The following is a 57,671-nucleotide window of genomic DNA, read 5'->3' as shown; positions in this document are numbered from 1 at the left end:
CGGGTTTGGAGTTCGTTGAGGTTGTTGAGCCGCACTTCCGTGAGCTTCCGCTCCGTCAGCAGCCAGTGGAAGTCTGCCGGCAGGTCGCTGGCGTTGGGGGCCACAGCGATGATCTTTGCCGTGCCGGTCAGCAGGACATTCAACAGCACCCCCGCACTCATGTCGTCGATGCAGGCCGACGTGTCCAAAGTGATGACGCAGGGCCTGCCGGCGGCGTCGCTGCGGATCAGGGAGGTTATGCCACGGAGGATGGCGGTGGGCGAGCCCATGTAGGCCTGCGGGAGCCGGGCCAGCAGGAAGGAGAGGCAGCCGTACGGGGTGCTGGGACCGGAGGGGCCGCTCCGGAGTTGCAGCGACCAGACATCGGGACCCAGGTCCGCAACGGCAGCGCGCGCCAGGGAGGACTTGCCCACGCCCCTGGCTCCGGTGATGACAACGCCCAGGGAGTTTTCGCTGGTCAGTGCGGTGCGGACAGCATCCAGGTTGGCGCTTCGTGCAGGCATAGACCATTGCTGGCCCTCCGGCGCCGCGGAGGTTGGTGTGGGCAGCCTGTCACCCTGAGGTGTTGACCCACGTCCCCAGCTGAGTGGCTCGATTGACATGAACTTTTCCCCTACATCCTGCAATAGCGGGATGTAGCCCCATTGCTCCCCCGCATAGGAAGAAGAGTACCCCCTGCCACAGACAAGGAAACAGGGTCAAAAGGAACTTTTACGATTCCAGCTGTTGTGATCCCGATTTGGCCGGGTGGAACCTCTGCTGGGCAGCCGTCAATCCATCGCGCAACAGGGACTCCACGGCGTCGGCGGCATCGTCCAGCAGGAAGGGCAGTTCCTTGTGTTCCGCGGTGCCGAAATCACGCAGCACGTAATCGGCTGTGTCCATCCTGCCAGGCGGCCTTCCCACCCCCACGCGGACCCTGAGGTAGTCCTTGGTACCCAGGGCCTTGGAGATGTCCCGCAACCCGTTATGGCCGCCCTCGCCGCCGCCGAGCTTGAGCTTGACGGTGTTGAACGGAATATCGATCTCGTCATGGACAGCCACCACGTGGTCTGCGGGGATCCCGTAGAAATTGGCCAGGGCGGAGACCGGGCCGCCTGAAACATTCATGTAGCTCATCGGTTTCGCAAGGACCACGCGCGGGCCGCCGATCCCCAACCGGCCTTCAAGGACCTGCGCGCGGGCTTTGTGGGTCTTGAATCCGGCGCCGATGCGGCCGGCCAGTTCATCGAGCACCATCTGGCCTACGTTGTGCCTGTTGCCTTGGTACTGGGCGCCTGGGTTGCCGAGGCCAACGATCAGCCAGGTATCTGTCATGGAGTCAATCCTATTGGGGGCGGTTACGCGGAAATGGAACGGCGGTGTGCGGACATGACAGTGGCCGGACCCGTGGGGGTCCGGCCACTGTCGTGAATTGCGGAGAAATTACTCTGCTGCGGCTTCTTCTGCTGCGGGAGCTTCTGCTGCTTCGCCGGCAGCTTCGGTTTCTGCTTCCTCGGCGATTTCGATGGCTTCGGAGATGTTCACCACGAGGGCTTCGGGGTCGGTCAGCAGGGCGGAACCCTTGGGCAGGACCAGGTCGGAAGCGTGGATGTGCTCGCCGGCGGCGCGGCCTTCGATGCTGACGACGACGGACTCGGGCAGGTGGGTTGCCTCGGCCTCGAGGGACACAACCGTCAGTTCCAGGTTGTGGACGGTGCCGGGAGCGGTTTCGCCTTCGACGTGGACCGGAACGTCAACCGTGACCTTCTCGCCCTGGCGGACGGTCAGGAGGTCGATGTGCTCGATGATCTGCTTTACGGGATCGCGCTGGACGTCCTTGACCAGGGCCAGGTGGCCCTCGCCGTTGATGTCCAGGGACAGCAGGGCGTTGGCGGTGCGGACGGCCAGGGTGGTGGCCTTTGCCGGCAGGGTGACGTGGATGGGCTCTGCGCCGTGGCCGTAGATGACGGCGGGGATCAGGTTGTTCATCCGGGCGCGGCGGGCGTAGCCCTTGCCGAATTCGGTGCGCAGTTCTGCTGCGAGCTTCTGCTCAGACATGGATATCTCCTTGAAGACTAAACGGTGTTCAGCAAGGGCGGAGGTCTGGTGTGACCTTCAACGCCGGGCGCCGGAGGGCGGCCCTTCAAGAAGGCAGTCCTTCAACCGAAGGACTGATCAGACCCAGTCGATAACGGAGGCTATGCCCTCCCTCGCCAAGGTATCGCTGACCAGCTTACCAGCGCCGGGGCCGTTTCCTGAAAACGTCCCCGGCCTGGTGCGGGGCTATGCCTTGCCGTCGAAGAGGCTGGTGACCGAGCCGTCGTCGAACACTTCGCGGATGGCCCTGGCGATCAGCGGTGCGATGGAGAGCACTGTCAGCTGCGGGAAGCGCTGGGAGGACGTCAGCGGGAGGGTGTTGGTGACCACCACTTCGCGTGCGCCGGACTCGGAGAGACGGCGTGCGGCCGGATCCGAGAAGACGGCGTGCGTGGCGGCGATGATGACATCCTTGGCGCCGGCGTTCTTCAAGACCGTGACGGCGCCGGAGATGGTTCCGCCGGTGTCGATCATGTCGTCGATCAGGACGCAGGTGCGTCCCTCGATCTGGCCCACCACGGTCTTGGAGACAGCCTGGTTGGGGACGGTGAGGTCACGGCTCTTGTGGACAAAGGCCAGGGGCGCGCCACCCAGGCGCTCAGCCCACTGTTCCGCGACCCGGACCCGTCCGGTGTCCGGGGAGACAACGGTGATGTTGTCGGCAGCGACACGGGTGCGGATGTAGTCGGCCAGGAGCGGAATGGCCATCAGGTGGTCAACCGGCCCGTCGAAGAAGCCCTGGATCTGGGAAGTGTGCAGGTCCACACTCATGATGCGGTCCGCGCCGGCGGTCTTGTAGAGGTCGGCAACGAGGCGGGCGGAGATGGGCTCGCGGCCACGGCCCTTCTTGTCCTGCCGGGCATAGGGGTAGAACGGCGAAACCACGGTGATCCGCTTGGCGGAGGCCCGCTTCAGCGAATCGATCATGATCAGCTGTTCCATGAGGTGGTTGTTCAGCGGTGCGGGGTGCGCCTGGATCACGAACGCGTCGGTGCCGCGTACGCTCTCGCCGGCCCGGACATAGATCTCGCCGTTGGCGAAATCGTAGGCATCAACGGGAAGGAGGTCAGTGCCGAGTTCCTTGGCGATCTCCCGGGCAAGCTCCGGATGGGCCCGCCCAGTGGCGAGCACCAGCTTCTTCTCGCCGTGCGCCGTAATTTCACTCATGGTTACTTGCCCTCTTCTGTAGATGCCGGGGTACTTGAGGAGTCATTGATGGCCGCCTGGGCCAGTTCAGCGGAGTGGGTTCCCGGGCGGTGCGCGGGGACCCAGCCTTCGGCGTTGCGCTGGGCGGCAACGCTGAGCGCCAGCGCGCCCGCCGGCACGTCCTTGCGGATCACCGCGCCGGCGCCGCTGTAGGCGCCGTCCCCCACGGTGACCGGGGCAACAAAGACGGTGTTGGAGCCTGTACGGACGCCCGAGCCGATGACCGTGCGGTGCTTCTTCTCGCCGTCGTAATTGGCCGTGATGTTTCCACAGCCGATGTTGGTGTCCTCGCCGATTTCGGCGTCGCCTGCATAGCCCAGGTGGGACAGCTTGGAGCCGCGGCCGATGGTGACGTTCTTGGTTTCGTAGAAGGCACCGATCTTGCCCTTTTCACCAAGCACGGTGCCGGGGCGAAGGTACGTGAAGGGGCCGACGGCGGCGCGCGGGCCGATCACGGAGCCGGAACCGTGGGTGCGGATCACCGTGGCGCCCTCGCCGACGGTGACGTCGGTCAGCGTGGTATCAGGGCCGACGACGGCGTCCCGCGCCACGGAGGTGGCGCCGTGCAGCTGGGTGTTGGGCAGGAGGCGGACATCCTCGTCCAGGGTGACGGAGGAATCGATCCAGGTGGTGGCCGGGTCGACGACGGTGACGCCGGCCCGCATCCAGGCTTCCACCGTGCGCCGGTTCAGCTCGGCGCCGAGCGCGGCAAGCTGGACGCGGTCGTTGGCGCCCTCCACCTGCCACCGGTCCGCAGTCACGACGGCCGCGACCCGGCCGCCTGATTCGCGGGCCAGCCCCAGCACGTCGGTGAGGTATTTCTCCCCCTGGACGTTGTCAGTGGTGACCTTCCCCAGTGCCCCGCGGAGCACCGCGGCGTCAAAGGCGTAGATCCCGGAGTTGACCTCCCGGATCAGCCGCTCTGCCTCGGTGGCGTCCTTGTGTTCGCGGATGCCGGTAACGGAGCCGTCTTCGCCGCGGAGGATGCGGCCGTAGCCGGTGGCGTCGTCAAGGACTGCCGTGAGGACGGTGACGGCGTTGCCGTCGCGTTCGTGGGTGGCGACGAGTTCGGTAAGCAGTTCCCCGGACAGGAGGGGCACGTCACCGTAGGTGACCACGACGGTGCCTGACAGTTCCTGTTCGGCGTCCAGCGCCTGCAGCGCGGCCTCCACGGCGCGGCCGGTGCCGGGGATGTCGTCCTGGTCCACGATGACGGCCTGCGGATCCAGTGCTGCGACGTGTCCCGCCACCAGGTCCCGTTCGTGGCGCACCACAATGGCGAGCCGTTGCGGGTTGATGCTGCGGGCGGCGCGGAGGGCGTGGCCCACCATGGACAGGCCGCCGATCTCGTGGAGGATCTTCGGTGTACGCGACTTCATCCGGGTACCGGCGCCTGCTGCCAGGACGATTACAGCGGCCGGGCCGGTATTCTCGGGGATCACGTAACGGGTTCTCCTTGCTTGGTTGTGCTTGCGCTTTGCGGCAGCCGGCGGGCCAGCCCGCCGGGCACCGGGTGCCATCCTCATGATCGCTCCTTGCGCAGCAGTTCCGCCCATAGGATTCGAACCTATACTCCACGGCTCCAAAGGCCGGGGTGCTGCCGTTACACCAGAGCGGACCGTGCCGAAAGACTCGAGGCCCGGGCACAAGTCCCTATTTTGCCATGGGTTCAGGCCACCGCGCGACACGGGGCGTTGGGTCCTGCCGGTCCCGCGGAATCCCGTCCCCGGCGGTGAGGCATGATGGGAAGGTGAGCAACAACCTTCCGCGGACGCGGATGACTGGCCTGCAGCGCCGGAGCCAGCTGATCGACGTCGGGCGCGGCCTTTTCGCCGTCCGCGGCCTGGACGGGACCACCATCGAGGAAATCGCCGCCTGCGCAGGAGTGTCCAAGCCGGTCATCTACGAACACTTCGGGTCCAAGGAAGGCCTGTACACCGAGGTGGTGGACGGTGAATTCCACATTCTCCTGGACTCGATCAACGCGGCCCTCACCGAGGAAGCCAAACCCCGCGTCCTCGTCGAACGCGCCGCGCTGGCACTGCTCACCTACATCGAGGAACGCACCGAAGGGTTCAGGATCCTCATGCGCGATGCTCCCCCGTCCCAGCCGGAGGGCGCCTTCTCCACCCTCCTCTCGCACGTGACCGCGCGCGTGGAACACATCCTCTCCGACGAATTCTCCCGCCGCGGCTTCAGCGGCGAGGACGGTGCCATGTACGCCCAGATGCTTGTGGGCATGGTGGCCATGACCGGCCAGTGGTGGCAGGACAGCCGCCAGCCGGACAAGCACACGGTCGCCGCGCACCTGGTCAACCTGGCCTGGAACGGCCTGACCGGACTCAAGAAGGAGCCGGAGCTGCAGTCTGAACTCTAGGCCTCGCCGTGGTTCCGTCCGCGGCGAAGGGGGTCATCCTCTGCATGCTGGCTCGTTCCTCGCCTCTGACGCATGCTGCCGGATAACCCCCTTCCCCGCTTGTGAGGGTCAGTCGCCCAGGAGTTCCGAGGCCTCGAGCCACTCCATTTCCAGGGCGTCTTTTTCGTCGGCCAGGTCCTTGAGCTGCTTGTTCTGTTCGGCCAGGGCGTCGAAATCGGACTTCTCCGTGCTTTTGACCATGTCGTCGTGAAGCTTCTTTTCCTGCTGATCCAGCTTCTTGATCTGCCGCTCGATCCTGTTGAGGGCCTTGCGGGCGTCGCGCTTCTCTGCCTCGGACGGGCCGGTCCCGGTGGCCGGCGCCTGGCCCGCGCTGGTGACCGGGTTTCCACCGCCGGTGACGGTGGAACCGGCGAGGGCGGCTTCGCGCAACTCGAGGTACTGGTCCACGCCGCCGGGGAGGCCGCGGAGCTTGCCGTCGCCCAGCAGCGCCATCTGGTGGTCGGTGACGCGTTCGAGCAGGTAGCGGTCGTGGCTGACCACCACCAGCGTGCCGGGCCAGCCGTCAAGGACGTCCTCGACGGCGGCGAGGGTGTCGGTGTCAAGGTCGTTGGTGGGCTCATCGAGCATCAGCACGTTGGGTTCACCCACCAGCAGCCGGAGCAGCTGCAGGCGGCGCCGCTCACCGCCGGACAGGTCCCTGACCGGTGTCCACTGCTTCTCGTTGGTGAAGCCGAGCTGCTCCACGAGCTGCCCTGCGCTGAATTCCTTACCGCCGACGTTGAAGGAACGCTTCTCCCGCTCGATGACCTCGATCACGCGCAGGTCCGAGACGTCGTCGAGCTCCTTGACCTCCTGGGTGAGAACGGCGGTGACCACCGTTTTGCCCCGCTTCAGCTTGCCCGCATCGGGTGTGATCTCGCCGTTGAGCAGCTTCAGGAGGGTGGTCTTTCCGGCACCGTTGACGCCCACCAGGCCCAGGCGCTCCCCCGGAGCCAGGCGAAGGGTGATGTTGTCGAAAAGCTTCCGGCCGTCGTCGGCGCCCTGGAAGTTGAGGGACACGTTCTCCAGGTCCAGCACGTCCTTGCCCTGGCGCGCCGTGGCCATCTTGCTCAACGCCATGGAGTCGCGCGGCGCGGGAACGTCCTCAATGAGCGCGTTGGCGGCCTCGATCCGGAACTTGGGCTTGGCGGTGCGGGCCGGGGCGCCCCGGCGCAGCCAGGCGAGCTCTTTCTTGACCAGCTGCTGGCGTTTGCCCTCCACCACGGACGCCATGCGGTCGCGCTCCGCGCGGGCCAGGACGTAGGCCGCGTAGCCGCCTTCGAAGGGGTCCACGATCCCGTCGTGCACCTCCCAGGTCTTGGTGCAGACTTCGTCCAGGAACCAGCGGTCGTGGGTCACCACCAGGAAGGCGCCCTGGTTGGGCCGCCAGCGCGTCTTCAGGTGCCGGGAAAGCCAGGCCACGCCCTCGACGTCGAGGTGGTTGGTGGGCTCATCCAGCATGATGACGTCGTGGTCCTCGATGAGCAGTTTGGCGAGGGCCACCCGCCGTTTCTGGCCGCCGGAGAGGGCGTGGACGTTGGCATGCCAGTCGACGTCGGACACCAGGCCGCCCATGATCTCGCGGATCTGCGGGTTGCGGGCCCATTCGTAGTCGGCCTGGTCACCCACGATGGCGGCACCCACCGTCAGGTCGCCGTCGAGCACGTCGCTCTGGTCCAGGTACCCCACATTGACGTCGCCGCGTTTGGTGACGCGGCCGGAGTCCGGGGTGGAGCGCAGCGCCAGCAGACGCATGAGCGTGGACTTGCCATCACCGTTGCGGCCCACCATGCCGATCCGGTCCCCCTCCTCCAGTCCCAGGGTGATGCCGTCCAGGACGGTGCGGGTTGCGTAGGAAACCGTGAGGTTCTCGCCGCCAAGAAGGTGTGCCAAAGGGAACTGCTTTCTGCTGCCGGACTGGAAGTCTTAATTAAAGGAGGATGTCGGAGATGATGCGCGCGCCGGGGACCGGGCCGTGGACGGGAAGGGCTGTCAGGCCGTAGCGCCGCAGGTCCTCCGCCAGCGCCTCCGCAGCAACGGAATCATCAGCCAGCAAAGCCACGGTGGGGCCGGAACCCGAAACGATTCCGGCAATGGCCCCATGGGATTCGCCGATTCCCAGCGTATCGCGCAGCGCCGGCGACAACTCAATGGAAGCCCGTTGCAGATCGTTGACCAGCACCCGGCTCAAGGATTCGGCATCCCCGCCCCGCAGCGCCGTCAGGATTTGTGGATCCACTCCGGTGGGCTCACTGGCCTCCACCCCTTCGGCCTCACGCAGCCGGTCCAGCGTCCGGTACACCTCGGGGGTGGACAGGCCGTAGTCGGCCACCACCAGCACCCAGTGGGTCTGCGCCTTGGCCAGCGCCGGAGAGAGTTCATCGCCCAGGCCAAGGCCGACGGCGGTCCCGCCCAGGAGCGAGAAGGGGACGTCGGCGCCGAGTTCGGACGCCAGGTGCGCCAGTTCCTCCCGTGACAGCCCGCTGTTCCAGAGTGCGTCACAGGCCAGGAGCGTGGCGGCGGCATCGGCGGATCCGCCGCCCATCCCGCCGGCCACCGGGACCCGCTTGGTGATCTCCAGGTGCACCCCCGTGGCGTGTTCGGAGACGTCAGCCATGATGGCAGCCGCCTTATGGGCAAGGTTGTTGCTGTCCAGGGGAATATCGACCGCGTCGAGGTCCAGGGTGCTTTCGGGGCTGAGGCTGATGGTAATCCCGGGCTCGGCGGTGCTGGTCGCCGCCACTTCCTCGTAGAGGGACACCGCGAGGTAGACGCTGGCCACGGAATGGTAGCCGTCCGGCCGGAGCGGACCGACGGCCAGGGAAACATTGACTTTGCCGGGCGCCTTGACGCGGACCGTCCTGGCGGCGAACCGCCCCCTGCCTGCCTTGTCCAGTCCCGCGCTCACGGCCGGTTTTCCCGGGCTTCGGCGATCCTGGCGAACGCGGCGATGTCGATGACCTCGCCGCGTGCGGTGGGGTCGACGCCGGCTGCGAGCAGGCAGCGCTCGGCCTCCGGGGCTCCCCCGGCCCAGCCCGCCAGGGCGGCCCGGAGCGTCTTGCGGCGCTGCGCGAACGCGGCATCCACCACGGCAAACACCTGCTCGCGGGTGGCGGTGGTGGCGGGCGGTTCGCGGCGGGTAAAGGCCACCAGCCCGGAATGGATCTTCGGTGCCGGCCAGAAAACGTTCATGCCGATCACGCCGGCCTTGCGCATCTGGCTGTACCAGGCGGCCTTAACGGACGGCACCCCGTAGGTCTTGGATCCCGGGCCGGCTGCCAGCCGGTCAGCCACCTCGTCCTGCACCATCACCAGGCCGTGCCGCAGGCTTGGGAAATACTGCAGGAGGTGCAGCACCACCGGAACCGCCACGTTGTAGGGCAGGTTGGCCACCAGTGCTGTCGGCTCGACAGGCAGCTCGGTGACCTTCATCGCATCGGCATGCACCAGGTGGAAGGAGTTGGCGGCGGCCGGCCGCCATTCCTGCACGGTTTCGGGCAGCTTCGCGGCAAGGACAGGATCAATTTCGACGGCGACAACTGCCGCCGCGGCGTCGAGCAGGCCCAGCGTGAGGGACCCCAGCCCCGGGCCCACCTCAAGCACCGTTTCATCCGGTCCCACGCCCGCCGCGGCGACAATGCGCCGGATGGTGTTGCCATCGATGACAAAGTTCTGCCCAAGGGTCTTGGTGGGCCTGATCCCGATTTCCTCTGCCAGCCGGCGTATGTCGGAGGCACCGAACAACGGTGCGGGCACGGCGGGGATCGGTTCAGTCACCTAGGTATCCTATCCCGCGCGGCACGTCCGCCCTGCCGGGTTAACGGCCGTGGCCGGGCCCGGGTACCCCGGGCCCGGCCACGGCCATTGACTCTGCGCTTATGTCCGGTAGATCAGCTGGTTGCTGCCCAGCCGCAGCCCCAGGGCGACAGGCCGCGCTGCGCGTAGACGCGGTTGGCGATGTCGATCTGCTGCGCCTTGGTGGCGAGGCTGGCGTTAGGGGCGTAGGCGCCGCCGCCGGCTCCGATCCAGGTGCGGATGTCGAACTGGAGGCCGCCGTAGTAGCCGTTGCCGCTGTTGATGCTCCAGTTTCCACTGGATTCGCACTGGGCAATCTTGTCCCACATGGCCTCGTTCATCATGGCCGGTGCAGCTGCGCCGGTGTTGGCGCCGGCAGCGGCCGCAGGTGCGGCCTGGGGTGCAGGCTTGGCCTTGGTGCCAACGGTGACTTTCTCGGTGACCGGCTGCACGGCCACCTTCTCGGACACCAGCGTGCGGGACGCTTCCCGTCCGTCCACGAGTACCAGCTTGAAAGTGCGTTCCAGCTTTCCGGCGGCGCCCGCCTGGGTCACTTCCTTTTCACCCTTGAGCATGTCTGCGCTTTCGGCGGTAACGGTCTCGAAGGGCACGTCTTCACTGGTGACCGTGGTCTGGCTGGTGTCCACCCGGGACACCTTGATGACCATGTTGTTCACCACGTTGGCGTTGGCCGGCTGCGAGGTGCGGTCGTTGGCGGCGAGGGTCACGCCGGAATCCTCCAGCACCTTGCCAACGGTGGGGGCCGTGGTGGTGGCGGTGTTCACTTTGCCGTCAGCCACAATGCTGACGGTCTTGGGCGTGGAGATCGAGACGTAGGAACCTGCCAGCGAAAGGGTGGCATCCTTGGGCGCTGAAACGGACGAGGCACTGGCGACGCCGAGTTCTGTCACCAGGTCTTCGACATCCTGGGCGGTGGTGTTCACCGTCTTTTCAGCCCCGTCAAGGCTGACTTTGACTTCCTTGGCCTGGTTGATGTTGATGACGGTGCCGTTCTGGACCGTCGCGTCGAGGGAAGGCGACACGCGGTCGCCGGGCTTCAGTTCCAGGTTGGCACTCTTGACCACCTGTTCCACTGTTCCGCCAAAGGACTGCACGGACGACGCTTTGCCGTCCACGTTGAGCGTGACTGTTTTGTTATTGCCCACGAAGGCTACGAGACCTGCGACCAGGCCGCAAAGCACCAGCAGCTGGGCGCCAACTTTGATATAGCTGAACTTGCCGTCCGATGTGAAGAACTTGATCACGATTGCCCGTAACTCTCGGTCCATCCGGGCACGGGGAAACGCGCAATAAAATGCCCGGAGCAACCTTGAAAAGGACAGTCCGGGCACCGGTGCGCCGCCACACTCCGCGCAGCGGCATGGCCGGATACTGGACAAGCCGGGCCGGCTGCGAATGAAGTGAAATTACCCGTTGGCCTTCCCCGACCCCGGCTAATAGTTTCCCACTGTAACCGTAGCGTTATAAAGTGGCCAACATTTTTGCATACCAGATATGCATTTGGCAGCCGGCAGGGGAAGGAGTGTCAGGCCCAGGATCCGTATGCCCGTACGGTATTTTCGCTGATTGCGCTGCACAGGCCGACCAGGTCGGAGCCTGTCAATTCTGCCATGGCCCGCACGGTGTACGGGACCGTGTAGCTCGCGTTGGGACGCCCCCTGTGCGGGTGCGGGGTCAGGAATGGAGCGTCCGTTTCCACCATGATGAGCTGCCGGTCCGCGACGGCGAGCGCGGCGCGCAGATTCGTGGCGTTCCTGAACGTCAGCGTGCCGGCAAAGGACATCCACCAGCCCTGGTCGTTACAGGTTTTGGCCAGGTCCTCGCCACCGGAGAAGCAATGGAACACCACCCTGTCCGGCGCGCCCTCTTCCTGAAGGACGCGCACCACGTCGCTGTGCGCGTCCCGGTCATGGATCTGGAGGGTGAGGTCCAGGCGTTTGGCAATGTCGATATGCCGCCGGAACGAGTACTCCTGGTGCCGCAGCCCCTCTCCCTCGGTGCGGTAGAAGTCCAGTCCGGTTTCGCCGATGGCCCGGATCCGGGGATGCCCCGCCAGGCGTTCGATTTCGGCAAGGGCCGCTTCCAGTTCACCGCGGGCAGCATAATGCGGCGCGTCATTGGGGTGCAGGGCCACGGCGCCCAGGAGCCGTTCGTCCCGGTCCACCGCCTCCACCGTGAACCGTGAGGATTCGAGGTCGCAGCCCACCTGCACGGCGCCCTGGACTCCCACGGCCGCCGCTGCATCCAGCGCAGCCTTGATCCCCACCGGCCCCTTTCCGTCCGGGAAGTCCAGGTGGGTGTGGTTGTCCATGACTGGTACCGGCAGGGGCTCCGGCGCGGGCGGAAAATCCTTCCGGCGGCCGGCGGCCTGGTCCGGAGTCTCCTCGTCTGCAGGTACCCGGTAAGCGGCGGGAATTGACGAATTGCACATCCACCCAGACTATCGGCCGAAAGGTACCCCCATATTTGCCGGAACTCTCTGTCAGGCACGGCAGTTGTGTTAGTAGTCTGGAACGAACACACGCGCACGCCCACCAAGGGGCGAAGGCAGGCTTGCTGTCCCGTCCAGGTGAAACCCGGGCTGAAAGGTTGCCGATGGAACCCCACCGACGCACTGCCAACAATGGAAGCGCACCGAACCTTAACCTGGCCGGCGTCGCTGATTCCGTCAGCCACCTGAACGGGCACCGGCCTGCGGCCATGGACCCGGTGTCCTTCCACGCCGCGGCGCAGCGCATCCTCACCACGGTCAATACCGTCATCGACGGCAAGTCCGATGCCGCCAAGCTGGCGCTCACCGTACTCCTCGCACAAGGCCACCTGCTGCTCGAGGACGTGCCCGGCGTCGGGAAAACCCTGCTCGCAAAGACCCTCGCCCGGACCATCGACTGCACGGTCAACCGCATCCAGTTCACCCCGGACCTGCTGCCCTCGGATGTCACCGGGGTGTCCATCTACAACCAGGCCTCAAGGCTGTTCGAGTTCCGGCCGGGTGCGGTCTTCGCCAACATCGTCATCGGTGATGAAATCAACCGCGCATCCGCCAAGACGCAGTCCGCCCTGCTGGAGTGCATGGAGGAGCATCAGGTCACCGTGGACGGCACGTCCTACAAGCTCGATGAGCCGTTCATGGTGGTCGCAACCCAGAACCCCATTGAAATGGAAGGCACCTATCCGCTGCCGGAGGCCCAGCGGGACCGGTTCATGGCCCGGATTTCCATGGGCTACCCGGACAAGGCCGCAGAGATCGAGATGCTCGAAACCCACCAGGCGGTCTCGCCGCTGGCCAATGTCTCCCCCGTGGTCACCGCGTCCGACGTCGCGGCCATGACCGCCACTGTCCAGCAGGTCTATGTCTCAGACGCCGTGAAGGAATATACGGTGGCAGTGGGCAGGGCCACCAGGGAAAGCCCGCTGCTGCGGCTCGGCGCCAGTCCCCGTTCCATGCTGCAGCTGCTGCGTGCCGCCAAGGCCACAGCCGCCCTGGAGGGCCGCGACTTCGTCCTGCCGGACGACGTGCGGGACGTGGCCGAGGCCGTCCTGGCGCACCGCATCATCCTGGACCGGAAGGCGGCGGGCGCAGGCGAGACACCCCACAGCGTCCTGCGGGGCATCCTGTCCAGGCTGCCCGTGCCACAGGCCCAGCCGGGGCAGCCCAACCGGGCCGCGGCCGCCGCCGGCAGCAGGAACCGCTAGGCACGGACCATGGCCCTGCTGGATAAGCTTCCGCGGCACCTGTTCACCAGGCGCGGCTGGGGCATGCTCGCAGCCGGGGCGTTCACGCTGGCCGCGGCCCAGGTCATGGGGCGCCGGGACCTCCTGACACTTGCCATCTTGCTACTGGTCCTGCCGCTCGTCTCCCTTGCCGGCGTCAGGCTGGTCAAGCCGCGCTTCCGCGTCTACCGCGAATTCAATCCCTCCCCTGTGGAAACCTCCGCCCCGGCGACGGTCCACCTTGCCGTGGCCAGGACGGGCCCGGGCAGCGGACGGGTTGCCATGGAGGAGCGGCTGCCGGCGCACTTCGGCCACGCGCCGTCCTTCCGGTTCCCGTCCCGTTCGGCCACCGGCGGCACAAGCCGCTACGAATACCACCTCACGTCCAGGTACCGGGGGCAGTTCAGGATCGGCCCGGTCACGGCCGAGTTCACCGACCCTTTCGGCCTCTCCCTGCACCGGCAGGCGATTGACGACGGCGACATCCTCACCGTGACGCCGGCATCCGTCGTCCTGCCTGCCGCCGGGCTGGCGGGAGCGCGGGGGAACGACGGCGTCACCGCCACCCGTGTCCGGGCAAACCCGAGCGACGACGACATCATGACCCGGGAATACCGCCACGGTGACCCGATGCGACGGGTCCATTGGCCTGCCACGGCACGGCATGGGTCCTTGATGGTCAGGCAGGAGGAGTCCGTGACCACGCCGGAAGCCACCATCATCCTGGACCATCGGGCCAGTGCGTTCGGCGGGGGCTCCGGCACGTCGATGCCGGGCCTGCCCGTGCCGGAGGGGCATGCGCCGGCCACCAGCGACACCTTCGAGTGGGCTGTTGTTGCCACCATGTCCGTCAGCGCACACCTTGCCGAGCGCAACTACAGCCTTCGGGCGCTGGACACGGGCGGGGAACCGGCGTTCCTCCACTCCCCCTCGTCCCCGGAACCGGCGGTGGAAGAATTCAGCGGATCATCCGGCCTGCAGTCCATTGCCGAAAGCCTTGCCGCCATCCACCTGTCCGGGGCGCCCCACCCCCGCCGGGAAAGCACTCACCGGGACAGCACTCGCCGGGACGATGTGCAGCGGGGTGTCATGCAGCTGAGTGTCATGGCCAGGAACGCGCCGCGCCCCGGTGCCCCGAAAGTGCGGACACAGGGAAGCCCGGAGCAGGGACTGCCGGCCTTTGACGACCACTTGATGGACAAGCTGTCCGCCCATCGGATGCGCGGGCCACTGATCGCTGTCCTGGGTCGCATCACGAGGGAGGAAGCCGCAGCATTGGCCCCTGCCGCTTCGTACGGCACCAACGCGTTCGCCATCCTGGCCGTGGAACGTCCCATGGAGTCCCAGGATGTCCTGGAAGTGCTGCGGCAGGGCGGCTGGCGGGCGGTGGCCGTGGCGCCCGCGACGCAGCTTGCCGCCGCGTGGCGCCAGTTCGACCAGGACCCGGCCCTGCCGGTGGTTACGGCGGCAGAGGTCCGGCGGGGAGCGGGGGTGGCCACATGACCATGGCGCCGGCCCGGCCAACGGGTGCGGGCCACGAGGCACAGGCACAGCATGAAATGCCTGCGGGACGCCTGCGCGCCGGCGCCTACCCGTGGGCCATGGGGGGATCCATCACCGTGGCCGTCTGCGGCGCTGCCCTGTCCTTGAACGGTGTCCTGCGGGGCTGGAACTGGTACTGGCCGGTGATGACCACCGTGCTGGTGGTGGCATTCACGCTTGCCGCGCTGCGTTCCGTCCGGGCCCAGCCCCTGCTGGTCACCGCAGGCGGATTCGTGGCACTGGGCGCCGTCCTGACGTTGACGTTCTTCCGCGGCTCCAGTTTCCTGTGGGTGGTCCCTACAGGTGCCACGCTCCCGGACCTGGACCGGCTGATCCGGCGGGCCAGCGAGACTGTCCTGGCAGAGACTGCACCCGTGGCGCCCAACGCCGGGATCGTCATGGTGGTCTGTGCCGTGCTTGGCCTGGCTGTCATCCTGGTCGATGCACTCGCGGTTCCGCTCGGGATGCCGGCCGCCTCCGGCACAGGCCTGCTTGCGCTGCTGGTGGTTCCGGCCATGATCAAACCGCAGAGCGTGGGGGTATGGAGTTTCGTTGCCACCGTAGCGGGCTACCTGCTGATCCTCGCCTGCAGCCAATGGTTTGCCCCGGACGGGAGGTTGCAGGGCGGCTCGGCCCGAAGCCCGGGCCTGGTGCGCAGGGCCGTGCTGACGGGCTCCGTGGCGCTGGCAGCCACCCTGGTGCTGCCCCTGGCGATTCCCGGCTTCGACACAGGCACGTTCCCGCAGGGTTCACGGCTCAATCCGTGGGGTGCCGCCACAGGCCTGAATCCGATGATCACCCTGGGCAACAGCCTTCGCACACCGGACGGAAGCGGCAGGATCACCTACGCCACCACGTCGCCCAACCCCCTCTACCTGCGATCGGTCACCGTGGACAATTTCGACGGCGATTCGTGGGGACCGGACGACCGCACCGCCTCCAGGGTGCCCCTTGACGGCCGGATCGACCCCGGGTATCCGGTCCTGACCGATGAGCAGGTGCGGCTGGTGACAGCCATCGACACCGGGTCCTTCACCAGTCCCTACCTGCCGGCGCCCTATGCGCCCGAGACCGTCCGCGGACTGGGCGGACAGTGGACCTGGGATCCGGCCACGCTGAGCATCAAGGGCACTGACACCACCACCCGGCGGCAGGAGTACGTGGTGACCTCCGCGGTGCCCAAGCTTTCCGCGGCGCTCCTGGCCCAGTCCTCAGGGCCCGCACGGGGCATCCCCGACATTTTCACCCGCATCCCGGGCAACGTCCCGGACATCGTCAAAACCACGGCACAGACCGTTGCCGGGGGTGCGGGGACGCCGTACCAGAAGGCCCTGGCCATCCAGAAGTACCTGCGCTCGTCCGAGTTCACATATTCACTGCAGTCCCCGGTGCAGGGCGGCTATGACGGTAACGGCCTTTCCGTCCTTGCTGACTTCCTGCAGCAGAAGAGCGGTTACTGCATCCATTACGCATCGGCGATGGCGGTGATGGCCCGCCTGGAAGGAATCCCCAGCAGGATCGCCGTGGGCTATGCCCCCGGCAGGCTGACCGGGGCGACGGTCTCCGTGTCCGGCCAAGGCGCCCTCCCGGAGTACGAGGCAGATGCGCGCGACGCCCACGCCTGGCCGGAATTGTACTTCCAGGGCCTGGGCTGGGTACCGTTCGAGCCGACGCCGTCGCGGGGGGTGGTCCCGGACTACGCAACCGAGGCCTCAGCGCCTTCGGTCGCGGATTCCCTGGGCAACAACGACGGCCTCATCCCCGATACGGCCCCGGTTCCCGCCCCATCCCCCAGCACCACTGCCCAGGCCGTCCCCGGCGCCGGCAGCAGCACAGGCGACTCCGCGCAATTGACCCCCTGGTTCCTTGGTGCAGCCGCATTGGTGGGCTTGCTTCTCCTGGTGGCCGCCCCCCACCTGGTTCGGAGGGGTATCAGGTCACGGCGGCTGCGTCCAAGGCGACCGGACCTGGCCGTACCGTCGGCATGGAATGAGATCAAGGATCTTGGCGCCGACTACGGCCTGCCCCCCGCGGACAGCGAGACGCCCAGGGCATATTCATCCCGGTTCCGGGCTGAACTGCTGGGTGAGCCCGGAGGTATGGACCAGGAGGCGCACGGGGCAGTGTCGCGCTTTACCTCGGCGTTCGAACATTACCGGTACGGCCGCCCGGGCGGCACTGGTTCCCAGGGCTCCGGCCCCGACCCGACCGAAGGCGACATTGCAGCCGGGGTTGCGGCCGTGGAAGCGTCCCTTCGGGCAAACGCCACCCTGCGCAGGCGTTTGACGGCGGCATGGCTTCCGCCGTCGGTCACCCGCCGGCTGGGCCAGCTGCTCAGGATGCCGTTCATTGCGGCCGGCAGGACCATCCGCACAGCACTTCACGCTGCAGCGCGCCTACGCCCCGGGGCGCCCGGGCATCCGTCGGCAGGACGGCGTTCCAAGGCGGGGGCGGCCGACGGCGGCCGCGGGGCCGGGCAGGGCTGAACGGCAGGTGCCCGGCCGGGGAAACCCCGGCCGGCACTTGATTTCTGCGAAACTTCCGGAACTAGCCGGCGTAGGGGTCGGCGATGCCGATGTACTGGGTGTATAGGTATTCCTCGATGCCTTCGAGGCCGCCTTCGCGTCCCAGGCCCGACTGCTTCACGCCGCCGAAGGGCGCCGCGGCGTTGGAGATGACGCCGGCGTTCAGGCCGAGCATGCCGGTTTCGAGTTTCTCGCCCATCCGGATGCCGCGGTTGAGGTCCTTGGTGAAGACGTAGGCCACCAGCCCATATTCGGTGTTGTTGGCCAGGCGGACGGCTTCGTCCTCGGTGGAGAAGGTGATGATCGGAGCGACGGGGCCAAAGATTTCCTCGGAGAGGATCCGGGTGCCTTCGGTGACGCCGGAGAGGATGGTGGGCTGGTAGAAGTAGCCCGGTCCCTCTACCGGTGCGCCGCCCAGGACGGCCTTCGCGCCGGAGGCGACGGCGTCGGAGACCAGTTCGTGGACTTTGTCCCGGCTCTTGGCGTCGATCAGCGGCCCCACCTTGGACTCGGGCTCGGTGCCGCGGGCGGTGGTCATGTCCTTCATCTTCGCGGCGAACTTCTCCGCGAACTCCCCGGCTACGGACTCGTGCACGATGAAGCGGTTGGCTGCGGTGCACGCCTCGCCCATGTTCCGCAGCTTGGCCAGCATGGCGCCGGTAACGGCCGCGTCCAGGTCAGCGTCCTCAAAGACCAGGAACGGGGCGTTGCCGCCCAGTTCCATGGAGGTCCGCAGCACGGTTTCGGACGCATCGGCCAGCAGCCGGCGTCCCACCTCGGTGGAACCGGTGAACGACAGCTTGCGCAGGCGCGAATCCTTGATCAGCGGCCCGGTGGTGGCACCGGCCGTTGAGGTGGGGATGACGTTCAGGACACCGGCAGGCAGCCCGGCCTCCTGCATCACGGCAGCGAACAGCTGGGAGGTCAGGGGCGTCAGGTTGGCCGACTTCAATACCATGGTGCAGCCGGCGGCGACGGCCGGGGCGATCTTGCGGGTGGCCATGGCCAGCGGGAAGTTCCACGGGGTGATCAGCAGGCAGGGGCCCACCGGCTTCTTGGTGACCAGGAGGCGGGACTTGCCGTCCGGCGAGACCGAGTACCGGCCGAAAGCCCGGACTGCTTCCTCGGAAAACCAGCGCAGGAACTCGGCGCCATAGGTTACTTCGCCGCGGGCCTCGGCCAGCGGCTTGCCCATTTCCAGGGTCATCAGGAGGGAGAAGTCTTCTGCACGTTCGGTGACCAGGTCGAAGGCCCGGCGCAGGATCTCCCCGCGTTCGCGCGGCGGCACCTTTGCCCAGGATTCCTGGGCAGCCGCGGCAGCATCGAGGGCTGCCGCACCATCCTCGGGGCCGGCGTCGGCAATGCTCAGCAGCACCTTCCCGGTGGCGGGATCCTCGACGTCGAACGTCTTGCCTGAGGCGGCGTCGCGCCACTCACCATTGATGAGCAGCCCGGTGGGAACGGAGGCCAAAAGCCGGGTTTCGCGCTCGGCGGAAACGGCCGGCTGTGCAGTGACAGTCACGATGACTCCCTCGTCAGTAGGGTTGTGGCAGCCCATCGCCGCGGCCGGAGTGACCGGGATCATGGGGCTGATTAACAGCCAGACTACTGCGGGGCATGGCTATGGTCTACGCCGATGCGCACTGCGGAATCGCGGCTTCGCTGTGCACCTGCACAGGCGCCGAAAGCGGACCGTGGCCCGGCTAGCGGGCCGCCAGGACGGCCGAGTAGAGCTCCCTCTTGCTGACCCGGACGTCTTCGGCGACGGCGGCGACGGCCTCCTTGAGCCGGATGCCCTGGGACACCAGCTCATTGACGGCAGCCACATGGTCCTCCGGGGTGCCGGCCGCCTGCTCAGGAGCCCCGCCGAGCACCACGGCGATCTCGCCGCGGACCTCCGTGTCCTCGGCCCACTGGAGCAGTTCGCCAACAGTGCCGCGGATGACTTCCTCGTACGTTTTCGTCAGTTCCCTGCAGACTGCGATGGGCCGGTCCGGCCCGAACCTCTCGCGCAGCGCACGCAGCATGGCTTCGAGCCGGTGCGGCGCCTCGAAGAACACCATGGTGCGCCGCTCCCCGGCAAGGTCCGCCAGGCGGGAGGCCCGTTCGCCGGCCTTGCGGGGAAGGAATCCCTCAAAACAGAACCGGTCCGTGGGCAGGCCCGACAACGCAAGGGCCGTGAGGACCGCGGACGGTCCGGGAACCGCGGTGACGGGAAGTCCCGCCGCAATGGCGCCTTCCACCAGCCGGAAGCCGGGGTCGGATACCGACGGCATCCCGGCGTCAGTGACCATCAGGAGCGTGCTGCCGGAGCGCACGTGGTCAAGGAGCTCAGCGGTCCTGGTGGCCTCATTGTGCTCGTGGTAGCTGATGACGCGGCCCGCCACGTCAACGCCCAGGCTTTGGACCAGACGGTGGAGGCGCCGCGTGTCCTCAGCGGCCACAATGTCTGCAGTGCCCAGCAGTTCCACGAGGCGGGCCGAGGCGTCTCCGGTGTTCCCGATGGGAGTGGCGGCAAGGACGATCCGTCCCGCGGTCGCAGGGCCGGGTTCGGAAAGGGGGCTGGGGTTCGGGTCCACCCACCAAGCCTACTGCCGCCGGGTCTCCGCAGCCGCAAAAGGTAGCATGGGGCTCGTGACGCAGACCTCGACGCGGCCCACGGGGCCCGGGAAACCCAACGCCGCGGGATCCCCGGCCGAAGCCGGGGCAACCGGGACGGCACCCGGCGGTAAGGCCGCCCGCCCCTGGATCAGCCGGCCTGATGAGGCGTTCACGGTGGAGGCACTGCGGGCAAGGCTCATTGGTACCGGCATGTCCTGGCGGGATTATCCGCCGTCGCTCCGGCTGTGGTTCGTCCTGGTCCCGGTCCTGACGGCGGTGGCCGGCGGCCTCCTCCGGTTCATCCGCCTGGAAGTGCCGCACAAGCTGGTGTTCGACGAGACGTACTACGTCAAGGACGCCTACTCCTACCTCATGAGCGGCTATGAGCGCAGTTGGCCGGACAAGGCAAATGATTCCTTTAATGCCGGCAATCCGGACGTCCTGCTGAACACTCCCGAATACGTCGTCCATCCACCGGCGGGCAAGTGGATGATCGCGGCCGGGATGTGGCTGTTCGGGCCGGAGAATCCCTTTGGCTGGCGCTTCGCCGCAGCCCTCACCGGCACCCTCACGGTGCTGCTGGTGTCCTTGATCGCCCTGAAACTGTTCCGCTCGCTTCCGCTCGCGGGTGCCGCGGGGCTGCTCCTCGCCGTCGACGGCCACCACCTGGTGATGTCCAGGACGTCCTTGCTGGACATCTTTCTCACGTTCTGGATCCTTGCCGCGTTCGGAGCCCTGCTGATGGACCGCGACGACGGGCGCCGTCGCCTGGCGGCCCGGCTTGCCCATGCCGCCGCCACGAACGGCGGACAGCCCCCGGCCCGGGCGCTGCTGGCCGGACCGTGGCTGGGCGTGCGCTGGTGGCGGGTGGCCGCGGGGGTCTGCCTGGGCCTGGCCGTGGGCACCAAGTGGTCCGGCCTGTTCTTCCTGGCGGGCTTTGGCCTCCTGACCGTGCTGTGGGACCTCAACGCCCGACGGGTGGCGGGCATCCGCGGCTGGATCAGCGGCGGCGTGATCCGGGACGGAATTCCCGCCTTCGCGGCCACCGTGCCCGTCGCAGCCATTGTCTACTCGGCCACCTGGACCGGCTGGTTCCTTTCGGCCAATGCCTACTACCGTCACTGGGCGGAGAGCAACCCGTCAGCGGAATGGGGCTGGCTGCCCGACTCCGTCCGGTCCCTTGTCCACTACCACCTGGAAGCGTACAAGTTCCACCAGGGCCTGAGCTCCGAGCACCCCTACCAGGCCAGCGCCTGGAGCTGGCTGGTGATGGGACGGCCGACGTCGTTCTTCTATGAATCCCCGCCCCAGGGCACCCCGGGCTGTGACGTGGAAAAGTGCACCTCCGCCATCCTGTCCGTCGGTAACCCGTTGATCTGGTGGGCAGCAGCCATCTCGCTGGTGGTCCTGCTGTTCTGGTGGGTGGGACGCCGGGACTGGCGCGCCGGGGCAGTGCTGGCCGGGGTGGGCGCGGGCTACCTGCCATGGTTCATGTATCCGGAGCGGACCATGTTCTACTTCTACGCGGTGTCCTTTGAGCCGTTCCTGGTCCTGGCCCTGGTGTACTGCCTGGGGCTGGTCCTGGGCCGGGCCACGGATCCGCCGTGGCGCCGTCGCTCCGGCATGTATCTGGTGGTCCTGTTCCTGGCGGCGGCGCTCCTGCTGTCGGCGTTTTTCTACCCGATCTGGACCGGCGAGGTCATCCCGTACGTCGACTGGAAGGTCCGGATGTGGATGCCATCCTGGATCTAGGGCAGGATGGCAACAGAGACCTGAAGGAGCCGCTGCCGCGGCATGGCAGCGGAAACGGAGACCTGCTGTGAGAGAAGCGAGCACGGAACTGCTGGTTGAGCTTGAGGCCAACAGCAACGTGACTGACCTGCTGCTGGAGCAGCACGCCGCCAACCCGGCCCACGCCCTGTACCGGCGGAAGGGCCCCAACGGCTGGGTGGATATCCCCGCGCAAAAATTCCTCCAGGACGTCAGCGCCCTGGCCAAGGGGCTCATCGCCGGGGGCCTGGAGCCCGGCGACACGGTGGCCGTGATGTCGCCCACCTCGTACGAATGGACCCTGGTGGACTTCGCCATCTGGTTCGCCGGCGGTGTGACGGTGCCCATCTACGAAACGTCCTCGGCCAGCCAGGTGGAGTGGATCATCCAGGACGCAGGGGTCCGCCGCGTCTTTGCCGGTGACCGGGCCACGGTGCAGCTGGTCAGCGGCGTGGTGGCCGGTTGCGCCGAGCTCAGCGACCGCCTGGTCAACGTGGTGCGGATGGATTACGACGGCGAGGCCCCGGACCTTGCCAGCCTCGCCGCTGCGGGCACCGGAGTCAGTGATGCTGAACTGGAGCGGCACCGCAGCCGCGCGGGGTTGGCCGACCTCGCCTCCCTGGTGTACACATCGGGCACCACGGGCAAGCCCAAAGGGTGCGAGATCACGCACGGGAATTTTGCCCTGGTGGCCAAGAACATCGTTGCGTTCCTGCCCGAGATCCTGCAGGAGGACCAGGCCCGCACCCTGATGTTCCTGCCGCTGGCCCACGTGCTGGCCCGCGCCGTCCAGGTGGTGTGCCTTGCCGCAGGGGCAACGCTGGGGCATACCCCCGGGGCCGCCCAGCTCCTCGAAGACCTCGGCACGTTCCGCCCCACCTTCCTGCTGGTGGTGCCGCGCATCTTCGAAAAGGTCAGGGCCACGGCCGCCCACAAGGCCGCTGTGGCAGGCAAGGGCAGGCTCTTCGACGCCGCAGCGGCTGCCGCCATCGAGTACTCACGCGAACAGGACCGGCACAGCCGCGGCGAGGGGCCTGGCCCGGGCCGGTTGAGCCGGATCAGGCACGGGATCTATGACCGGCTGGTCTACCCGCGGCTGCGCCAGGCGATGGGTGGCGAGGTGGGATACACCGTGTCCGGGGCCAGTCCCCTGGCTTCCGAGGATGCCCATTTCTTCCGTGGCGTAGGCATTCCCGTCCTGGAGGGGTATGGGCTGACCGAGACCACGGCGCCATGCACCGCGAATACGCCTTCCCGCACCAAAGTGGGAACGGTGGGCATTCCCATCCCGGGCACCACCATCCGGGTGGCCGAAGACGGCGAAATCCTGGTCAAGGGAATCGGTGTTTTCCGGGGCTACCATTCCAATCCGGAGGCTAACGCCGAGGCGTTCGTGGACGGATTCTTCCGTACCGGAGACCTCGGTGAACTCGACAAGGACGGTTTCCTTACCGTCACGGGACGCAAAAAGGACCTCCTGGTCACGGCCGGCGGCAAGAACGTGGCGCCCGGGCCGCTGGAGGAGAAGATCCGCAGCCACCAACTGGTGGCCCACGCCGTGGTGGTGGGCGACGGCAAACCGTTCGTGTCAGCCCTGCTGACCCTGGACCCGGAGGGCGTTGCCAACTGGCGGTCCGAACGGGGCCTTCCTCCCCTCCCCCTCAGCGAAGCCGCGAACGATCCGGCCGTCCTGGCTGCGGTGCAGGAGGCAGTGGACCTGGCCAACCGGATGGTGTCCAAAGCCGAATCGGTGCGCACGTTCAGGCTTCTGGACGCCGAGTTCAGCGTCGAGTCCGGGCACCTCACGCCGTCCCTGAAGCTGAAGCGTTCCGCAGTGGTCCAGGAGTTTCAGGCGGAGATTGCCGGAATCTACGGCTGATCCGCCGTGGCCGGCCCCGCCTTGTCCCGGTCCGCCTCGTCCTGATCCGCCCTGGCCGGCTTTGCCTGCTGCGCAATACCGCGGCGGCGTCGCGTGGGCCAGGTGAGGACCATCGTCACAATGGATGCCAGGAGCACCAGGCCCGCGATGGCGATGCCGGCGTCGATCCAGAACTGGCTGGGGAACAGCCGGATCAGGGTGTCATCCAGGCTGAAGGTCCAGGATCCGGCGGCGAAGAAGACCCGGTGGAATTCGGTGAAGAACTGCTGCCAGCCCAGGGCCGCCAGCGTGCCGAGGCCCAGGATCAGTGCCAGCGTGATGATGGAACCGGCGAAGAGGCCGCGCCGGGTCCCGCCGGTGCTGCGTTTGCGCAGGTACAGGATGGCGGTCAGCGCCAGGAGGAGCAGCAGTGCACCGGCACCAAAGGTGGACAGGATGACAACCTTGACGTCGGCCATGTGGCTGACTTCGCCGTCCTTGAAGAGCTTTTCGCCGCCGCGGTGCACCAGATCGCCCAGGTACCTGGGGCCCGCCCAGTTGCTCAGGTAGTCCACCGCATAGGAGCCGTACGTCATTCTGTCGTCGGTGTTGAAGCCGTATCCGTCACCGGGGAACCCGGGACGGTTGTACTCCACCCAGAGAAAAAGCGGGCTGGTCACGGCCCGGACGGCCAGGATCAGCAGGATTACCGGGTAGATGATGGCCAGCAAAACCTGCATGACACGCGGTGCCACGGGTTTGGCGTTCGCGGCGCTTTCGCGCTGGGCGTTGCGGCGCTCCACTTCCTCCTCGGGGGGACGGACGTGCAGTGCTGACGTGGGAAGGGGTTCCTTGAAGACCGGCGAACCGGTGCCGGGCCCGGCCGCGGCGGAGCCCGCAGTGGAAGTGTGCTCCGCGGGCATGCGGGAGGCGGCAGCTGGGGCTCCGGCGGTGGAGGAGCCGTTGGCGGAGGATCCGACGGCGGCTTCCGCGGCCTTGCGGTCGGCCCGGCTTCCTGGCTGGGCGGCCTTGCTTCCTGCCGCTGCCTGGTTCCGGCCGGCGTGAACGCCGGGCTCGTCGGGGCCGGCCCTATTGATGCCGGGCTTGTCGCCGGCAGGCTTTTCTCCGCCTGGCTTGCCAGCGGCAGGTTTGTCCCCGGCCGGTTCGTTCCCGGCCGGTTTGTCCCCGGCAGCGGGCGTCAGCCAGGAAAATGCGGGCTCGTCGGAGTCCCCGGACGTGTCCAGGAACGGCTCCGGCTGCGGCGTGGCGCTTTTGGCGCGGGCCGGTGTCTCGTCATTCACAGCAGCGTCACTTCCGTTGGGTTCCGCACCGGTCCCAGTCAGCCGGTGCGATTCATTCTGCAGTCGAGCCTACCGTCCGGAAGTTCCGCCGGGCGAGGAACCACCCCGGCAGGATTACAACGATTCAGGCAGCGATTTCCGTGTAGCCGGCATCCTCGCGGCGGAGGTCGCCGCGCTCCCCTGCAAGGCAGGCGCGCCTGCCCCACACCAGGACGTAGACCCAATACGCGCTGAGAACCGCCACCCCGATTCCGATCCTGGCCCAGGCCGGCAGCGGACTGGGGGTGACGAACCCTTCCACCAGGCCTGAGACGAACAGCACCACCACGAGCCCCAGGGCCACCGTAATCAGTGACCTGCCCTCTTCCGCGACGGCGCGGCCCCTGGTCCGTGGTCCGGGTGCGACCATTGCCCAGAAGACCCGAAGGCCCGCTGCGGAGGCAACGAAGACGGCGGTGAGCTCCATGAGCCCGTGCGGCAGGATGTAGCTGAAGAAGACGTCGGACTTGCCGGCAGACGCGAAGATGCCCGCTGCAATGCCCACTCCCTGGGCATTGCTGAACAGGATCATTGGCACCCACACACCGGTGATCCCCAGGGCCACGGCCTGTGCGCTGATCCAGGCATTGTTGGTCCAGACGGCACCGGCAAAGGACGCTGCCGGGTTCTCCGAGTAGTACTTGACGAAGTCCTCGTTCACGTACTGGGCGGCAGCGGCTTCCGAGGCCACGGCCCGGAGGGCTTCGGGGGACGTCCCGATCCAGATGGCGTACGCGGCAGCGATGAGCACGAAAGCGGTGCCGCAGGCCAGGGTCAGCCAGGTCAGCCGGTACAGGGCCGCCGGCAGGGCCACGACGAAGAACCGTGCAAGGTCAGCCAAGGCATTCGAGCGGGCGCCGGTGAAGCGGGTCCGTGCCTGGGCCAGCGTGGCCGAGAGGGACGCGGAGAGTCCGCTTTCCGGCGCCATGGAACGGACCAGCGACAGGTGGCCGGACGTGGACTGGTACAGCGCCAGCAATTCGTCGGCTTCGGCTCCGGTGAGCCTGCCCTTGCCGGCAAGCTTACGCAGGCGCGCCCACTTGTCCGCATTGACGGCGGCGAAGGCATCCATGTCCACGGCTACAGCCTAGCGCCCGGCATTAGAATTTGACCGTCTGCACCATGTGATCGTTCGAACCACCAGATGCGAAGGGCGGGGATGCAGTGTGAGCCCGATAATCACCGGCGAGGCAGTGATGCTGGAGCTCCGGCCGGCGAGCTTCGCCGCCCGGGCCCTGGGCCTGTTTATCGACGCAATCGTCCACGTAGTCCTGCTGGTGCTGGTCATGATTGGCCTGTCGGCCGCAGGCGCGGACCTCGACGGGGCAGCCGCGCGGGCCCTGGGCCTGGCCGCCGTCGTGTTCTGCCTGGTGGTGGTGCCCGTGGCCGTCGAGACCCTGAGCCGGGGCCGGTCGCTGGGGAAGCTGGCCACGGGCCTGCGGGTGGTCCGTGAGGACGGCGGCGCCATCCGGTTCCGGCATGCGGTGATCCGCGGCCTGACCGGGTTCCTTGAGATCTATCTGACGTTCGGCGGCCTTGCCCTCGCCGTGGCGCTCTTCAACGACAAGTCCAGGCGGCTCGGCGACCTGCTCGCAGGCACCTATGCTGTCCGCAGCCGGGTACCTGCGGACCAGGCCCTCCGGGTCTTTGTTCCACCCCATCTGCAGTCGTGGGCTGCAGCGGCGGATATTGGCCGTATTCCGGATGCCACAGCCCGCAGGGCCGCCCAGTTCATCCGCCAGGCAGGCCGGATGGCACCGCTGTCCCGGGCGGGCATGGCGCAGGCCATCGCCGCTGAACTGTCCGCACACGTCGCTCCGCCCCCGCCTCCGGGCACGGGCGCCGATGACTATCTGGCCGCCGTCGTGGCTGAACGGCGGCAGAGGGAGTTCACCAGGCTGTCGCTGTCACACCGGCGGAACACGGAGATCGGGGAACGGCTGCAGCGTCTGCCGTTCTCCACCTGACCTAGTTGTCGTATTCGCTCCACGGGATATTCCAGTCGCCGAACCCGTCGGTATTCGCCGCGTAGTCACCCTCGGTGTTGATGATCTGGACCACGTCGCCGGTTCCCATGTTGTCGAACACCCACGCCGCTCCGTCGGGCAGGAAGCCGATGCACCCGTGGGACACGTTGGCGTTCCCGATGTATGGAAAGGCCGATTCAAGGGCCTGGTGGATGTAGGCGCCGCTCAGGGTGAGGCGGATGGTGTATTCGACGTCGGCCTCACCGTAGTAGGCAGGATCGTCGGGCTTCAGCCCGATGCTTGCCGCCCTGAAGTGGTCAAAGCGGTTCTTCTCCATGAGCACTGCATATCCCTTTGCCGAGGGGAAGCGCTTATCCCCCATGCTGACGGGCAGGGTCTTGACGGGCTGGTCGTTGACGCTGAGCGTGAAGGTATGCGCGGTGGCATCGGCGACGGCCACCTTCTTGTCTCCGATCGAGACATTCACCTTTTTGTTGAAGTTCGCGATTTGGCCGTTGCCCAGGTCAACCCCGAAGAGCTGCATGTCCATGGTGACGGTGGAGTTCGCTGCCCAGAAGTTCTCCGGGCGGTACCGGACCATGGTGTCGCTGTACCAATGGAATGCTCCGGCCTGTCCCGCCGTCGTGGTGATCTTGATGGCCTTTTCCACGGCGGCGCGGTTGGTCACGGGTTCGCTGAAGATGATCTGCAGGGGCTGCCCCACGCCCACCTTCATGCCGTTCAGCGGGTAGACGGCGGCGTCGGCCTCGTGGGAGCTTGTCACCGTGTTGAAGGACTGCGTGGTGCTGGTCTCGCGTCCGGCGGCGTCCTTGACCACGTAGGTGTAGCTGTACTCGGTGTTGAATTCCAGGGGCCCGGTGGCGGACCACGCCGTCCCACTGGCATCGATGCTGCCATCAATGGTCTTCCCCGCCGTACTGGCGAGCGTGACGCGCTGGATGGTCCCGTTGCCCACTTTCAGGGACACCGGGGCCGCAGGGTTCACCTGCTTTGCACCGTTGGCCGGCGCCGCGTCGAAAGTCACGGGCGGAACAACGGGGGAAGCGATGCCCGGCGATGTCCGCAGTGCGGAGCCTGCTTCGGATTCAAGCGGGCCGCCGGCAAGGCCCGGGGCGACGGCGGCGAAAACCCCGCCCAGGGCAGCCAGGACACACACGGCTGCCACGGCAAGGATTTTCTTGGCAGTCCCCCGCCGGCGGGGCTTTACATCAGGCTCCATGTTTCGATCCTAGGTGCAGAAAATAACGGCCCGGGCGCTCGATGGCGCCCGGGCCCTTACGTCTCAGTAACGATAGTGCTCGGGCTTGTACGGACCGGCGACGTCGATGTCCAGGTATTCCGCCTGGTCCTTGGTCAGTTCCGTAAGTTCAACGCCCAGGGCGTCCAGGTGCAGCCGGGCCACCTTTTCGTCCAGGACCTTGGGCAGCACGTAGACCTTGTTCTCATACTCGTGCTGGTCCCGCTTGGTCCACAGCTCGATCTGCGCAATGGTTTGGTTTGCGAACGAGTTGCTCATCACGAAAGACGGATGGCCGGTTGCGTTGCCAAGGTTGAGCAGGCGGCCCTCGGACAGGACGATAATGGAGCGCTCCGCCGCCGTGCCTTCCTCAAAGACCCATTCGTGGACCTGGGGCTTGATTTCGACCTTTTTGACGCCGGGGATGCGGGCCAGACCGGCGATGTCGATTTCGTTGTCGAAGTGGCCGATGTTGCCCACAATGGCCTTGTTCTTCATGCCGGTCATGTGCTCGGCCATGATGACATCTTTGTTGCCCGTGGTGGTAATGAAGATGTCGCCCTGGGCCAGGACGGATTCCAGCTTGGCCACCTGGTAGCCGTCCATGGCCGCCTGCAGCGCGCAGATGGGGTCGATCTCGGTGACAATGACGCGTGAACCCTGGCCGCGCAGCGCCTCGGCCGCGCCCTTGCCCACGTCGCCGTAACCGCAGACGACAGCGACCTTTCCGCCCATGAGCACATCCGTGGCCCGGTTGATGCCGTCGGGCAGCGAGTGGCGGATGCCGTACTTGTTGTCGAACTTGCTCTTGGTGACGGAGTCGTTGACGTTGATGGCCGGGAAGAGCAGCTTGCCCTGGTCAGCCAGTTGGTAGAGGCGGTGGACACCGGTAGTGGTCTCCTCGCTGACGCCCCTGATCGTGGCTGCCGTTCGGGTCCACTTCTGCGGGTCCGCGGCAAGCGAGCGGCGCAGCACGTCCAGGAAGATGCCGTATTCCTCGGAATCCTCGGCATCGGCGGACGGCACGTTGCCGATGGCCTCGAACTCGACACCCTTGTGGACCAGCATGGTGGCGTCGCCGCCGTCGTCCAGGATCATGTTCGGACCCAGCTCGGGGTTGGAGTCGGCGCCGGGCCAGGTGAGGATCTGCTCGGCGGTCCACCAGTATTCCTCAAGGGTCTCGCCCTTCCAGGCGAACACGGGTACTCCCTTGGGGTCCTCAACGGTACCCTTGCCCACCACCACGGCCGCGGCGGCCTCGTCCTGGGTGGAGAAGATGTTGCAGGAGGCCCAGCGGACCTCGGCGCCCAGCGCGGTAAGGGTCTCGATCAGCACCGCGGTCTGCACCGTCATGTGCAGGGAACCGGCGATCCGGGCACCCTTGAGCGGCTGGGTGGGGCCGAACTCCTCGCGGAGGGACATCAGGCCGGGCATTTCGTGCTCCGCCAGGCGGATCTGGTGGCGGCCGGCTTCCGCCAGGGAGATGTCGGCAACTTTGTAGTCAAAAGTCATGGGTGGTCCTTTGCTTGGTCCGGGTCCTGGTCCAGTCCCCGTTCTGCTGTTTCTGTGCGGGCGGATACAGGTGAACTAGAGCCCTGCCGCGGCGTGATCGTGCTGGTCCGAACCTGCCGATGCTGCTGCAGCCAGCAGTTCCGGAGGCAACAGCAGCGGGATCCCGTCTTCGATGGCGTACCGGTTCCTGATCCCCGTATCCCCGGCGGCAGTGGCCACCAGTTCTTCGCCCTCCTGGACCAGCGGCGAGCCGGTCACGGGGCAACGCAGGACGGACAACAGCTCGGGACTGATCTTAGGCATTTGTTCATGCTCCCTGGCGGGCGCGCTCGCGCCGGTAGCGGAAAGATGTGCAGCTTCCAGCGTACCGCCAGATGGAGGTCAGGAAGGTTCCCGGAGGACGCGCAGGTGCCCCCGGCGTACCCCTTCGGCGCCCGCAGGAGCTTCAAGGGCGGAATGGTGGCCGCGCTGGGCGCTTGGCTGGGGTTCCGGGGGGAGGGCAGCGGCGTCCCGTACGGCGTTGGCGAGCGCCAAAAGGTCATCCGGCCCTGGCTGCTGGGGGGTCGACGGCATGGCCAGGCGCAGCACTTCCCAGCCGCGGGGAACGGTCAACGAGTCAGCGTGTTGCTCGCAGAGGTCGTAGCAGTGCGGCTCCGCATACGTGGCCAGCGGACCCAGGACTGCGGTGGAGTCTGCATACACGTACGTCAGGGTGGCTACCGCCGACTGGCGGCAGGCTGACCTTGAACACTGACGGATAGCTCCCACGACATCACAGACTACCCCTTGGCTGCGCAAAAACCGCGCATTGGCGCACGGGCCGACGCGTCTCCGCAGCCACAGGGATGTATCGCGTAAATCCTCCCCCGGGTTTAGAGTCGATGTATGCAGTCATCGAACCATGAATCAGGCTTTTCGGTCCGGTTGGCTGACCCGGATGCCAGCACGGCAACGGGCGTGGAGACTGCCGGCAGGAGCTTCTTCAGGCGGCGCCGGAACCGCCACGGGCGTGGCCTTCGCGGTGAGGTGATGCTGCCCACGCACCCCGGATACCGGACGCGTGCCGACCGCTTTGACGACATGGTGCTGGATTCAGCCCAGCGGCTGCACGATATTTGGGGCAAAACACTGGACGGCGTGCGCTTTGGTGTGGACGAGATCCCGCCGGACCTTGAGCAGCTGGCCGCCCATGCCACCACGCCGCCGATGGGTTCCTACACACCCGCTTCCGGTGATGACGGGCCCATGATTACGGTGTACCGGCGGGTTGTGGAGCAGGCCTGCTCCAGCGTGGAAGAGCTCCAGGACCTGGTCCACGATGTGGTGGTGGAACACACGGCCGAGATGCTCGGCGTGGCTCCGGAGACCTTGGATCCCGTGTACCGCCGCCGCTATTGATAACGGCAGCCGGGAACCTTTAGTAGCCCAGCGTGACCGGGACTGTTTCCCGCCCGGCCGCAGCAGCGAGGAAAGCCAGGGAGGAAACATCGTTCCGACCGTCCTGTCCCACGAGCACCGCTCCATAGGCTGCGCCGCCTGACGCGGACACGACATAGCCCACGACGTCGGCCCCGTCGGCCTGTGCCGGAATGCTGATGGAGGCGGTTGTCCCCCCGGCGATGTCCGCGGTGGCCGCCGGCCGCACCTTTCCATCAGCCGTGATGGGTGCGTAAGTGATGGTGGCCCGGGCGTCCAGGGCGCCGAAAACCAGCTGGCGAAGTCCTCCCTTGGGAACGGGAACCACGTGCTGGCTGCCGAGCCGCACGGCGGACGCCGCCCATGCCACGTCCAGGGGCTGCCCCGCCTGGAGGCCGCGGCCCATGCGTGCTGCCGCAACGAAGGACACGTCGGATGAGGCCGCGACGGTGTACTGGCCGGCAGGAACCCCGGCCAGGGATACTTCCGTGGTTGACCCGGCTTTCGCGGTGATAACACCGCCGGAGGGAAGCGCATGTTGGCCGTCCCGACCGTACAGCTTGATCTCCACCACGGCGTCGGAAGCGCCGGGCACGGTCAGCTCCAGGGCGGGGCCCGCGTCCCGGTACCCCGGCTGCCCGGTCAGTGCAGCGACACCGGCCGGATCCTGGATGTCCACCCCCGTCATTACCTGGCGGACTGCGGGCGCAGCCCCCGGGCTAATGAAATCCACGCCGCCCGGGGCAAGGCCGCGCAGGACACTTTGCTGGATTGACGCGGCAACCGGGCCACCGGCGCTGCGGACATGCACGCTGAGCTGGGACTCGTTGGGCGCCAGCCCTGCGAGGACTACGCTGCGCGTGGTGCCGGGGGCAACCAGCAGTCCGCGGCTGCCCGGAGCCTGGATCTGACCGCCCGCCCCGAACAGCTCCAGGCTCACAGTGGCAGGAGTGCTGGAGGCGTTGGTCAGCGCCAGCACGGAGGTGCGGCCAAGCGTGGTGGCGGCACCTGCAAGCCACTGGTCGTTGGAGGGTTGCGCGCACGTCGCCGCGGCACTGCCCTGGAGGTCGCCGTCGCTGGCGGTGTACTTCATGGCACCCGCAGCCGATGCGTTCTGGTTTGCCAGGGCGTTGGCACTGAGGACATTGACCTGGTCCACCGCGCGGTCGGCAACTACTCCGGCAAGGAGCTCCTGGGGGGTGCCGGCAGTGGGCGCCGCGCCGGGGTCCTTGGCGATTTCGACGGCGGCCGTTCCGTCCAGTCCTGACAGCCGGCTCCCCGGCAGCACGCCGCCCGCGCCAAGCACAGCGGCGCTGACCCTGGTTGCGGCCGTGGCTGACTCGGGCCGGAACTGGGCGTCAGTGCCCGCGTCGGTGCCTTCCAGCAGCCGCGCAGGCCCGGGGCAGACTCCGACGCTGGCTCCTGCGGGAACAGCGGCTTCCGCGGCCGGCACAGTCCGGCTGGTTTCCGGATGCGGCGTCAATGACCCCGCGGCCACCACGGCACCGGTGCCGGCAAGGATGAGGACGCCTGCCGCCACTCCGGCCGCGGATGCTGCGCGGCCCTTGGCGCCGGGCAGCCGGGTAGCGCCGCGGCCGGATGCCTTCCTGCCTGTCCCGGTCCCGGTCCGCTCCGGGGCCGGCTTTTCGCCTGCGGCCGGCTGCTTGGTTGCGGGCTGCGTTCCGGCATCGGACTGCGCCGTGGCCGGTGGGGTGTGGTCATGCATGTTGGTGTTCCTTACGCAAGGAGCCCTCGTCACGGGAGAGGCCGGTCCGCGGCCGTCGGGCCGGCATGGGGATGGCAAGGATGACTGTCAGTCCGATCACCGTGATCTGGGCGGCGGCAGTCCAGAAGGACCACGGGTTTTCGTACCGGACGGTAAGCCGGCCTCCCGATGCCGGAAGGGTAAACGCCTGGGACCAGCCTGAGGTGGTGGAGGTCAGCTTCCGCCCATCGAGCCAGGCAGTCCACCCGGGATCGGCGCGTTCGGCAAGCACCACCAAACGGCCTTCGGCACCTGCCGGGACTGCGGCGTCGACCTCATCAGTTCCGGATGCCACCAGCGCCGTGGCCGCGCCGCGGGGATCGACAATGCGGACACGGTGGGCAACATCGGCGGCCTGGATGACCGGCTGGTTCAGCGGGCTGATGCGCCACAGCCAGCCAACGTCGGTCTGTCCCACGGCCACCAGGCCGGGAACTGCATCCATCCGGCTGGCGGTCAGCTGGGCTGCGGTGTCCGCGGAGCGGAGCACCACGAATCCGACACCGAGTTGTTCCAGGTCCGTCCGCGGGTCCACGCCCTGCCCGGCAACCAGGGTGGCTGCAACGCGTCGAAGAGCAGCGGTGACGTCGTCGTCGCCACGTACCTCTTCCGCGCCGGGAGCGCCAATGATGTTCCGTGCGGAGGCGATGGCAGACAAGCTGTCCAGGGTGGTGCCGCTCCCGCGCATCAGGGATGCATTGAAGGTACCGTCGTCGCCGGTACGGAGCAGGAGGGTTCGTGTCTGCTCGGGTCCGATCCCCCTGTCAATGGCGGTGGCGGGAAGGGACCGTCCGGCAGTGGCTTCCACCAGCCGCGGCGCGCCCAGGGCTCCCCCGGCCCCGGGAGGGGCTGGGCTGGTGGCATCTCCCAGCGTGGCCACTGAAGGCGCGGCCGTTGCTCCGGCCGGGCGCAGCAGGTTTTGCGCGGACCAGGCGGCCATTCCGGCCAACGGTCCTGCCAGCAGTACCACCAGGCCCAGTGCCAGGCCGGCGCGTGTCGCAGTCCGGGTCTTGGCCCCGGTACCGGAAGCCCGTGCCGCAGCGGACAGCAACTGCTCGGCTCCGAGGAGGGCTGCCGCGAGGAGGGCAAAGGACGCGGCAGACACTGCCGGTCCGGTGAAGGGCGTTACTAGGACGTCCTCGTTCAGGCCCGTGGCAACGTGGCTGGCCAGCCATCCACTGGCAAGGAAGATCACCGCGGCAACCCAGAACCATCTGGCAGTCCCGGCACGCCGCCCGGGGCCCAGGAGACCCACTACAGCAAGGACCAGCACGGGCACGGCGACCAGCAGTGCCAGCAGCAGGGCCCACGGCATCGGTCCGCCCGCGAAGGCCGCCAGCCCCTGTATGCCGCCAGCAGGGTCGAATGACAGGGGCTGGCCCAGGATCTGCTGCCAGAGTGGGGCAGCGTCGAATCCCAGCGGGAGTCCGGGGTCGGCCAGGAGTGCCCTCGGCCGGTCAAGCGTCGACAACGCGAAGGGGACAAACAAGGCCGCACTGGGCAACAGCGCCCACCACACTGTCCGCCCGCGCCGTCCCAGCAGGACCCCGCAGAGCACGATGACCGCGGCCGCAGGGACAAGCAAAGAGGGCGCCGACGCCGTTGTGACCGCCAGCGCAAGGCCGGCAGCTGCGGCGGCCGTCCATGAGGGCACCCCGTTGATGCCCGCCTTGGCCGGCGGCAGTTCGGCCGGCCGGTCGTCAAGGGCTGACGCGGGGTTGAAACGGCCGTGGCCTACCGCCGAGCCGGTAGCGCGCAGCAGGCCCAGGACCACCAGCGGCAGCATGATGTGCGCGATCAACGCACCGGCGCGGCCCTGGTTCAGTGCCACCTGGAGTGCTGGAGCAGCAGCCCAAAAGATGGCCGCCACGAACCTGAGCCGGCGGCGCACTGTGACCCCGCCCGCGGCGAACCACGCGGTGAGTCCGGACAGCGGGGCCCCGAGCAGGAGCAGCCACGCCATGGCGGGGTTGGCGTCACCTCCGCCGAGGACGCCGATGATCCAGAGCACGTAGTCAAAGGGATCGCCGTGCCCCGGGAGTCCCGCCCCCAGGCTGATCCACCAGCTCGAGGCATGGTGCCAGATATCGCCCAATTGGGCGGAGACAGGAATCAGGGCGCCCCCGGTTACGGCCCCCGCGCGGAACAGCCCAGCCAGGGCCAGGAGCGAGGCGACCGCCGCAATAATGACGGCAGCCAGGGCGCCGTTACCCACCCATCCGCGTTTGCTGGTGGCCAGGGCGGCGAAATCGTCCGCGGCATCGCCGGTTGGCTGGTGCGCGAGCGGATCCTGCACGAGGTGGTCTGCGCCCGACCCGTCGGATCCCAGGGCCTCCATCAACGACCTGCGGTGGCTCCACACCTCGCGTCGGGGCGTTTGGAGCTTGCGGATCACGGACCGGCGGATGCGCCGTGTGCGTTTGGCTGTCCGCCGGGCCCTCGCCACGGCCCCGGGCCGGCCAAGGGCAGCGCAAGTGGCAAGGAGTTGGGAAATGCCGTGGCCGGGATCCTTGACCACAACGCTCAGGACAAGTTTGAAGAGGCTGCCCAGCAGTGCACCGATGCCGTGGAGGGGCACCATCCAGAGCGGGCTGTGCTTCAGGCGCAGGTGGACCTGCGCTTTCCGGGCTGCGGACGGGTTTCCAAGGGCGTGCGGGCGGTGCGCCACATGGAACATGCGGGCTGCGGGGACCACCACGACGCGGTGGCCTGCCAGCCGGTTACGCCAGCAGAAGTCGACGTCATCGCCGCTGCCGGGCAGGGCGGGATCGAAACCGCCCAGGTGTTCCCAGATGTCCCGCCGGACAAGCATGCCTGCGGAGTTGACGGCGAAGGTATCAGTGCGGCCGTCGTACTGGCCCTGGTCCATTTCGTCAGCGTCGATCAGGGTAAGCCGCTCCGCCCACCGGCTGGTGGACAAACCCACATCCATCAACTTCCGCGGCGAATGCCAGTCCAGCTGTTTGCAGCCGGCAACAGTCACTGAAGGCGCACGCTCCACGGCGCCCAGGAGTTCAGCCAAGGCCTCTGGGGCGGGCGCGGCGTCGTCGTGCAACAGCCAGACCCACTCCGTACCCGGACCGTCGACAGTTGCCTCGAAGGGCGCCAGCGCGCCAAGCGCGGCGGAGACGGCGGCGCCCATACCGCCCTTGCCCCGGGGGTGGCTGACAGTGGCGGCCTCCCCCAAGGCTTCCTGAAGGAGGCTGTGCGAGTCGTCGCGGGATCCGGTGTCCACGCCAATGGCGCGGTCCACGGGCCTGGTCTGGGCCGCCAGGGCCGAAAGGGTTCTGGGCAGATAGGCACTGCCGTTGTGGGCGACCACAACGGCAGTGACATGGACATCCTGAAGAATTAGATTGCTCGCTTCCTTAGCCGCCGGCGCTCACGCTCGGAAAGGCCTCCCCAGATGCCGAACCGTTCGTCATTGGCCAGCGCATACTCCAGGCACTGGGACCTGACGTTGCAGGCACCACAGACCTTCTTGGCATCGCGGGTGGAGCCGCCCTTTTCCGGGAAGAATGCTTCCGGATCCGTCTGGGCGCACAATGCGTCCGTCTGCCAGCCAAGTTCGCCCTCGTCGTCGAAGTCCTGCTGGAGCGGAAGTCCAATCCATACCGGCTGGGCGGTACCGGGCGCTGCCAGCTCCATGGGCGGATCCAGGTCGTCTTCCGGCTCGGCGCCGCCGTCAAGGAGGGCCTCGTGTGCCGCAAGGAACGCGGTGGCCTGGTCCTCGAGGATGCTGCCGGAATTCCTGTTGTACCGCTCTGCGGCATCAGGATCGGCGGGGTCAACATACCAATCACTCGGCACCCCCCGCGCACGGTATTTTGCCGTTGCCTGACCGGCCACGACGGCATCTTCCTGGATACGCTCTGCTTGCCCCACGGCGACCCTCCTGATGTTTCAGCCACTGCCTGGATACGTGGACACTCGGTTGTGTGCCGGTATTTACGCAATTGCTTTAGTTACCTAATTACACGTGTGTAACTAGGGCGAGTCAAGCCGTTGCCGGGATAATAGACAGTCCAACCTGGGAAGTTTGCGCACGCCACGCCCGGGATTTCCATTCACCCGGGCGTGGCGGATGCCGCGGGGTGCCGACAAGGGCCAAACAGACCGCAAATTCTCCGGATCCGCGGGGAAAATACCCGGTCCCCGCCGAAATAGCAAGCACGCTTAGCAGTGTGTGTGATTATTATCACCCTGGGAGCCGGCAGGAAACTGCCGCCAGGAAATGGGCACCGCCGGGAGACCCGGGAAGGTGGCAGGATGAAGCCATGACGACAATCCCCGCCATAGACCTGATGGGTACCCTTCGCTCCGGAAATTCCACGGCGCCCCGCCTGACCTGGTACGGGCCCGACTCGGAACGGGTGGAACTGTCGGGACGGGTCCTGGACAACTGGGTGGCCAAGACCAGCAACCTGTTGCAGGACGAGCTGGATGCGGAGCCGGGTATGCGCCTGCGGCTCGCGCTGCCGGCCCATTGGAAGGCTTTGGTCTGGGCCCTGGCCGGGTGGCAGCTTGGACTGGAAACCGTGCTCGACGGCGGCCCGGCAGATTTCCTGGCCACGGACGATCCCGCCGGCGCCGGGGAACAGGACGACGCCGTTATTGCAGTTGCGCTGCCCGCCCTGGCCATGCGCTGGACCGGGGAGCTTCCCGCCGGCTGCCTTGACTACGCCGCGGAGGTGCGGTCCCACGGGGATGTGTTCATGCCGCACGCCGACCCGGATCCCTCAGCCTGCGCGCTGCGGACGCACGATGGGCGCACCATCCTGCACAGCGAACTGACCAGCAGTTTCGCCCTGCCGCACTCGGAAGGAGCCAGGGTGCATGTTGCTGCAGACCAGGGACTGGAATCCGCGTTGGCCAACGCGCTGGGTGCCTGGCAGCAGGGCGGCTCCGTGGTGCTGACCCATCCTGACGTGGCGCTTACCGACAAACTGCTCGCTGACGAACGGATCCACGGCAGTTAATCAGGTTGCACAGCCTAGGCCTGCGGACCGCCGTCGGCCGGGGTGGGAGCCGGGCGTTCAGCGGCATGTGCGTGCTCCCTGTGCGGGTGGGCTTCGATGATCTCGTGGTCGTGGGAGAACTCCGGCTCCTGGTCCAGTTCCTCGTTGAACACCAGGAAGCGGTACGCGAAGAAGCGGACCACCGTGGCGACCAGGATGCCGGCCACACCCGCCAGGAACAGCAGGTTCTTGTCGTCGATGCCCATCCAGTATTTGGCCAGTGCCGTGAATCCGGTGGAGATACCGATGCCAATGCCATTGATGATGGTGAACATGACAAATTCGCGGAGGATGTTGGCCTGGCGGCGGTGACGGAACGTCCAGAAACGGTTCGCCACCCATGAGAAGACGGTAGCGACAGTGGCACCCACAAAGCGGGCCTTCGCCTCGCTGTCCGACATGGGACCGTGCATCAGGTAATACGTCAGTCCGTTGTCGATGACGAACGCCACACCGCCCACCGCACCAAATTTGGCCACCTCGCGCCAGAAGAGTGAGGCGAGTCCCCGGATACGATCTGAAAGTGCGCTAAACATGACCCTCCATGGCCGTCCGAACTGTGGGCCACACGGCCAAATGCCCATTTTAGCCCCCAAAGCTTTGAGCATGTGTTGCCGGCCAGCAGACCGGGTAGCCCAGCGGCGTAAAATCTGCGTCCCCCGCCGGGCGGGAAAAGCGGGATCGGGCCCCTCTTCGGTAGGCTGGCAGATGTGACTTTCCCAGTGATAGGCGTGGTTGGCGGCGGCCAGCTCGCGCGAATGATGGCCCCTGCCGCTACCGCACTCGGCTTTGAACTCCGCGTCCTGGCCGAGGGCGACGACGTTTCCGCAGTGTCGGCCGTACCGGCCACGCCGGTGGGCGATTACAAGGACCTGCAGACGCTCCTGGAATTTTCCAAGGGCCTGGACGTGATGACGTTCGACCACGAGCACGTGCCGACGGACCACCTTCGAGCCCTCCTGGAGGCCGGAGTCAACGTCCAGCCCGGACCGGACGCCCTGGTCCATGCCCAGGACAAACTGGTCATGCGTGCCGCCATCGACCGGCTGGAACTGCCTAACCCGGCCTGGGCGTCGGTCGCGGACGTGGACGCGCTGGTCCGCTTCGGCGACCAAACCGGTTGGCCTGTCGTGTTGAAGACCCCACGGGGCGGCTACGACGGCAAGGGGGTCCGGATCGTGGGCTCAGCAGACGAGGCCGCTGAAGCCGCGGACTGGTTTGCCGCCATGAGTCCCCTGCTGGCAGAGGCGAAAGTCGAGTTCACCCGCGAGCTCTCCGCCCTCGTGGCACGCACACCCGACGGCGAGGCACGGGCCTGGCCGGTGGTCCACACCATCCAGGTGGACGGTGTCTGCGACGAGGTGATTGCTCCCGCGCTGGACATTCCGCTGGAGGTTGCTGCCGCCGCGGAGGACGCCGCCCTGCGCATCGCCGCCGAGTTGGATGTGACCGGCGTCCTTGCCGTGGAACTCTTCGAAACACCGGGCAGCGGCGCCGGATTCCTTATCAACGAGCTGGCCATGCGTCCGCACAACACCGGCCACTGGACCCAGGACGGTTCAATTACCAGCCAGTTCGAACAACATCTTCGCGCCGTCCTGAACCTGCCCCTGGGCGCCACCGATGCGCTGGCGCCCGTCGCGGTCATGAAGAACTTCCTGGGCGGGGACAACCAGGACCTGTACTCCGCCTACCCCATGGCTCTTGCCGCCGAGCCGGCCGCCAAAATCCACTGCTACGGCAAATCAGTGCGGCCCGGACGTAAGATCGGCCACGTCAACCTGCTGGGATCGTCAACCGCGGAAGTCGACGCGGTGCGCCGGCGGGCCACGGCCGTGGCAGGCATCATCCGTGATGGACGGGTTGGCACCGAAGAACCTTCCGCAATATTCGAGGAGAATGCATGAGCGCCGAAGCAACCACAGCCGCCGGTTCCGGCGCCGGTCCCCTGGTGGGGCTGGTCATGGGCTCCGACTCGGACTGGCCCGTCATGGAGGCTGCGGCCGACGCCCTGGCCGAGTTCGGCATCCCCTTTGAAGCGGACGTCGTATCGGCCCACCGGATGCCCACCGAGATGATCCGGTACGGCCAGACCGCCCACGAACGCGGCCTGCGGGTCATCATTGCCGGCGCAGGCGGCGCCGCCCACCTGCCGGGCATGCTCGCCAGCGTCACGCCGCTGCCCGTGATCGGCGTTCCCGTTCCCCTGAAGACCCTTGACGGAATGGACTCCCTGCTGTCCATCGTCCAGATGCCGGCCGGCGTGCCGGTTGCCACGGTATCCATCGCAGGGGCGCGGAACGCCGGGCTCCTGGCCGTACGGATGCTGGCCTCCGGCACAGATGCGCTTGCCTCTTCATTGCGGGCGGACCTCCTGGATTTCGCCGCCGACCTCAACGCCGTCGCCTCCCGCAAGGGGGCCAGCCTGCGGCAAAAAGTCAGCGAAGTCTTCCCCGGCGGCTCAAGCGCTCTCCGGGGCAGCCGTTAGGGCGGCGGGCATGGCCAGCAGCAGCAGCGTGCTCCACACCGGCTCCGGCGCCTCCATGACGGACCCGGTACGCTATCCGGTCAGTGCTTCCCCCGCGGTCCGTACCAAGCGTGCGTTCGTGCTGGTCCTGTTGACGCTCCTGGTACCGGGCAGCGCGCAACTCGTCGCCGGGGACCGGAAGCTGGGGCGGACTGCCCTGCGCGTAACGCTCTGCGTGTGGGCGCTCCTGGTACTGACAGTGGCCATGCTGCTGCTCAACCGGAGCCTGGTCATCAATATCCTCACCAACCCGATCACGTCGATGGTGCTGGTGGTCCTGCTGGCGGCGCTGGCGCTCGGCTGGGCCTTCCTCTTCCTGAACACCCTCCGGCTCATCCGGCCTGTCCTGCTGGCTCCGCGGGCGCGTCCCGCCGTCGGCATCGCCCTGGTGCTCGCGCTGGTGATGGGAAGCGGCTCCCTGGGCTACGCCGCCTACCTGCTGAACGTGGGCCGCAACGCCATCGGCAACATCTTTTCCTCCGGCCCGGCCATGGAGCCCGTGGACGGACGCTACAACTTCCTCATGATGGGCGGCGACGCCGGCGACGACCGCACCGGACGCCGGCCGGACAGCCTCTCCATCCTGAGCGTGGACGCCCAGACGGGGCAGACCGCCATCATTTCGGTCCCCCGGAATTTCCAGAATGCACAGTTCAGCGCCGGCTCCCCCATGCGCGCCCTCTACCCTGATGGGTACAACTGCGGCGACGAATGCCTGATCAACGCCATCAATACCGAGGTCACCAACGAACACGCCGACCTCTACCCCGGCGTGGCAGACCCCGGCGCCCAGGCCACCATGGAGGCCGTGTCCGGCACCCTGGGCATGCAGATCCAGGCCTACGTCCTGGTTGACATGGAGGGCTTCTCGACGCTCATCGACGCCATGGGGGGTATCCGGATCAAAGCCGGGGGCTGGGTTCCCATGAGCGGCTATTTCGACGAGGCCACCAAGACCCACGGCATGCCGCTGGGATGGATCCCCGCCGGAGACCAGACGCTCAACGGCGCCCAGGCACTCTGGTACGGGCGCTCCCGCGAGTACGTGGACGACTATTCCCGCATCCAGCGCCAGCAGTGCGTACAGCAGGCCATGTTGAAGCAGCTGGATCCGGCCACCCTGCTGTCCAAGTTCGAGGACATCGCCCGGGCCGGAACAAAGGTGGTGGAGTCCAACATCTCCTCCGCCCAGCTGGGCAGTTTCCTGGACCTCGCCATCAAGGCGAAGGGCAAGGACGTCAAGCGGCTCACCATCGGACCGCCCGACTTCGACCCCTCGTTCTCCACCAACCCTGACTTCGACCAGATCCATGAGCGCGTGGACCAGCTGCTGGCATCAGCATCCGCCAAGGGTGCCCAGTCGGCCGGAATTCCCGACGACGGGATCACGGTTCCCCAGGCCGGCGCCGGCCACGTCCAGGCGGGCGGGGCCGTCCCCGCCAGTCTGCCCGCCGCGGGCAATGCCGCCCAGCAGCCCTCGCCGTCGGACTTCACCCCCGTGACCACGACGCCCGACGGGGAGCCGATCACCGAGGAGATGCTGACCCAGCTCAAGCTCGCGGGCGACGAAGAGGCCATCCGCCAACTCGTGGCGACCAACGGACAGTGCGCCCCGCTGTAACCTTCAGCCCCATCGGGCCAAACACCCAGTGCCCAGCCATCAGGGCCACACATCTGCCCACCCATAAGGAACGGAACGGTTTTGTACGAGATTGAGAACGTCCTCCGGGACTACGCCTGGGGTTCGACGACGGCCATCGCCTCGCTGCTGGGCCGTCCCGAGTCAGGGCGCCCGGAGGCCGAGCTGTGGATCGGGGCACACCCTGACTCTCCCTCGGTGGCCCACCTGCCCGAGGACGGGTCCCGGAGCCCGCTCGATGCCCTCATCTCCTCTGACCCGGAGCATTTCCTGGGCGCGGAATCCGTCTCCGCGTTCGGCCCCCGGCTGCCGTTCCTGGCCAAGATCCTGGCGGCAGCCCAGCCGCTCTCGCTCCAGGTCCACCCGAGCCTGGAACAGGCGCGGGAGGGGTTTGCGCGCGAAAACGAGGCCGGGATCGATCCCCATGCCGCCCACCGGAACTACAAGGATGACAACCACAAGCCGGAGATGATCCTGGCACTCACACCTTTCGAGGCGCTGTGCGGGTTCCGGCCGGCTGCGGAGACCCGGAAGATTTTGCAGCACGTTGCGGCTGCCTTCCATGGCGGCGGACAGGCGCCGGAGCTGCTCCGGGCCCTTCTTGACGACCTCGACGGTCCGGATGAGGGTGCGGCGCTCCGCCGGGCCTTCGAACGGCTGATCACGGGCGGCACGGACGTGGCAGAGGAAACGGCCCTGGTGGTGGCAGCCCTGGTGTCCGGGGCTCCGCTTGAGCCGTACCAGGCAGAGCTGGGTACCGCCATCAGCCTCAACGAAAAGTACCCCGGCGATCCCGGCGTCCTGATTTCGCTGCTGCTGAACAGGATCTCACTGAAGCCGGGCCAGGCGGTCTACCTTCCTGCCGGGAACGTTCACGCGTACCTGCACGGGCTGGGCGTGGAGGTCATGGCTTCCTCGGACAACGTCCTGCGCGGCGGCCTGACGCCCAAGCACGTGGATGTGCCCGAACTCCTGCGCACCATCGACTTCCATCCCGTGGCCGTGCCGATGCTGGACGCCGAAAAGACGGTGCTGGACCAGGACATCTTCCGCCCGCCGTTCCGGGAATTCCAGCTGCAGCGCATCGAACTGGGCCCTGACGCCGGTCCCGTTCCACTGGCCCAGGCCGGACCGGCCGTGATCATCGTGGTGGCAGGTGACGTGTACCTCGACTCCCCCAAGGGGGACCTGCAGCTGTCGCGCGGCGGCAGCGCATTCATCGCCGCTGCGGAAGCTCCGGTCAACGTCCACCGGGCGGCAGGCAGCGACGGCACGGCGCTGGCATTCGCGGTGACCACCGGTCTTTAGCAGGGCCGCGCCAGCAACAACAAAGGGCGACGGCGGCACCCACCCGGGTGCCGCCGTCGCCCTCCTGTCATAGTGCGGTCAGCTGGCCGGCCGCAGCTTCCGGACCAGGGGCACGACACGGCCGGCTGCGGTCTTCACCAGCCGGCGCCCCTGCTGGAGGCCCTTGCGGGCCAGCGGCATGGCTGTGGCGTATGCGGGGTAGAACGGCGACAGCGGCCTGTCCCAGGTGCCCAGCAGCATGTTTTCGTGTTTGGCGAACTGCTTCTTGAAGTCGGAAATGCCGTCGTTGAGCAGGCCGTTGAAGTCGTACCGGCTGCAGCCGTCCTCGCGCATGGACTGCAGGGCCGCCCACTTCACGCCGTAGTTCACGCGCTGCTTCTGCCCCTCGGCAGAGACCCCGCCGTAGAGCTCGAACGCGGTGGCACCGCTGCGGGACAACCACGTGAAGGCAAGCATCTGCTCGCCGTCGAACGCGGCGATGATCGGTGAGGCGTCGCCGAGGTTGTGGAAGACGTCGCGGTAGTACTGGTCTTCGTGGATCCCGAAGCCCGCCCGTGCCGCAGTGTCGTGGTAAATGGCCAGCACCTGTTCCAGCTCGGAGTCGTTCTTGACCTTGCGGAATTCCACGTCGCTTCGCATGGCCTTGCGGATGTTCGCCCGTGTGGACTTGGACATCTCCGCCATCAGTTCGTCGTCGGAACGGGTGAGGTCCAGGATGAGCGTGCGCGGGATGAGCACGGTGTTGGCGGACTCGCGGAAGCCGGCAGCCGCGACGGCGCCGGCAAAACCTGAGTCGCGGTCCCAGTCGGGTTCGATGCTGAGGGCCACGCCGCGGTGGCGGAGGGCAGCGTGCTCGGCCAGCCGGTTCAGGACCACCTGGGCGTTCTCCACGGAGCACATGGGGCCGCGCGGAATGTAGACCAGCGCCCGGAAGGGGACGGGAAGCCTGCGGACCAGCAACTGGGCGCAGCCAATGATTTCCTCGCCGGCCTTGACCAGGACCCTGTCCACGGACCAGCCGTGCGTTGCCTTGGTCTCGCCCCAGCCCCACAGCTGTTGCGGATGCCCCTGGAACCGGTCGACGTATTCGTCCCAAAGGGCGCGGTCAGTACAGGGCACAACAGCAGGAATCATGGCTTAAACCCTATACCAAGGCATTAACGGCAAAGCCCCGGTGCGCACGCGGCGCCCCGGGGCCCTGACATCCTGCAGTGGCTGCGGATCAGCTCTTGCGGGCGTAGCCTTCCCACTTGTCGGCGCGGTGCTCGCCATCGACGAAACGGATGGTGCCGGACTTGGAACGCATGACGATGGACTGGGTGAGGACCTTGTCCTTGGAGTAGCGGACGCCCTTCAGAAGGTCACCGTCGGTAATGCCGGTGGCGGCGAAGTAGCAGTTGTCGCTGGAGACCAGGTCGTTGGTGGAAAGCACGCGGTCGAGGTCGTGGCCGGCGTCGATTGCCTTCTGCTTTTCCTCGTCGCTGGTGGGCCACAGCCGGCCCTGGATGACGCCGCCCAGGGACTTGATGGCGCAGGCAGCCACGATGCCTTCCGGGGTGCCGCCGATGCCCATCAGCGCATCCACGCCGGTGCCGGAGCGGGCCGCGGCAATGGCGCCGGCGACGTCGCCGTCCATGATGAACTTGGTGCGTGCACCGGCCTCGCGGATTTCCTCCACCAGCGGCTTGTGGCGGTCGCGGTCAAGGATCATCACGTTGAGCTGGTTAACCTTCACGCCCTTGGCCTTGGCGATCAGGTGCAGGTTCTGCTTGACCGGCAGGCGCAGGTCCACCATGTCCGCGGCCTCGGGACCGGTGACGAGCTTTTCCATGTAGAACACGGCAGAGGGATCGAACATGGAGCCACGCTCGGCAACGGCAAGGACGGCCAGGGCGTTGTTGATGCCCAGTGCAGTCAGCCGCGTTCCGTCGATGGGATCAACGGCCACGTCGCATTCGGGGCCGGTGCCGTCGCCGACGCGTTCACCGTTGAACAGCATGGGGGCTTCGTCTTTTTCGCCCTCGCCGATCACCACAACACCGTTGAAGTGGACGGTCTGCAGGAAGGAACGCATGGCGTCGACGGCTGCGCCGTCGGCGGTGTTCTTGTCGCCGAAACCCACCCAGTGGCCGCCGGCAATGGCCGCGGCCTCGGTGACGCGGACAAGCTCAAGGGCGAGGTTGCGGTCCGGCTCGTCGTGGCCCACCGCAAGGGACGATGAAATCGTGGAGTACTTCTGGGTCATGGACGCTGGTGACACGTGAACCTCTTCTTCGAGTGGCGATCATTGAACCCGCCCGCCGGTGCAGCAGGACGGTGATTCCTCTGCTATCGATCATAGTCGCGGCACCGCGCCGAGGGCGGCCCATGACGCAACCGCGCAATGTGCACCGCAGCCCCCCTCGCGCTCCGGGACATGGCCGAATGGAAGTCCGGCTCCGGGATGGGCGACTATAGAGGGGTGAATGACATGCAGGAAGCCACCAGTCCCAGCTCCGGCCAGGCACAGCCCGAGGGCCGTTCCGGCCCCGCCGGCAGCAGTGCGGACACCCCGGTCAAGCCCGTCATTCCGGCGGCGGCCGCCAAGCGCGCCAACGCCTCCGTGATCGGCATGATCATTGCCCTGGTGCTCAGCATCGCGGCGTTCCTGCCCGTTGTCCTCATGAATCCCCAGCCCAAGGGCGATGGCTACCGGCCGGACATCGATGTTGCCTCGGTGGCACGCAACGCGGCGGATGTGGCGGGATTCACACCCATTGCCCCTGATACCGGCAATGCCTTCCGCCCCAACTACGCCCGGTGGGAAGCCGGCACGGGCAGCGGCGTGCCCACCTGGGAGGTTGGCTATGTGACCCCCAAGACGTCCTTCATCAGTTTGGTGCAGACCAGGAGCGCCAACCCCACCTGGCTCCTCCAGCAGACCAAAAACGCCCCCGTCACCGGCTCACGGAACGCCGGCGGCAAGGAGTGGGAACTGCGCGACACCGGCAAGGGTGAAAAGTCGATGGTGCTCAACTACAGGGGCAGTACCATCGTCCTCTCCGGCGCCGCGCAACTGGACGAATTCGCAACGCTCGCCGCCGCCGTCGTCAACTCCCTTGAAGGCAGCCCCGCCGTCACAGTTTCACCGTCGGGTGCGCCTACGCCGTAAGGTGGGGCCGTGACGACTAACCTGACTCCTGCACTGGCCTGGCGCCGCCTGCGCGAAGGCAACGAACGTTTCGTACAAGGCCAGTCCTCCCATCCGAACCAGAATGCCTCCCACCGCTCATCGTTGGTGGAGACACAAAACCCCTTCGCGGTGATCTTCGGCTGCTCCGATTCACGGCTCGCCGCAGAGATCATTTTCGACGTCGGCCTCGGCGACGTTTTCGTGGTCCGCACCGCCGGCCAAGTGATCGACGACGCCGTCCTGGGCTCCCTGGAGTACAGCGTCGGCGTGCTGGGTGTACCGCTGATCGTGGTGCTTGGGCACGACAGCTGCGGTGCCGTGACGGCCACCAAGGATGCCGTTGAGACCGGCGACATGCCTGCGGGGTTCATCCGCGACCTCGTGGAGCGCATCACACCCTCGGTCCTGACGTCCCTGCGGAATGACCAGCCTGAGGTCAACGACATGGTGGTGGAGCACGTCAAGCAGACATCGCAGCGGCTGGCGGACAGCTCGCGTGTGATTTCCGACGCAATCGAGGGCGGCCGCACCGCGGTCATCGGGCTCTCCTACCGGTTGGCAGAGGGCCGCGCCGACCTTGTTTCCGGAATCGGCGAGCTCTAGGACCCACGTGCCGGCGGTCCAGTGGACCGCCGGCAAAGCTCCCTTAACGGTTTTCGATGGGGCGCCGGATCGCCATAAGCTAGCCCCATGACTTCCACTGAAGAGTTCCGCATTGAACATGACACGATGGGCGAAGTCCGCGTCCCCGTGAACGCACTGTACCGCGCGCAGACGCAGCGGGCAGTGGAGAACTTCCCCATTTCCGGCAAGACCCTTGAGCGCACCCACATCGAGGCGCTGGCGCGGGTCAAGAAGGCTGCCGCCCAGGCCAACGCAGAACTGGGCGTGCTCGACGGCGAGCTGGCCAAGGCGATTGCAGACGCTGCCGATGAGGTGGCCGCCGGCAAGTACGACGGCGACTTCCCCATCGACGTTTTCCAGACCGGCTCCGGCACCTCCTCGAACATGAACACCAACGAGGTACTGGCCGAACTGGCTACCCGCGCCCTGAAGGCCGCCGGCAGCGACAAGGTGGTCCACCCGAACGACCACGTCAACGCCTCGCAGTCCTCAAACGACGTGTTCCCCACCTCGGTCCACGTAGCTGCCACCTCGGCCCTGATCAACGACCTCATTCCCGCCCTGGGCTACCTTGCCGAGTCGCTGGAGCGCAAGGCTGTTGAGTTCAAGGACGTCGTCAAGTCCGGCCGCACCCACCTCATGGACGCCACCCCGGTGACCCTGGGCCAGGAGTTCGGCGGCTACGCCGCGCAGGTCCGCTACGGCATCGAGCGCATCAACGCTTCGCTCCCCCGTATTGCCGAGGTTCCGCTGGGCGGGACCGCCGTGGGCACCGGCATCAACACCCCTGCCGGTTTCCCTGAGCGCGTCATCGAGCTGCTGGCAACGGACACCGGCCTGCCGCTGACCGAAGCCCGCGACCACTTTGAGGCGCAGGCCAACCGCGACGGCCTGATCGAGGCGTCCAGCCAGCTGCGCAACATCGCCATCTCGTTCATGAAGATCAACAACGATCTCCGCTGGATGGGTTCCGGCCCCAACACCGGCCTTGGCGAAATTGCCATCCCCGACCTCCAGCCGGGCTCGTCCATCATGCCCGGCAAGGTCAACCCGGTCATCTGCGAAGCGTCCATCATGGTCGCTGCCCAGGTCATCGGCAACGACACCGCCATCGCCTGGTCCGGCACCAACGGCGCCTTCGAGCTCAACGTGGGCATCCCGGTCATGGCCGCGAACCTGCTGGAGTCCATCCGCCTGCTGGCCAACACCAGCCGGGTCATGGCCGACAAGATGATCGACGGCATCACGGCCAATGTGGAGCGCGCCCGCTTCCTGGCCGAGGCCTCCCCGTCCATCGTCACCCCGCTGAACAAGTACATCGGGTACGAGAACGCCGCCAAGATCGCCAAGACCGCCGTCAAGGAGGGCCTGACCATCCGCCAGGCCACCGAGAAGCTCGGCTTCGTCGGCGACGGCGACGGCAAGGTTTCCGAGGCCGACCTCGAGAAGGCACTGGACGTCACCACCATGACGTCCCCCGCCCACAAGGCCTGACGAACCACCGCCCAAAAGTACGACGACGGCCGGTACCTTTCCTGCGAAAGGTGCCGGCCGTCGTCGTACTGCTTTTAAGGCCTCTTTCATAAGTTGCACGAATAACTGAATAGTGCAAAACTTTACTCCATGAGTTTGAGTGCAAGTTCGGAGACGGGCCTCAGGGAGCGGAAGCGCGCAGCCACCCGCAGCGCCATCACGTCAACCGCCCGCGCCATGACCGCCGAGCGGGGCCTCAACGGCTACACCGTGGAGGAAGTATGCGACGCCGCCGGAATATCGCGCCGCACCTTCTTCAACTACTTCCCCACAAAGGAAGACGCCATCATCGGGCACGCCGAAGACGACATCCCGGCCGAAGCAATCGACGAGTTCGTTGCCGGCGGAGCAGACTCTCCCGCCGGCGAAATCTCCCCCACACTCTTTCGCGACCTCATCCGGCTCTCGCTCCGCCTGGCCGAGGGCATGTCAGCCTCCGAAGAGGAAACCCGGCAGCTGATTGGCGTCGTCCACAAGGAGCCCCAGCTCATCCTCCGCATCATTGGCGTCACGGAGCAGCGCGAAGCCCAGTTCGCCAGGGACGTGGCCCGCCGCGAAGGAGTGGCCCCCGACCACCCCGTGGTGCAGATGGCCGTAGTGCTGCTCAGTACCATCGCCCGCAAGAGCAGCATGGCCTACTTCTCCGACGGCAACACCCGCAGTTACCCGGACCTGCTGCTGGAGAACATCTCCGCAGCCAGCGTCCTGTTTTCCCAACCCTTCGATATCCCGGACACTGCCGCAAAAGGACAACCATGAGCACCGCCACCACCAAGGCACCGGCAGGACCCCTGCTGCTGACGCAAAAACGCATCTGGATTATCTTCTCCGCACTGATCGCGGGCATGCTCCTCTCCAGCCTGGACCAGACCATCGTTTCCACCGCCATGCCCACCATCGTGGGCAAGCTGGGCGGGGTGGAGCACCAGGCGTGGATCACCACCGCCTACCTGCTGGCCACCACCATCGTGATGCCCATCTACGGCAAGTTCGGCGACATCCTGGGCCGGCGCAACCTCTTCCTGGTGGCCATCGCGCTCTTCACCCTGGCATCTGTTGGATGCGCACTGGCCACCGACTTCTGGGGCTTCGTCATCTTCCGCGCCATCCAGGGCCTGGGCGGCGGCGGCCTCATGATCCTGTCCCAGGCGATCATCGCCGACATCGTTCCCGCCAAGGAGCGCGGCAAATACATGGGCCCGCTCGGCGCCATCTTCGGGCTCTCCGCCGTAGCCGGACCGCTGCTGGGCGGCTTCTTCGTGGACCACCTCACCTGGGAATGGGCCTTCTATATCAACATCCCGGTGGGCCTTGCGGCCTTCGCCATTGCCTGGTTCGCCCTGACCCTTCCCAACAAGAAGGCAGAAAAGCGGATTGACGTGCTGGGCGTTGTGCTGCTGTCCGCGGCCACCACCTGCCTGATCTTCTTCACCGACTTTGGCGGCAAGAAGGACGAGGGCTGGGATTCACCCCTCACCTGGGCCTTTGGTGCCGGACTGCTGGTTTCCGCCGCCGCTTTCGTGATGGTGGAGCGGCGGGCTGAGGACCCCATCATTCCGCTGAGCCTGTTCCGGAACCGGATCTTCATCAATGCCACGGCCATTGGCTTCACCCTTGGCCTGGGCATGTTCTCCGCCATCGCGTTCGTCCCCACCTTCCTGCAGATGTCGTCCGGCACGTCGGCAGCCGAATCCGGTTTGCTGATGCTGCCGATGATGGCAGGCTTGATGGGCACGTCCATCTACTCCGGTATCCGGATCTCCAGGACCGGAAGGTACAGGATGTTCCCCATCCTCGGTGCCGTGCTCACCATGGCCGCCATGCTGTGGATGACCACGCTTGCCGCCAGCACCCCCATCTGGGTGATCTGCGTCCAGCTGTTCCTGTTCGGGGCCGGCCTCGGCCTGATCATGCAGGTGGTGGTCCTGGTGGTCCAGAACTCCGTTCCGGCCGACCAGATCGGCACCGCCACCAGCACCAACAACTACTTCCGCGAGGTGGGCGCAGCCATGGGCGTGGCGGTGTTCGGCTCGATCTTCACCACCCGCCTTTCGGAGGCCTTGACCAACGCTTTCACGGGGGCAGGTGCTACCGCTGAGCAGGCCGGGCAGTCCACCCGGACCCTGGACCCGCAGGCACTGAACCAGCTCCCGGAGCAACTGCGTGACGCTATCGTAAATGCCTACGCCGACTCGCTGGCACCGGTGTTCTGGTACCTGCTCCCCTTCATCGCCGCGGCACTGCTCCTGGCCCTCACGCTGAAGCAAATTCCGCTCTCGGACACGGCCGGGATGGTGGCCCGCGGCGAGGCAGTGGGCGGCGAAGAAGCCGAGCGGCTCGCCGCCGGCCTCGCCGGAGCTCCCGCAGGCGCCGCCGGCACTAAGGCGGACACTGGACGGGACACTGATTATGACGCAGGTGGGCGCGGGGACCACGTGAAGGACGACGACGGCGAGCTGGTTTCGCCGGGCCGCTGACCGCCGTCGGATACCCGGTTTTTCAGGGCTCGAAGTGGACGGCTCCGGAGGGCGCCAGTGCCTGGCGGATGCTGGTGAGGTGGCCGGGCATGAGTTCGGGAAGGTCGTCCATGCTGAACCAGCCAACAGCCAGGGATTCGTCGTCATTGACCCTGGCTTCGCCGGAGACGTAACGGCACAGGAACACCACGTCCAGGAACTCGCAGATGTCACCGTTGGGATAGGTAACCGGCCCCACCGCGCCCACGGACACCACACGTTCCGCTTCGGCCACCACAGCTGTTTCCTCGAAGATCTCCCGGATGAGCCCCCGTGCAGGCTGCTCCCCCGGGTCCAGCATGCCGCTCACCAGCGCCCACTGCCCGTTGTCTGCCCGCTGGGCCAGCAGGATACGGCCCGCATCATCCACCACGACACCCCGCACCCCGGGGACCCAGATGGGATCGTTGCCGATCTTCTCGCGCAGCTTCAGGACGTATTCAGGTGCAGGCATACCGCCAGCCTATCGAACAGCCCGGGCAACATCGCAGGCAGCTCACGCGGGCAGCAGCATCGCGGCGGCGGCGCCGGCGAGCATGAACGGGCCGAACGGGATGGCGGACTTCAGGGTGCCCCGCCGGGCCGCCAGCAGGGCCAGTGACCACAACCCGCCCAGCAGGAACGCCAGGAACGTGCCCGCGAACAGATGGCCCCAGCTGAGGTAGCCAAGGTACATTCCCAGCACTCCCGCCAGCTTGACGTCGCCAAACCCCATCCCCGGCGGATAGATGAACCGGAGGACAAAATAGAACAGCCACAGGATCGCGGCGCCGGCCACAACGCGGAGGGCAGGGATGGCCAGGATCCCGCCGGTGTTCCCTGCAGTCGGCATGGGACCGGCCCAGGCAACCGCGGCCGCCGCCAGGAGGAGCGCACCGGCCACCGCATAGGACGGGAAGACGATCCTGTTGGGCAGGAGGTGGTGCCGGACGTCGATAATGGTGAGCCGGACCGCCATCACCGCGAAGTAAAGGCAGGCCGCCAGTACCAGCCAGAAGGCCAGCGGGGTGTGCTGCCAGAGTTCGCCGAGTCGTCCGATCACCCCTCGGATGCTACTGGATCCACCATTCCGCCCGTAGCACCCCCGCGTAAAATGTGGATATGTCGACCTGGGACTCCCGGCGCCGGGCGGTTCCGGGCCCTCCTTCCATCCCCGCGGATCTGGCCGCGATGTTCCGGAACCTTTGCCGGTCTTCCCCCTGGAAGTGGCAGGCGCTGCGTTTTGAGTACTGGGACCAGGCCTTTGCGTCAGCTCCCACGCCCGGTGCACCCTTCGTCCGTGCGTGGCTCCGCCGGCCGGGGGCGCTCCGCCTTGAAAGCCCTGAGGGCCTGGTCCTTCACAGCACCACAGGCATCAATGACTCCCGCGACGGCATCTACGTCAGCGCCACCCGTAAGTCCTGGCTGCTCCCTCCGCACCTGGTCACACCCGTGTACGACGACGCCGGACTGGTCCGCCGCCGGCCGGAAGCCGCCTACGGCGAGCCCGGGTTCGGAAATGGACGCTTTTCAGCCGCCCTGGACCCCGTGGAATTGGCCGGGAACGCCCCCGTGCCCATCGAGTTCCCGGGCAGCAACGCCCTGGACATCCGGGACACCCGCTTCGCCGAGCACGAAGGCCGGCCGGTTTTGGAGGCGGTGGTGGCCCCCAGCGCCGCCTACCGCCCGGGCGATCCTGCCGCCCCCCTCTGCCTTCCCGGAAGTTCACTCCTGCGGGTGGACATGGGTACCGGCGTCTGCGTATCCAGCCAGTCACTGGAGCAGGAAACCGGGGAGTATGGCCACTGGATCCGGATCCTCGCCGTGGATGAGTACATGCTCGATGACCTCTTCCTGGCACAGTCCATGAATCTCACCGACGTCCGCCGGCACATCAGCTGGGACATCGCCGCCAAGGCATGACAACCCCGCATGCCACCGATCGGCTAGGCTTCGCGGATGACTACCCTGGGCTCCATCTGGCCGCTGTTCGACCTCACGCTGTCCACGCCGCGGCTGGAGCTGCGCCCCATCACCGACCAGGACATCCCCGCGGCCGTGGCGGCGGCCCGGGGCGGAATCCATGACGCCGGCAGGAACCCCTTCAGCACTCCCTGGACCGAGCTGCCCGACGAGGAGCTGGGCCCCAACATGGCCCGCTGGTACTGGCGCTGCCGGGCCGAATGCACGCCCGAAAGCTGGACGCTGCTCCTCGGCATCTGGCACGAAGGCCAGTTCGCCGGCTGCCAGGACGTTGGAGCCAAGGACTTCGCGGCCCTCAGGACAGTCACCACCGGATCCTGGCTCAAGCAGTCCGTTCAAGGCCGCGGCCTGGGCAAGGAGATGCGTGCCGCCGTCGTCCTTTGGGCCTTTGACTGGCTGGGGGCAGAAGTCGCCGAATCCGAGGCAGCCATCTGGAACAGCGCCTCCCTTGGCGTGTCCCGCTCCCTCGGCTACGAACTCAACGGCACCACCCGCAAAGCCTGGGGCCCCAAAATCGAAACACTCCAGCACGTCCGCGTCACCCCGGAGACCTTCAAGCGCCCCGACTGGGAGCTGAAAGTAGAAGGCCACGAGGCTGTGGCCAAGTTCCTCAAGGTCACCTGATTGCCTTACCGTGGCAGGATTCGTCCGCCCCGAGTCCTTCGCCGTCGCTTAGACACCTCCCGACGCATTGCTCCGGTCGCTGAGCGACCTGCGCAACGCTTTGGTCGGCGATGCGCTCCTCCACGAAGGACTCGAACCGGACGTGTGCCAGGGCGCGCCTTCTGAACACTTCCGGTAGGGATCCCGCTCGAGCGGGGCTGCGGTCCTTCTCGTAGGAGCGCATCGCGACGCATCGGCCGCCGGAGGTCGCCCAGCGACCGGAGACGGCCCTATGCGTTGTGTCTAAGCGACGGAGAAGGGCCGTGGCCCGGCGAACCGGCCAGGGCGACGCACGAAAAGGGCCGTGGCGGGACGAACCCGGCCACGGCCCTCAGCGAGGTGTCGCTAACCTTCCAGAAGTTCGGTGACCAGGGCGGCGATGGGCGAGCGTTCGGAGCGGGTCAGGGTGACGTGGCCGAAGAGGGGGTGTCCTTTCAGGGTTTCGACGACGGCGGCGATTCCGTCGTGGCGGCCGACCCGCAGGTTGTCCCGCTGGGCGACGTCGTGGGTGAGGACGATCTTGGAGTTCTGGCCGATGCGGCTCATGACCGTCAGGAGCACGTTCTTTTCGAGGGACTGTGCTTCGTCGACGATCACGAAGGCGTCATGCAGGGAACGTCCGCGGATGTGGGTGAGGGGCATGACCTCGAGCATGCCGCGGTCCATGACCTCCTCCACTACTTCCTGGCTGACCAAGGCCCCGAGGGTGTCGAACACGGCCTGCGCCCAGGGGTTCATTTTCTCGGACTCCGAACCTGGCAGGTAGCCCAGTTCCTGTCCGCCAACCGCGTAAAGGGGCCGGAAGACGATCACTTTGCGGTGTTCGCGGCGTTCCAGCACCGCCTCGAGGCCGGCGCATAGGGCAAGGGCAGACTTGCCGGTGCCGGCGCGGCCACCAATGGAAACGATGCCGACGGCGGGATCCATCAGCATGTCGATGGCCAGCCTCTGCTCGGCGGACCGGCCGTGGAGGCCGAACACGTCGCGGTCGCCCTTGACCAGGCGCACCTGCTTGTCGGCGCCCACCCGGCCGAGCGCGGAGCCGCGGTTGGACAGCAGGACCAGCCCGGTGTTGACGGGCAGCTCGGCGGCCGCGGGGATGAAGACGGGCTCGTGGCCGTACAGGGTGGAAATCTCCTGTTCGTCCGCTTCGATTTCGGCAACACCCGTCCAACCGGAGTCCTTGACCAGTTCGTTGCGGTACTCGTCGGCGGTAAGTCCCATGGCGGACGCCTTGACCCGCATGGGCAGGTCTTTGGACACGACGGTAACGTTGCGTCCTTCGTTGGCAAGGTTTTTGGCGACGGCGAGGATGCGGCTGTCGTTGTCCCCGCTGCGGAAGCCCAACGGCAGCACCTCGGACGAGATGTGGTTGAGTTCCACCATCAGGGTCCCGCCCTCGTCGCCGATGGGAAGGGGCTGGTTCAGGCCGCCGTGCTTGACCCGGAGGTCGTCCAGGAGCCGCAGGGCTTTCCGTGCGAAGTAGCCGAGTTCGGGGTCATGCCGTTTGGCCTCGAGTTCGGTGATGACCACGACGGGAACCACTACCTCATGCTCGGCAAACCGCAGGAGTGCGCGCGGATCCGAGAGGAGGACGGAGGTGTCGATGACGAAGGTGTGGATGTCGGCTTCCCTTCCGGAGACAGCAAAACCGGCCGCAGCATCAGTTGCTGCGCCGGTTTCAGAGGTAGCTCGCTCGGCGCGAGAGGTAGCTTTTCCACCCAGTCCAAACAGGACCTCGGGCAGTTGTTCAGAAGTAGCCACATCGACTCCAGCCCCGGGCGCCAGCCCGGAATTGTTATTGGTGAGGCGGCTCGGCCAAGAGGCCGGGTCCGGCCTCCCATACAACCGGTGCGATGTTTCGCTCCATGTACTGGCCTCCCCGATCAGCCGGCGGTTTTGCCTGCTGATGGATATAACGTAAATCCACCCGGGGTAATTTCCGCAACCATTACGCGGCGATTTCTCTTGCAGGTGTGTGAACTTGTTATGAACCGGGGGTTTCAGGTGCCAAAGCGCCGCTGGCGGCCGGCGTAGTCGCGCAGGGCGCGCAGGAAATCCACCTTGCGGAAAGCAGGCCAGAGGGCCTCGCAAAAGTAGAACTCGCTGTAGGCGCTCTGCCACATGAGGAAGCCGGATAGCCGCTGCTCCCCCGACGTCCTGATCACCAGGTCCGGATCCGGCTGTCCGCGCGTGTACAGGAAGCGTGAGATGTCATCAACGCACAGGTCATCGGCAAGCTTGGAGATGTCCATGCCCTTGGCGACGGCGTCGTGCAGGAGTTCCCTGACGGCGTCGACGATTTCACGCCGGCCCCCGTAGCCCACCGCCACGTTGACATGGATTTTTTCCCGGACGGGTGTCCTGGCGGTGAGCTTGTTAAGGCGCTCGGCCAGGTAGTCCGGGAGCAGTTCAGGTGCGCCCATGGCGTGTACCGAGATGTTGGCGTCCTCGTCCAGCCGGTCCAGGGTGTTGGCGATAATGCCCATCAGGAGGTCCAGTTCCTCGCTGGAGCGGTTCATGTTGTCCGTGGACAGCATGTAGAGCGTCACCACTTTTACACCGAGTTCCTGGCACCAGCCGAGGAATTCGTGGATTTTGTCCGCCCCGGCCTGGTGGCCCTGGCTGGTGGGTGCGTTGAACTGCTTGGCCCAGCGGCGGTTGCCGTCCACCATGACGCCGATATGGCGGGGGATCCGGTCGCGGGGAAGGTCCCTAAGCAGCCGGCGTTCGTAATAGCCATAGAGGAACCCGGGCAACTCCACGCGTCCACTCACCTGACTTTCCTGCCGTACGTACATCCACATCCTAGGCTACCGCCCGTGGCCGGCTGGCACGGCCAGTACCCCGGGAACATCAAAGCAGGGATGTTACCCGCGGGTAACTTACCGGCCCGTAAGTTATTCTGTTGGCATGAACAGCGACTCTCCGCACGCCTCCCGGGACCCCCAGCCGGAGGAGCGGAACACCGCCGCGGAACCAGGGCCCAGCGCCATGGATGACGCCGCCGTCCGCCTCGCGGAACTACTGATGATCAAGCCCAAGTGGCGGGGGTGGATCCACACGGTCACGGCCCCGCTCGCCCTTGCCGCCGGGATTATCCTGGTTGTCATTGCCCCCACCACGGACCGCCGGATCACGTCCGCCATCTACGCCGCCACAGGTGTTTTGCTCTTCGGCGTCAGCGCCGTCTACCACCGCGGCAACTGGTCCCCGCGCGTCAAGCTCGTTTTGAAGCGGCTGGACCACACCAACATCATGCTGGTGATCGCCGGCACCTATACGCCGCTGGCATGGACTCTCCTGGAACGCCAGCAGGCGGTGATCCTCCTGTGGGTCATCTGGTCCGGAGCCATCCTCGGCGTGCTGTTCCGGTTGCTGTGGACTGAAGCCCCCCGCTGGCTCTACGTGCCCATCTACATCGCACTGGGCTGCGGCGCGCTGTTCTACCTGCCGCAGTTCTTCCAGGCAAGCATCCCGGCGGCCGTGCTGATCTGCGTGGGCGGCGTCCTCTACATTGCGGGCGCAATTTTCTACGCGCTGAAGAAGCCAAATTTCAGCTACCACCACTTCGGCTTCCACGAACTATTCCATGCGTTCACCGTGCTCGCCTTCGCGGCACACTTCGCGGCGATCGCCATGGCAGTCCTCGACTAGAACCCCTTCACTCCGGAGCCGGCCCGGCCGAAGGGACAGCCCTATTCGCGCGGCTGCGGATGTCCCCCGGCACTGCCGTTTCCGTTGGCATCGGTAGCTTCCGGAGGCGTCCCGCCGTCGCGCCCGTCCTGGACGTCCGCGGCGTCAACATCTGCGGCAGCTGCAGCGGCCAGGCGCTCTTCCTCCACCTGAGCCCGGTAGCGCACCCTGCGGATCCGACGCACCATATCCACAATGAGCAGGGCAGTCGCCACGACGAAGAACGCC

50 protein-coding genes and 1 tRNA gene (2 of these 51 only partly in view) are annotated in these 57,671 nt (G+C 66.8%); 21 read left to right on the top strand and 30 right to left on the bottom strand.

The features are described from left to right. The 6 genes from ACEN9K_RS07680 to ACEN9K_RS07655 all read right to left on the bottom strand — a co-directional run. Positions 1-503 carry the 5' end (the start) of a helix-turn-helix transcriptional regulator gene (locus ACEN9K_RS07680; RefSeq protein ID WP_082581843.1) on the bottom strand. The gene continues 2,134 nt to the left of window position 1, outside the view, so only the first 503 of its 2,637 coding nucleotides appear in the window; it begins with the start codon at positions 501-503; its stop codon lies off the left edge, out of view. 208 nt (positions 504-711) lie between these two features. Next, positions 712-1,317, bottom strand: a complete 606-nt coding sequence (gene pth, locus ACEN9K_RS07675; protein ID WP_018770129.1) for an aminoacyl-tRNA hydrolase — start codon at positions 1,315-1,317, stop codon at positions 712-714. Between the two features lie 108 nt (positions 1,318-1,425). Further along, positions 1,426-2,040, bottom strand: coding sequence for a 50S ribosomal protein L25/general stress protein Ctc (locus ACEN9K_RS07670; protein WP_018770130.1), 615 nt, complete (start codon positions 2,038-2,040; stop codon positions 1,426-1,428). Positions 2,041-2,265: 225 nt separating this feature from the next. Beyond that, a complete protein-coding gene (locus ACEN9K_RS07665; protein WP_018770131.1) occupies positions 2,266-3,246 on the bottom strand; it encodes a ribose-phosphate diphosphokinase in 981 nt (326 codons plus the stop codon). 2 nt (positions 3,247-3,248) lie between these two features. Continuing rightward, positions 3,249-4,727 carry a bifunctional UDP-N-acetylglucosamine diphosphorylase/glucosamine-1-phosphate N-acetyltransferase GlmU gene (gene glmU / locus ACEN9K_RS07660; protein WP_495635489.1) on the bottom strand — a complete coding sequence of 493 codons (1,479 nt, stop codon included), beginning with the start codon at positions 4,725-4,727 and terminating at the stop codon, positions 3,249-3,251. A gap of 104 nt (positions 4,728-4,831) precedes the next feature. Further along, positions 4,832-4,903: transfer RNA gene (locus ACEN9K_RS07655), tRNA-Gln, on the bottom strand. A 132-nt stretch (positions 4,904-5,035) separates the two neighbouring features. Between ACEN9K_RS07655 and ACEN9K_RS07650 the strand changes: the two genes are divergently transcribed. After that, positions 5,036-5,662, top strand: coding sequence for a TetR/AcrR family transcriptional regulator (locus ACEN9K_RS07650; protein ID WP_018770133.1), 627 nt, complete (start codon positions 5,036-5,038; stop codon positions 5,660-5,662). Between the two features lie 108 nt (positions 5,663-5,770). Here the strand turns inward: ACEN9K_RS07650 and ACEN9K_RS07645 are convergent, their stop codons facing one another. From ACEN9K_RS07645 to ACEN9K_RS07625, 5 genes are all read right to left on the bottom strand, one after another. Further along, positions 5,771-7,594: an ABC-F family ATP-binding cassette domain-containing protein gene (locus tag ACEN9K_RS07645; protein ID WP_018770134.1), complete on the bottom strand. Its 1,824-nt coding sequence runs from the start codon at positions 7,592-7,594 to the stop codon at positions 5,771-5,773. A 37-nt stretch (positions 7,595-7,631) separates the two neighbouring features. After that, positions 7,632-8,609 (bottom strand): 4-(cytidine 5'-diphospho)-2-C-methyl-D-erythritol kinase, encoded by a 978-nt coding sequence (locus ACEN9K_RS07640; protein WP_056393518.1) that lies wholly within the window; start codon positions 8,607-8,609, stop codon positions 7,632-7,634. Next, positions 8,606-9,478 carry a 16S rRNA (adenine(1518)-N(6)/adenine(1519)-N(6))-dimethyltransferase RsmA gene (gene rsmA / locus ACEN9K_RS07635; protein WP_018770136.1) on the bottom strand — a complete coding sequence of 291 codons (873 nt, stop codon included), beginning with the start codon at positions 9,476-9,478 and terminating at the stop codon, positions 8,606-8,608. Before rsmA ends, ACEN9K_RS07640 begins: the two co-directional genes overlap by 4 nt. A gap of 113 nt (positions 9,479-9,591) precedes the next feature. After that, complete coding sequence (locus ACEN9K_RS07630; RefSeq protein ID WP_186447783.1) at positions 9,592-10,785, bottom strand: resuscitation-promoting factor; 1,194 nt, start codon at positions 10,783-10,785, stop codon at positions 9,592-9,594. Positions 10,786-11,042: 257 nt separating this feature from the next. Further along, positions 11,043-11,948: a TatD family hydrolase gene (locus tag ACEN9K_RS07625; RefSeq protein ID WP_495635488.1), complete on the bottom strand. Its 906-nt coding sequence runs from the start codon at positions 11,946-11,948 to the stop codon at positions 11,043-11,045. 164 nt (positions 11,949-12,112) lie between these two features. On the opposite strand from ACEN9K_RS07625, the gene ACEN9K_RS07620 reads away from it, so the two are divergent. Genes ACEN9K_RS07620 through ACEN9K_RS07610 form a run of 3 tightly spaced genes read left to right on the top strand, consistent with a single transcriptional unit; the run spans position 12,113 to position 17,259 of the window. Then, a complete protein-coding gene (locus ACEN9K_RS07620; RefSeq protein WP_018770139.1) occupies positions 12,113-13,213 on the top strand; it encodes an AAA family ATPase in 1,101 nt (366 codons plus the stop codon). 9 nt (positions 13,214-13,222) lie between these two features. Continuing rightward, a complete protein-coding gene (locus ACEN9K_RS07615; RefSeq protein WP_268002820.1) occupies positions 13,223-14,734 on the top strand; it encodes a DUF58 domain-containing protein in 1,512 nt (503 codons plus the stop codon). Further along, positions 14,731-17,259: a transglutaminase TgpA family protein gene (locus tag ACEN9K_RS07610; protein WP_495635487.1), complete on the top strand. Its 2,529-nt coding sequence runs from the start codon at positions 14,731-14,733 to the stop codon at positions 17,257-17,259. The genes ACEN9K_RS07615 and ACEN9K_RS07610 overlap by 4 nt, the downstream gene beginning before the upstream one ends. 61 nt (positions 17,260-17,320) lie before the next feature. Here the strand turns inward: ACEN9K_RS07610 and ACEN9K_RS07605 are convergent, their stop codons facing one another. Continuing rightward, a complete protein-coding gene (locus ACEN9K_RS07605) occupies positions 17,321-18,820 on the bottom strand; it encodes an NAD-dependent succinate-semialdehyde dehydrogenase (protein ID WP_026265912.1) in 1,500 nt (499 codons plus the stop codon). A gap of 181 nt (positions 18,821-19,001) precedes the next feature. Next, positions 19,002-19,877: a 16S rRNA (cytidine(1402)-2'-O)-methyltransferase gene (gene rsmI, locus ACEN9K_RS07600; protein WP_018770143.1), complete on the bottom strand. Its 876-nt coding sequence runs from the start codon at positions 19,875-19,877 to the stop codon at positions 19,002-19,004. Positions 19,878-19,923: 46 nt separating this feature from the next. On the opposite strand from rsmI, the gene ACEN9K_RS07595 reads away from it, so the two are divergent. Beyond that, complete coding sequence (locus ACEN9K_RS07595; RefSeq protein WP_018770144.1) at positions 19,924-21,651, top strand: dolichyl-phosphate-mannose--protein mannosyltransferase; 1,728 nt, start codon at positions 19,924-19,926, stop codon at positions 21,649-21,651. A 67-nt stretch (positions 21,652-21,718) separates the two neighbouring features. Then, positions 21,719-23,548, top strand: coding sequence for an AMP-dependent synthetase/ligase (locus tag ACEN9K_RS07590; protein ID WP_495635486.1), 1,830 nt, complete (start codon positions 21,719-21,721; stop codon positions 23,546-23,548). On the opposite strand, the gene ACEN9K_RS07585 is transcribed toward ACEN9K_RS07590, so the two are convergent. Together ACEN9K_RS07585 and ACEN9K_RS07580 are read right to left on the bottom strand one after the other, a co-directional pair. Beyond that, positions 23,539-24,828 carry a TIGR01906 family membrane protein gene (locus ACEN9K_RS07585; RefSeq protein ID WP_478222132.1) on the bottom strand — a complete coding sequence of 430 codons (1,290 nt, stop codon included), beginning with the start codon at positions 24,826-24,828 and terminating at the stop codon, positions 23,539-23,541. The genes ACEN9K_RS07590 and ACEN9K_RS07585 overlap by 10 nt on opposite strands. A 124-nt stretch (positions 24,829-24,952) precedes the next feature. Then, positions 24,953-25,945, bottom strand: a complete 993-nt coding sequence (locus ACEN9K_RS07580) for a stage II sporulation protein M (RefSeq protein WP_478222133.1) — start codon at positions 25,943-25,945, stop codon at positions 24,953-24,955. Between the two features lie 88 nt (positions 25,946-26,033). On the opposite strand from ACEN9K_RS07580, the gene ACEN9K_RS07575 reads away from it, so the two are divergent. After that, on the top strand, positions 26,034-26,834 hold the full coding sequence (locus tag ACEN9K_RS07575; protein ID WP_478222134.1) for an RDD family protein: 801 nt from the start codon (positions 26,034-26,036) through the stop codon (positions 26,832-26,834). A gap of 1 nt (position 26,835) precedes the next feature. Here ACEN9K_RS07575 and ACEN9K_RS07570 read toward each other — a convergent pair whose 3' ends face one another. The 4 genes from ACEN9K_RS07570 to ACEN9K_RS07555 form a co-directional block, all read right to left on the bottom strand. After that, a complete protein-coding gene (locus ACEN9K_RS07570) occupies positions 26,836-28,074 on the bottom strand; it encodes a L,D-transpeptidase (protein WP_134164538.1) in 1,239 nt (412 codons plus the stop codon). Positions 28,075-28,137: 63 nt separating this feature from the next. Then, positions 28,138-29,604: an adenosylhomocysteinase gene (gene ahcY / locus ACEN9K_RS07565; protein WP_056393496.1), complete on the bottom strand. Its 1,467-nt coding sequence runs from the start codon at positions 29,602-29,604 to the stop codon at positions 28,138-28,140. Between the two features lie 75 nt (positions 29,605-29,679). Next, complete coding sequence (locus tag ACEN9K_RS07560) at positions 29,680-29,907, bottom strand: Trm112 family protein (RefSeq protein ID WP_018770151.1); 228 nt, start codon at positions 29,905-29,907, stop codon at positions 29,680-29,682. A 78-nt stretch (positions 29,908-29,985) separates the two neighbouring features. Then, positions 29,986-30,372, bottom strand: coding sequence for a DUF3499 domain-containing protein (locus tag ACEN9K_RS07555; RefSeq protein WP_478222135.1), 387 nt, complete (start codon positions 30,370-30,372; stop codon positions 29,986-29,988). Between the two features lie 117 nt (positions 30,373-30,489). Here ACEN9K_RS07555 and ACEN9K_RS07550 point away from each other — a divergent pair, with 117 nt between their 5' ends. Beyond that, entirely contained in the window at positions 30,490-31,002 is a 513-nt protein-coding gene (locus ACEN9K_RS07550) for a metallopeptidase family protein (RefSeq protein WP_018770153.1), read from the top strand. Between the two features lie 19 nt (positions 31,003-31,021). Here ACEN9K_RS07550 and ACEN9K_RS07545 read toward each other — a convergent pair whose 3' ends face one another. The 3 genes from ACEN9K_RS07545 to ACEN9K_RS07535 are packed head-to-tail and all read right to left on the bottom strand — an operon-like array spanning position 31,022 to position 36,670. Then, positions 31,022-32,746 carry a DUF5719 family protein gene (locus tag ACEN9K_RS07545; protein WP_223994452.1) on the bottom strand — a complete coding sequence of 575 codons (1,725 nt, stop codon included), beginning with the start codon at positions 32,744-32,746 and terminating at the stop codon, positions 31,022-31,024. Continuing rightward, positions 32,739-36,107 (bottom strand): glycosyltransferase family 2 protein, encoded by a 3,369-nt coding sequence (locus ACEN9K_RS07540; RefSeq protein ID WP_134164542.1) that lies wholly within the window; start codon positions 36,105-36,107, stop codon positions 32,739-32,741. Before ACEN9K_RS07540 ends, ACEN9K_RS07545 begins: the two co-directional genes overlap by 8 nt. A 29-nt stretch (positions 36,108-36,136) precedes the next feature. Continuing rightward, entirely contained in the window at positions 36,137-36,670 is a 534-nt protein-coding gene (locus ACEN9K_RS07535; RefSeq protein ID WP_018770156.1) for a WhiB family transcriptional regulator, read from the bottom strand. 392 nt (positions 36,671-37,062) lie between these two features. Here ACEN9K_RS07535 and ACEN9K_RS07530 point away from each other — a divergent pair, with 392 nt between their 5' ends. Further along, positions 37,063-37,764, top strand: coding sequence for a TIGR03089 family protein (locus tag ACEN9K_RS07530; protein ID WP_268002811.1), 702 nt, complete (start codon positions 37,063-37,065; stop codon positions 37,762-37,764). Positions 37,765-37,778: 14 nt separating this feature from the next. Here ACEN9K_RS07530 and ACEN9K_RS07525 read toward each other — a convergent pair whose 3' ends face one another. Then, positions 37,779-38,339, bottom strand: a complete 561-nt coding sequence (locus tag ACEN9K_RS07525) for a GtrA family protein (RefSeq protein WP_495635485.1) — start codon at positions 38,337-38,339, stop codon at positions 37,779-37,781. Between the two features lie 174 nt (positions 38,340-38,513). On the opposite strand from ACEN9K_RS07525, the gene ACEN9K_RS07520 reads away from it, so the two are divergent. The 4 genes from ACEN9K_RS07520 to manA all read left to right on the top strand — a co-directional run bounded on the left by ACEN9K_RS07520 (position 38,514) and on the right by manA (position 43,277). Further along, on the top strand, positions 38,514-39,710 hold the full coding sequence (locus ACEN9K_RS07520) for a 5-(carboxyamino)imidazole ribonucleotide synthase (protein ID WP_223994448.1): 1,197 nt from the start codon (positions 38,514-38,516) through the stop codon (positions 39,708-39,710). Beyond that, entirely contained in the window at positions 39,707-40,291 is a 585-nt protein-coding gene (gene purE, locus ACEN9K_RS07515; protein WP_495635484.1) for a 5-(carboxyamino)imidazole ribonucleotide mutase, read from the top strand. Before ACEN9K_RS07520 ends, purE begins: the two co-directional genes overlap by 4 nt. A gap of 10 nt (positions 40,292-40,301) precedes the next feature. After that, the gene (locus ACEN9K_RS07510) at positions 40,302-41,951 is read left to right on the top strand and encodes an LCP family protein (protein WP_495635483.1); all 1,650 of its coding nucleotides are present in this window, start codon (positions 40,302-40,304) and stop codon (positions 41,949-41,951) included. 81 nt (positions 41,952-42,032) lie between these two features. After that, positions 42,033-43,277, top strand: coding sequence for a mannose-6-phosphate isomerase, class I (gene manA / locus ACEN9K_RS07505; RefSeq protein ID WP_495635482.1), 1,245 nt, complete (start codon positions 42,033-42,035; stop codon positions 43,275-43,277). 78 nt (positions 43,278-43,355) lie between these two features. Here the strand turns inward: manA and ACEN9K_RS07500 are convergent, their stop codons facing one another. Next, on the bottom strand, positions 43,356-44,411 hold the full coding sequence (locus tag ACEN9K_RS07500) for a lipid II:glycine glycyltransferase FemX (protein WP_495635481.1): 1,056 nt from the start codon (positions 44,409-44,411) through the stop codon (positions 43,356-43,358). Positions 44,412-44,499: 88 nt separating this feature from the next. Continuing rightward, positions 44,500-45,522, bottom strand: coding sequence for a class II fructose-bisphosphatase (glpX, locus tag ACEN9K_RS07495; RefSeq protein WP_018770164.1), 1,023 nt, complete (start codon positions 45,520-45,522; stop codon positions 44,500-44,502). Between the two features lie 225 nt (positions 45,523-45,747). On the opposite strand from glpX, the gene ACEN9K_RS07490 reads away from it, so the two are divergent. The 5 genes from ACEN9K_RS07490 (at position 45,748) to ACEN9K_RS07470 (ending at position 51,083) form a co-directional block, all read left to right on the top strand. Next, positions 45,748-46,428, top strand: a complete 681-nt coding sequence (locus ACEN9K_RS07490; protein WP_377204896.1) for a DUF4245 domain-containing protein — start codon at positions 45,748-45,750, stop codon at positions 46,426-46,428. A 9-nt stretch (positions 46,429-46,437) separates the two neighbouring features. Next, entirely contained in the window at positions 46,438-47,052 is a 615-nt protein-coding gene (locus ACEN9K_RS07485) for a carbonic anhydrase (protein ID WP_018770166.1), read from the top strand. Positions 47,053-47,139: 87 nt separating this feature from the next. Beyond that, on the top strand, positions 47,140-48,567 hold the full coding sequence (locus ACEN9K_RS07480; protein ID WP_495635480.1) for a class II fumarate hydratase: 1,428 nt from the start codon (positions 47,140-47,142) through the stop codon (positions 48,565-48,567). Between the two features lie 129 nt (positions 48,568-48,696). Then, entirely contained in the window at positions 48,697-49,365 is a 669-nt protein-coding gene (locus ACEN9K_RS07475) for a TetR/AcrR family transcriptional regulator (protein WP_056393489.1), read from the top strand. Continuing rightward, positions 49,362-51,083: an MDR family MFS transporter gene (locus ACEN9K_RS07470; RefSeq protein WP_144600463.1), complete on the top strand. Its 1,722-nt coding sequence runs from the start codon at positions 49,362-49,364 to the stop codon at positions 51,081-51,083. Before ACEN9K_RS07475 ends, ACEN9K_RS07470 begins: the two co-directional genes overlap by 4 nt. Positions 51,084-51,105: 22 nt before the next feature. Here ACEN9K_RS07470 and ACEN9K_RS07465 read toward each other — a convergent pair whose 3' ends face one another. Continuing rightward, positions 51,106-51,576: an NUDIX hydrolase gene (locus ACEN9K_RS07465; RefSeq protein ID WP_056393485.1), complete on the bottom strand. Its 471-nt coding sequence runs from the start codon at positions 51,574-51,576 to the stop codon at positions 51,106-51,108. A gap of 42 nt (positions 51,577-51,618) precedes the next feature. Beyond that, complete coding sequence (locus tag ACEN9K_RS07460) at positions 51,619-52,164, bottom strand: prepilin peptidase (protein ID WP_018770171.1); 546 nt, start codon at positions 52,162-52,164, stop codon at positions 51,619-51,621. Between the two features lie 59 nt (positions 52,165-52,223). Between ACEN9K_RS07460 and ACEN9K_RS07455 the strand changes: the two genes are divergently transcribed. Together ACEN9K_RS07455 and ACEN9K_RS07450 are read left to right on the top strand one after the other, a co-directional pair. Further along, positions 52,224-53,024 carry a hypothetical protein gene (locus ACEN9K_RS07455; RefSeq protein WP_056393483.1) on the top strand — a complete coding sequence of 267 codons (801 nt, stop codon included), beginning with the start codon at positions 52,224-52,226 and terminating at the stop codon, positions 53,022-53,024. A gap of 36 nt (positions 53,025-53,060) precedes the next feature. Next, positions 53,061-53,708: a GNAT family N-acetyltransferase gene (locus tag ACEN9K_RS07450; RefSeq protein WP_056393480.1), complete on the top strand. Its 648-nt coding sequence runs from the start codon at positions 53,061-53,063 to the stop codon at positions 53,706-53,708. Positions 53,709-54,092: 384 nt separating this feature from the next. Here the strand turns inward: ACEN9K_RS07450 and phoH2 are convergent, their stop codons facing one another. Then, a complete protein-coding gene (gene phoH2 / locus ACEN9K_RS07445; protein ID WP_018770175.1) occupies positions 54,093-55,511 on the bottom strand; it encodes an RNA 5'-3' helicase PhoH2 in 1,419 nt (472 codons plus the stop codon). Between the two features lie 239 nt (positions 55,512-55,750). After that, positions 55,751-56,512, bottom strand: coding sequence for an isoprenyl transferase (locus tag ACEN9K_RS07440; RefSeq protein WP_018770176.1), 762 nt, complete (start codon positions 56,510-56,512; stop codon positions 55,751-55,753). Positions 56,513-56,660: 148 nt separating this feature from the next. On the opposite strand from ACEN9K_RS07440, the gene trhA reads away from it, so the two are divergent. Further along, positions 56,661-57,404: a PAQR family membrane homeostasis protein TrhA gene (gene trhA, locus ACEN9K_RS07435; protein WP_018770177.1), complete on the top strand. Its 744-nt coding sequence runs from the start codon at positions 56,661-56,663 to the stop codon at positions 57,402-57,404. A gap of 41 nt (positions 57,405-57,445) precedes the next feature. On the opposite strand, the gene ACEN9K_RS07430 is transcribed toward trhA, so the two are convergent. Beyond that, on the bottom strand, positions 57,446-57,671 hold the 3' portion of the coding sequence (locus tag ACEN9K_RS07430) for a hypothetical protein (RefSeq protein ID WP_056393479.1). It continues 116 nt past the right edge of the window; 226 of the gene's 342 nt are visible here — the last part of the coding sequence; its start codon lies beyond the right edge, outside the window — the gene reads right to left on this strand; the stop codon is at positions 57,446-57,448.

It is taken from the genome of Pseudarthrobacter sp. Pseusp20, from assembly GCF_059492155.1.
Note: the sequence above shows the minus strand (reverse complement) of the source record. Positions and strands in the feature narration are given on the sequence as shown.

Excerpts from the sequence above, each read along its gene's own strand:
- pth (WP_018770129.1), bottom strand. The coding sequence starts at position 1,317 with ATGACAGATACCTGGCTGATCGTTGGCCTCGGCAACCCAGGCGCCCAG.
- ACEN9K_RS07670 (WP_018770130.1), bottom strand. The coding sequence starts at position 2,040 with ATGTCTGAGCAGAAGCTCGCAGCAGAACTGCGCACCGAATTCGGCAAG.
- ACEN9K_RS07665 (WP_018770131.1), bottom strand. The coding sequence starts at position 3,246 with ATGAGTGAAATTACGGCGCACGGCGAGAAGAAGCTGGTGCTCGCCACT.
- ACEN9K_RS07630 (WP_186447783.1), bottom strand. The coding sequence starts at position 10,785 with ATGGACCGAGAGTTACGGGCAATCGTGATCAAGTTCTTCACATCGGAC.
- ACEN9K_RS07625 (WP_495635488.1), bottom strand. The coding sequence starts at position 11,948 with ATGTGCAATTCGTCAATTCCCGCCGCTTACCGGGTACCTGCAGACGAG.
- ACEN9K_RS07620 (WP_018770139.1), top strand. The coding sequence starts at position 12,113 with ATGGAACCCCACCGACGCACTGCCAACAATGGAAGCGCACCGAACCTT.
- ACEN9K_RS07615 (WP_268002820.1), top strand. The coding sequence starts at position 13,223 with ATGGCCCTGCTGGATAAGCTTCCGCGGCACCTGTTCACCAGGCGCGGC.
- ACEN9K_RS07610 (WP_495635487.1), top strand. The coding sequence starts at position 14,731 with ATGACCATGGCGCCGGCCCGGCCAACGGGTGCGGGCCACGAGGCACAG.
- ACEN9K_RS07595 (WP_018770144.1), top strand. The coding sequence starts at position 19,924 with ATGGGGCTCGTGACGCAGACCTCGACGCGGCCCACGGGGCCCGGGAAA.
- ACEN9K_RS07570 (WP_134164538.1), bottom strand. The coding sequence starts at position 28,074 with ATGGAGCCTGATGTAAAGCCCCGCCGGCGGGGGACTGCCAAGAAAATC.
- ahcY (WP_056393496.1), bottom strand. The coding sequence starts at position 29,604 with ATGACTTTTGACTACAAAGTTGCCGACATCTCCCTGGCGGAAGCCGGC.
- ACEN9K_RS07560 (WP_018770151.1), bottom strand. The coding sequence starts at position 29,907 with ATGCCTAAGATCAGTCCCGAGCTGTTGTCCGTCCTGCGTTGCCCCGTG.
- ACEN9K_RS07550 (WP_018770153.1), top strand. The coding sequence starts at position 30,490 with ATGCAGTCATCGAACCATGAATCAGGCTTTTCGGTCCGGTTGGCTGAC.
- ACEN9K_RS07545 (WP_223994452.1), bottom strand. The coding sequence starts at position 32,746 with ATGCATGACCACACCCCACCGGCCACGGCGCAGTCCGATGCCGGAACG.
- ACEN9K_RS07530 (WP_268002811.1), top strand. The coding sequence starts at position 37,063 with ATGACGACAATCCCCGCCATAGACCTGATGGGTACCCTTCGCTCCGGA.
- ACEN9K_RS07525 (WP_495635485.1), bottom strand. The coding sequence starts at position 38,339 with ATGTTTAGCGCACTTTCAGATCGTATCCGGGGACTCGCCTCACTCTTC.
- purE (WP_495635484.1), top strand. The coding sequence starts at position 39,707 with ATGAGCGCCGAAGCAACCACAGCCGCCGGTTCCGGCGCCGGTCCCCTG.
- ACEN9K_RS07510 (WP_495635483.1), top strand. The coding sequence starts at position 40,302 with ATGGCCAGCAGCAGCAGCGTGCTCCACACCGGCTCCGGCGCCTCCATG.
- ACEN9K_RS07500 (WP_495635481.1), bottom strand. The coding sequence starts at position 44,411 with ATGATTCCTGCTGTTGTGCCCTGTACTGACCGCGCCCTTTGGGACGAA.
- glpX (WP_018770164.1), bottom strand. The coding sequence starts at position 45,522 with ATGACCCAGAAGTACTCCACGATTTCATCGTCCCTTGCGGTGGGCCAC.
- ACEN9K_RS07490 (WP_377204896.1), top strand. The coding sequence starts at position 45,748 with ATGCAGGAAGCCACCAGTCCCAGCTCCGGCCAGGCACAGCCCGAGGGC.
- ACEN9K_RS07480 (WP_495635480.1), top strand. The coding sequence starts at position 47,140 with ATGACTTCCACTGAAGAGTTCCGCATTGAACATGACACGATGGGCGAA.
- ACEN9K_RS07475 (WP_056393489.1), top strand. The coding sequence starts at position 48,697 with ATGAGTTTGAGTGCAAGTTCGGAGACGGGCCTCAGGGAGCGGAAGCGC.
- ACEN9K_RS07470 (WP_144600463.1), top strand. The coding sequence starts at position 49,362 with ATGAGCACCGCCACCACCAAGGCACCGGCAGGACCCCTGCTGCTGACG.
- ACEN9K_RS07465 (WP_056393485.1), bottom strand. The coding sequence starts at position 51,576 with ATGCCTGCACCTGAATACGTCCTGAAGCTGCGCGAGAAGATCGGCAAC.
- ACEN9K_RS07455 (WP_056393483.1), top strand. The coding sequence starts at position 52,224 with ATGTCGACCTGGGACTCCCGGCGCCGGGCGGTTCCGGGCCCTCCTTCC.
- ACEN9K_RS07450 (WP_056393480.1), top strand. The coding sequence starts at position 53,061 with ATGACTACCCTGGGCTCCATCTGGCCGCTGTTCGACCTCACGCTGTCC.
- trhA (WP_018770177.1), top strand. The coding sequence starts at position 56,661 with ATGAACAGCGACTCTCCGCACGCCTCCCGGGACCCCCAGCCGGAGGAG.